61 protein-coding genes and 1 tRNA gene (1 of these 62 cut by a window edge) are annotated in these 54,799 nt (G+C 62.6%); 23 read left to right on the top strand and 39 right to left on the bottom strand.

Annotation, left to right across the window (positions count from 1 at the left end):
- Nucleotides 1-224 precede the first annotated feature (224 nt).
- The 4 genes from MUB52_RS19940 to MUB52_RS19955 all read right to left on the bottom strand — a co-directional run bounded on the left by MUB52_RS19940 (nt 225) and on the right by MUB52_RS19955 (nt 4,009).
- Nucleotides 225-301: transfer RNA gene (locus tag MUB52_RS19940), tRNA-Arg, on the bottom strand.
- A 98-nt stretch (nt 302-399) separates the two neighbouring features.
- The gene (locus MUB52_RS19945) at nt 400-1,827 is read right to left on the bottom strand and encodes a sensor histidine kinase (protein WP_263845973.1); all 1,428 of its coding nucleotides are present in this window, start codon (nt 1,825-1,827) and stop codon (nt 400-402) included.
- Nucleotides 1,828-1,840: 13 nt separating this feature from the next.
- Nucleotides 1,841-3,259, bottom strand: a complete 1,419-nt coding sequence (locus tag MUB52_RS19950; protein WP_263845909.1) for a dihydrolipoyl dehydrogenase family protein — start codon at nt 3,257-3,259, stop codon at nt 1,841-1,843.
- Nucleotides 3,260-3,262: 3 nt separating this feature from the next.
- Nucleotides 3,263-4,009, bottom strand: a complete 747-nt coding sequence (locus MUB52_RS19955) for a TVP38/TMEM64 family protein (protein ID WP_263845974.1) — start codon at nt 4,007-4,009, stop codon at nt 3,263-3,265.
- 320 nt (nt 4,010-4,329) lie between these two features.
- Between MUB52_RS19955 and rpmH the strand changes: the two genes are divergently transcribed.
- The 3 genes from rpmH to yidD are packed head-to-tail and all read left to right on the top strand — an operon-like array spanning nt 4,330 to nt 5,144.
- Nucleotides 4,330-4,464 (top strand): 50S ribosomal protein L34, encoded by a 135-nt coding sequence (gene rpmH, locus MUB52_RS19960; RefSeq protein ID WP_263845910.1) that lies wholly within the window; start codon nt 4,330-4,332, stop codon nt 4,462-4,464.
- A gap of 27 nt (nt 4,465-4,491) precedes the next feature.
- Complete coding sequence (gene rnpA, locus MUB52_RS19965; RefSeq protein WP_263845911.1) at nt 4,492-4,905, top strand: ribonuclease P protein component; 414 nt, start codon at nt 4,492-4,494, stop codon at nt 4,903-4,905.
- Nucleotides 4,902-5,144 (top strand): membrane protein insertion efficiency factor YidD, encoded by a 243-nt coding sequence (gene yidD, locus MUB52_RS19970; RefSeq protein WP_263845912.1) that lies wholly within the window; start codon nt 4,902-4,904, stop codon nt 5,142-5,144. The genes rnpA and yidD overlap by 4 nt, the downstream gene beginning before the upstream one ends.
- A gap of 6 nt (nt 5,145-5,150) precedes the next feature.
- On the opposite strand, the gene MUB52_RS19975 is transcribed toward yidD, so the two are convergent.
- Complete coding sequence (locus MUB52_RS19975; protein WP_263845913.1) at nt 5,151-5,681, bottom strand: DUF3833 domain-containing protein; 531 nt, start codon at nt 5,679-5,681, stop codon at nt 5,151-5,153.
- A gap of 96 nt (nt 5,682-5,777) precedes the next feature.
- Here MUB52_RS19975 and ttcA point away from each other — a divergent pair, with 96 nt between their 5' ends.
- The 9 genes from ttcA (at nt 5,778) to MUB52_RS20020 (ending at nt 14,517) form a co-directional block, all read left to right on the top strand.
- Nucleotides 5,778-6,602, top strand: coding sequence for a tRNA 2-thiocytidine(32) synthetase TtcA (ttcA, locus tag MUB52_RS19980; protein ID WP_263845914.1), 825 nt, complete (start codon nt 5,778-5,780; stop codon nt 6,600-6,602).
- Nucleotides 6,603-6,717: 115 nt separating this feature from the next.
- Complete coding sequence (locus MUB52_RS19985; protein ID WP_263845915.1) at nt 6,718-8,262, top strand: putative bifunctional diguanylate cyclase/phosphodiesterase; 1,545 nt, start codon at nt 6,718-6,720, stop codon at nt 8,260-8,262.
- 155 nt (nt 8,263-8,417) lie between these two features.
- Nucleotides 8,418-10,241, top strand: a complete 1,824-nt coding sequence (yidC, locus tag MUB52_RS19990; RefSeq protein WP_263845916.1) for a membrane protein insertase YidC — start codon at nt 8,418-8,420, stop codon at nt 10,239-10,241.
- Nucleotides 10,238-10,969: an MOSC domain-containing protein gene (locus MUB52_RS19995; RefSeq protein WP_263845917.1), complete on the top strand. Its 732-nt coding sequence runs from the start codon at nt 10,238-10,240 to the stop codon at nt 10,967-10,969. Before yidC ends, MUB52_RS19995 begins: the two co-directional genes overlap by 4 nt.
- Nucleotides 10,966-11,616, top strand: coding sequence for a ribosome biogenesis GTP-binding protein YihA/YsxC (gene yihA, locus MUB52_RS20000; RefSeq protein WP_263845918.1), 651 nt, complete (start codon nt 10,966-10,968; stop codon nt 11,614-11,616). The genes MUB52_RS19995 and yihA overlap by 4 nt, the downstream gene beginning before the upstream one ends.
- A 59-nt stretch (nt 11,617-11,675) precedes the next feature.
- Nucleotides 11,676-12,539: an acetylglutamate kinase gene (argB, locus tag MUB52_RS20005; protein WP_263845919.1), complete on the top strand. Its 864-nt coding sequence runs from the start codon at nt 11,676-11,678 to the stop codon at nt 12,537-12,539.
- Nucleotides 12,540-12,596: 57 nt separating this feature from the next.
- Complete coding sequence (locus MUB52_RS20010; protein WP_263845920.1) at nt 12,597-13,391, top strand: sterol desaturase family protein; 795 nt, start codon at nt 12,597-12,599, stop codon at nt 13,389-13,391.
- A complete protein-coding gene (locus tag MUB52_RS20015; RefSeq protein ID WP_263845921.1) occupies nt 13,388-14,023 on the top strand; it encodes a ferredoxin in 636 nt (211 codons plus the stop codon). Before MUB52_RS20010 ends, MUB52_RS20015 begins: the two co-directional genes overlap by 4 nt.
- A complete protein-coding gene (locus MUB52_RS20020) occupies nt 14,020-14,517 on the top strand; it encodes a SixA phosphatase family protein (protein WP_263845922.1) in 498 nt (165 codons plus the stop codon). The genes MUB52_RS20015 and MUB52_RS20020 overlap by 4 nt, the downstream gene beginning before the upstream one ends.
- Nucleotides 14,518-14,598: 81 nt before the next feature.
- On the opposite strand, the gene MUB52_RS20025 is transcribed toward MUB52_RS20020, so the two are convergent.
- The 14 genes from MUB52_RS20025 to rpsM all read right to left on the bottom strand — a co-directional run bounded on the left by MUB52_RS20025 (nt 14,599) and on the right by rpsM (nt 27,390).
- Nucleotides 14,599-15,369, bottom strand: coding sequence for an amino acid ABC transporter ATP-binding protein (locus MUB52_RS20025; protein WP_263845923.1), 771 nt, complete (start codon nt 15,367-15,369; stop codon nt 14,599-14,601).
- Between the two features lie 54 nt (nt 15,370-15,423).
- The gene (locus tag MUB52_RS20030) at nt 15,424-16,722 is read right to left on the bottom strand and encodes an amino acid ABC transporter permease (protein WP_263845924.1); all 1,299 of its coding nucleotides are present in this window, start codon (nt 16,720-16,722) and stop codon (nt 15,424-15,426) included.
- 3 nt (nt 16,723-16,725) lie between these two features.
- On the bottom strand, nt 16,726-17,940 hold the full coding sequence (locus MUB52_RS20035; RefSeq protein WP_263845925.1) for an amino acid ABC transporter permease: 1,215 nt from the start codon (nt 17,938-17,940) through the stop codon (nt 16,726-16,728).
- A 131-nt stretch (nt 17,941-18,071) separates the two neighbouring features.
- The gene (locus MUB52_RS20040; RefSeq protein WP_263845926.1) at nt 18,072-19,088 is read right to left on the bottom strand and encodes an amino acid ABC transporter substrate-binding protein; all 1,017 of its coding nucleotides are present in this window, start codon (nt 19,086-19,088) and stop codon (nt 18,072-18,074) included.
- A gap of 190 nt (nt 19,089-19,278) precedes the next feature.
- The gene (locus MUB52_RS20045) at nt 19,279-19,995 is read right to left on the bottom strand and encodes an ATP12 family chaperone protein (protein WP_263845927.1); all 717 of its coding nucleotides are present in this window, start codon (nt 19,993-19,995) and stop codon (nt 19,279-19,281) included.
- The gene (locus MUB52_RS20050) at nt 19,992-20,654 is read right to left on the bottom strand and encodes an HAD-IA family hydrolase (protein WP_263845928.1); all 663 of its coding nucleotides are present in this window, start codon (nt 20,652-20,654) and stop codon (nt 19,992-19,994) included. Before MUB52_RS20050 ends, MUB52_RS20045 begins: the two co-directional genes overlap by 4 nt.
- On the bottom strand, nt 20,654-21,691 hold the full coding sequence (locus tag MUB52_RS20055; protein WP_263845929.1) for an RluA family pseudouridine synthase: 1,038 nt from the start codon (nt 21,689-21,691) through the stop codon (nt 20,654-20,656). Before MUB52_RS20055 ends, MUB52_RS20050 begins: the two co-directional genes overlap by 1 nt.
- The gene (gene crcB / locus MUB52_RS20060; RefSeq protein ID WP_263845930.1) at nt 21,688-22,068 is read right to left on the bottom strand and encodes a fluoride efflux transporter CrcB; all 381 of its coding nucleotides are present in this window, start codon (nt 22,066-22,068) and stop codon (nt 21,688-21,690) included. Before crcB ends, MUB52_RS20055 begins: the two co-directional genes overlap by 4 nt.
- Before the next feature lie 31 nt (nt 22,069-22,099).
- Nucleotides 22,100-23,407, bottom strand: a complete 1,308-nt coding sequence (locus tag MUB52_RS20065; RefSeq protein WP_263845931.1) for a replication-associated recombination protein A — start codon at nt 23,405-23,407, stop codon at nt 22,100-22,102.
- A gap of 3 nt (nt 23,408-23,410) precedes the next feature.
- A complete protein-coding gene (locus MUB52_RS20070; protein WP_263845932.1) occupies nt 23,411-24,796 on the bottom strand; it encodes a trypsin-like peptidase domain-containing protein in 1,386 nt (461 codons plus the stop codon).
- Nucleotides 24,797-24,916: 120 nt separating this feature from the next.
- Nucleotides 24,917-25,336, bottom strand: coding sequence for a 50S ribosomal protein L17 (gene rplQ, locus MUB52_RS20075; RefSeq protein WP_263845933.1), 420 nt, complete (start codon nt 25,334-25,336; stop codon nt 24,917-24,919).
- A 154-nt stretch (nt 25,337-25,490) separates the two neighbouring features.
- Nucleotides 25,491-26,507: a DNA-directed RNA polymerase subunit alpha gene (locus MUB52_RS20080; protein WP_263845934.1), complete on the bottom strand. Its 1,017-nt coding sequence runs from the start codon at nt 26,505-26,507 to the stop codon at nt 25,491-25,493.
- Nucleotides 26,508-26,617: 110 nt separating this feature from the next.
- Nucleotides 26,618-27,007 (bottom strand): 30S ribosomal protein S11, encoded by a 390-nt coding sequence (gene rpsK / locus MUB52_RS20085; RefSeq protein ID WP_159974560.1) that lies wholly within the window; start codon nt 27,005-27,007, stop codon nt 26,618-26,620.
- 14 nt (nt 27,008-27,021) lie between these two features.
- Nucleotides 27,022-27,390, bottom strand: a complete 369-nt coding sequence (gene rpsM, locus MUB52_RS20090; RefSeq protein ID WP_263845935.1) for a 30S ribosomal protein S13 — start codon at nt 27,388-27,390, stop codon at nt 27,022-27,024.
- 310 nt (nt 27,391-27,700) lie between these two features.
- On the opposite strand from rpsM, the gene MUB52_RS20095 reads away from it, so the two are divergent.
- From MUB52_RS20095 to MUB52_RS20110, 4 genes are all read left to right on the top strand, one after another.
- Nucleotides 27,701-28,723 (top strand): hypothetical protein, encoded by a 1,023-nt coding sequence (locus MUB52_RS20095; RefSeq protein ID WP_263845936.1) that lies wholly within the window; start codon nt 27,701-27,703, stop codon nt 28,721-28,723.
- A gap of 174 nt (nt 28,724-28,897) precedes the next feature.
- Nucleotides 28,898-29,941 (top strand): hypothetical protein, encoded by a 1,044-nt coding sequence (locus MUB52_RS20100; RefSeq protein WP_263845937.1) that lies wholly within the window; start codon nt 28,898-28,900, stop codon nt 29,939-29,941.
- Between the two features lie 120 nt (nt 29,942-30,061).
- On the top strand, nt 30,062-31,249 hold the full coding sequence (locus MUB52_RS20105) for a hypothetical protein (protein ID WP_263845938.1): 1,188 nt from the start codon (nt 30,062-30,064) through the stop codon (nt 31,247-31,249).
- A 304-nt stretch (nt 31,250-31,553) separates the two neighbouring features.
- The gene (locus MUB52_RS20110; protein WP_263845939.1) at nt 31,554-32,495 is read left to right on the top strand and encodes a DUF1194 domain-containing protein; all 942 of its coding nucleotides are present in this window, start codon (nt 31,554-31,556) and stop codon (nt 32,493-32,495) included.
- Nucleotides 32,496-32,504: 9 nt separating this feature from the next.
- Here the strand turns inward: MUB52_RS20110 and MUB52_RS20115 are convergent, their stop codons facing one another.
- From MUB52_RS20115 to rpmC, 15 genes are all read right to left on the bottom strand, one after another.
- Entirely contained in the window at nt 32,505-33,149 is a 645-nt protein-coding gene (locus tag MUB52_RS20115) for an adenylate kinase (protein ID WP_263845940.1), read from the bottom strand.
- Entirely contained in the window at nt 33,146-34,513 is a 1,368-nt protein-coding gene (secY, locus tag MUB52_RS20120) for a preprotein translocase subunit SecY (protein ID WP_263845941.1), read from the bottom strand. The genes MUB52_RS20115 and secY overlap by 4 nt, the downstream gene beginning before the upstream one ends.
- A 119-nt stretch (nt 34,514-34,632) precedes the next feature.
- Nucleotides 34,633-35,115, bottom strand: coding sequence for a 50S ribosomal protein L15 (rplO, locus tag MUB52_RS20125; protein WP_263845942.1), 483 nt, complete (start codon nt 35,113-35,115; stop codon nt 34,633-34,635).
- A gap of 162 nt (nt 35,116-35,277) precedes the next feature.
- Complete coding sequence (locus MUB52_RS20130; RefSeq protein WP_263845943.1) at nt 35,278-36,297, bottom strand: acyltransferase family protein; 1,020 nt, start codon at nt 36,295-36,297, stop codon at nt 35,278-35,280.
- A 245-nt stretch (nt 36,298-36,542) separates the two neighbouring features.
- Nucleotides 36,543-36,731 (bottom strand): 50S ribosomal protein L30, encoded by a 189-nt coding sequence (gene rpmD, locus MUB52_RS20135; RefSeq protein ID WP_011567687.1) that lies wholly within the window; start codon nt 36,729-36,731, stop codon nt 36,543-36,545.
- Nucleotides 36,732-36,734: 3 nt separating this feature from the next.
- Nucleotides 36,735-37,310 carry a 30S ribosomal protein S5 gene (gene rpsE, locus MUB52_RS20140; protein WP_263845944.1) on the bottom strand — a complete coding sequence of 192 codons (576 nt, stop codon included), beginning with the start codon at nt 37,308-37,310 and terminating at the stop codon, nt 36,735-36,737.
- 191 nt (nt 37,311-37,501) lie between these two features.
- Nucleotides 37,502-37,861 (bottom strand): 50S ribosomal protein L18, encoded by a 360-nt coding sequence (gene rplR / locus MUB52_RS20145; RefSeq protein ID WP_263845945.1) that lies wholly within the window; start codon nt 37,859-37,861, stop codon nt 37,502-37,504.
- 11 nt (nt 37,862-37,872) lie between these two features.
- A complete protein-coding gene (gene rplF / locus MUB52_RS20150) occupies nt 37,873-38,406 on the bottom strand; it encodes a 50S ribosomal protein L6 (protein WP_263845946.1) in 534 nt (177 codons plus the stop codon).
- Between the two features lie 10 nt (nt 38,407-38,416).
- A complete protein-coding gene (gene rpsH / locus MUB52_RS20155; protein ID WP_159974572.1) occupies nt 38,417-38,809 on the bottom strand; it encodes a 30S ribosomal protein S8 in 393 nt (130 codons plus the stop codon).
- A 14-nt stretch (nt 38,810-38,823) separates the two neighbouring features.
- On the bottom strand, nt 38,824-39,129 hold the full coding sequence (rpsN, locus tag MUB52_RS20160) for a 30S ribosomal protein S14 (protein ID WP_263845947.1): 306 nt from the start codon (nt 39,127-39,129) through the stop codon (nt 38,824-38,826).
- Nucleotides 39,130-39,145: 16 nt separating this feature from the next.
- Complete coding sequence (gene rplE / locus MUB52_RS20165; RefSeq protein ID WP_263845948.1) at nt 39,146-39,709, bottom strand: 50S ribosomal protein L5; 564 nt, start codon at nt 39,707-39,709, stop codon at nt 39,146-39,148.
- Entirely contained in the window at nt 39,702-40,013 is a 312-nt protein-coding gene (rplX, locus tag MUB52_RS20170; RefSeq protein WP_263845949.1) for a 50S ribosomal protein L24, read from the bottom strand. The genes rplE and rplX overlap by 8 nt, the downstream gene beginning before the upstream one ends.
- Nucleotides 40,013-40,381: a 50S ribosomal protein L14 gene (rplN, locus tag MUB52_RS20175; protein ID WP_138845646.1), complete on the bottom strand. Its 369-nt coding sequence runs from the start codon at nt 40,379-40,381 to the stop codon at nt 40,013-40,015. Before rplN ends, rplX begins: the two co-directional genes overlap by 1 nt.
- Nucleotides 40,382-40,452: 71 nt before the next feature.
- Nucleotides 40,453-40,692: a 30S ribosomal protein S17 gene (gene rpsQ, locus MUB52_RS20180; RefSeq protein ID WP_263845950.1), complete on the bottom strand. Its 240-nt coding sequence runs from the start codon at nt 40,690-40,692 to the stop codon at nt 40,453-40,455.
- An 11-nt stretch (nt 40,693-40,703) separates the two neighbouring features.
- Nucleotides 40,704-40,910 (bottom strand): 50S ribosomal protein L29, encoded by a 207-nt coding sequence (gene rpmC / locus MUB52_RS20185; protein ID WP_263845951.1) that lies wholly within the window; start codon nt 40,908-40,910, stop codon nt 40,704-40,706.
- Between the two features lie 364 nt (nt 40,911-41,274).
- On the opposite strand from rpmC, the gene MUB52_RS20190 reads away from it, so the two are divergent.
- The 4 genes from MUB52_RS20190 (at nt 41,275) to MUB52_RS20205 (ending at nt 44,933) form a co-directional block, all read left to right on the top strand.
- Nucleotides 41,275-42,117, top strand: a complete 843-nt coding sequence (locus tag MUB52_RS20190) for a VPLPA-CTERM sorting domain-containing protein (RefSeq protein ID WP_263845952.1) — start codon at nt 41,275-41,277, stop codon at nt 42,115-42,117.
- A gap of 505 nt (nt 42,118-42,622) precedes the next feature.
- Nucleotides 42,623-43,024 (top strand): hypothetical protein, encoded by a 402-nt coding sequence (locus MUB52_RS20195; RefSeq protein WP_318527449.1) that lies wholly within the window; start codon nt 42,623-42,625, stop codon nt 43,022-43,024.
- Nucleotides 43,025-43,300: 276 nt separating this feature from the next.
- Nucleotides 43,301-43,921 (top strand): TIGR02466 family protein, encoded by a 621-nt coding sequence (locus MUB52_RS20200; RefSeq protein WP_263845953.1) that lies wholly within the window; start codon nt 43,301-43,303, stop codon nt 43,919-43,921.
- Between the two features lie 4 nt (nt 43,922-43,925).
- The gene (locus tag MUB52_RS20205) at nt 43,926-44,933 is read left to right on the top strand and encodes a helix-turn-helix domain-containing protein (protein ID WP_263845976.1); all 1,008 of its coding nucleotides are present in this window, start codon (nt 43,926-43,928) and stop codon (nt 44,931-44,933) included.
- A 351-nt stretch (nt 44,934-45,284) separates the two neighbouring features.
- Here the strand turns inward: MUB52_RS20205 and MUB52_RS20210 are convergent, their stop codons facing one another.
- Together MUB52_RS20210 and MUB52_RS20215 are read right to left on the bottom strand one after the other, a co-directional pair.
- Nucleotides 45,285-45,695 (bottom strand): nuclear transport factor 2 family protein, encoded by a 411-nt coding sequence (locus MUB52_RS20210; RefSeq protein ID WP_263845954.1) that lies wholly within the window; start codon nt 45,693-45,695, stop codon nt 45,285-45,287.
- A 743-nt stretch (nt 45,696-46,438) separates the two neighbouring features.
- Complete coding sequence (locus tag MUB52_RS20215) at nt 46,439-47,833, bottom strand: flavin monoamine oxidase family protein (protein ID WP_263845955.1); 1,395 nt, start codon at nt 47,831-47,833, stop codon at nt 46,439-46,441.
- Nucleotides 47,834-47,914: 81 nt separating this feature from the next.
- Here MUB52_RS20215 and MUB52_RS20220 point away from each other — a divergent pair, with 81 nt between their 5' ends.
- Together MUB52_RS20220 and MUB52_RS20225 are read left to right on the top strand one after the other, a co-directional pair.
- Nucleotides 47,915-48,502 carry a TetR/AcrR family transcriptional regulator gene (locus MUB52_RS20220; RefSeq protein WP_263845956.1) on the top strand — a complete coding sequence of 196 codons (588 nt, stop codon included), beginning with the start codon at nt 47,915-47,917 and terminating at the stop codon, nt 48,500-48,502.
- Between the two features lie 299 nt (nt 48,503-48,801).
- Nucleotides 48,802-50,379: an ABC-F family ATP-binding cassette domain-containing protein gene (locus MUB52_RS20225; protein WP_263845957.1), complete on the top strand. Its 1,578-nt coding sequence runs from the start codon at nt 48,802-48,804 to the stop codon at nt 50,377-50,379.
- A 293-nt stretch (nt 50,380-50,672) separates the two neighbouring features.
- Here MUB52_RS20225 and MUB52_RS20230 read toward each other — a convergent pair whose 3' ends face one another.
- Nucleotides 50,673-51,287 (bottom strand): DJ-1/PfpI family protein, encoded by a 615-nt coding sequence (locus MUB52_RS20230; protein WP_263845958.1) that lies wholly within the window; start codon nt 51,285-51,287, stop codon nt 50,673-50,675.
- A gap of 82 nt (nt 51,288-51,369) precedes the next feature.
- On the opposite strand from MUB52_RS20230, the gene MUB52_RS20235 reads away from it, so the two are divergent.
- On the top strand, nt 51,370-52,389 hold the full coding sequence (locus MUB52_RS20235; RefSeq protein WP_263845959.1) for a GlxA family transcriptional regulator: 1,020 nt from the start codon (nt 51,370-51,372) through the stop codon (nt 52,387-52,389).
- Nucleotides 52,390-53,212: 823 nt separating this feature from the next.
- On the opposite strand, the gene MUB52_RS20240 is transcribed toward MUB52_RS20235, so the two are convergent.
- Nucleotides 53,213-53,812 (bottom strand): histidine phosphatase family protein, encoded by a 600-nt coding sequence (locus MUB52_RS20240; protein WP_263845960.1) that lies wholly within the window; start codon nt 53,810-53,812, stop codon nt 53,213-53,215.
- On the bottom strand, nt 53,812-54,799 hold the 3' portion of the coding sequence (locus MUB52_RS20245; RefSeq protein ID WP_263845961.1) for an ABC transporter ATP-binding protein. 71 nt of this gene lie beyond the right edge of the window; only the last 988 of its 1,059 coding nucleotides appear in the window; the start codon falls outside the window, past its right edge — the gene reads right to left on this strand; the stop codon is at nt 53,812-53,814. The genes MUB52_RS20240 and MUB52_RS20245 overlap by 1 nt, the downstream gene beginning before the upstream one ends.

Here is a 54,799-nt window from a genome sequence, read left to right on the forward strand (position 1 = left end):
ATCGCTCATATCACCATTCGATTTTCGACCGATGAATCATGCCACTCAAAGGAAATCAATGGGTCCTGACCCTAAGAGCGCGACATATCTCAGTTGTCTGAAACACTAGATGCGGGAGATGCGAACCGGACGTCTGCGACCGAGCCACAAGCATCCGGTTCGCGGTGATTGGGTCAGTTCTTGACGTAAAAGCCAATTTCGTCTGACGTTCGACAAGTTGCATGTGGCGGACCGAGGAGGATTCGAACCCCCGACCCCTTGATTCGTAGTCAAGTACTCTATCCAGCTGAGCTATCGGTCCACTGGCTGGCGGTTTAGTGCTGTGCGCGACCTTATGCAAGCCCAATCGGTCGAAAAACCCGTCGCCTCAAGCTGACCCGTTTCCAGGTCGTCCTGGCGTCATGCAACCACGTCGCGGGTGGCCTCTTCGATGACGCCGGGCGTCAGTGTCCCATCGCCTTTCGGCAGGCAGATCACAAAACGCGTGCCGTCCGGACCGGTTCCCGCCAGTTCCAGAGTTCCGCCGTGCCCGCGGATCAACTCCGCAGAAATCGCCAACCCGAGGCCAGACCCACCCTTGCGCGCGCCGCCCTGAAACGGTCGGAAGAGATGTTCCTGCGCTTTCGGTGGCAATCCCGGGCCGGTATCCGAAACCTCGATCCACCAGGCGGCATCATCTTCGCGGGCATCCACGCTGATCTCTCCGGGACGCCCCGCCGCGAGAAGGGCTTGGCGGGCATTGCGAAGCAGATTGGCGAGGACCCGGTAGAGCTGTTCGGGATCAGCGCGTACCGTCATCCCGAAAGGAACAGCACAGGTAAAGCCGATCTCGGCACCCTCGGCAGCGAGACGTTCACCATCGATCACCTCTTCCACGACGTCAGCAAGAGGCAGCACCGTGAGCGTCGGGCTGGGTTCCTCCGCCCTCCCGAACGCCAGCGTGCTTTCACAGAGATGCACCGCGCGGGTGATACTGCCGACCAGCTTTGGGGCCATGCGCTTGACCGTCGGATCCTCGCTCATCTCGATCCGATCAGTGAAGAGCTGCGCCGATGTCAGGATATTGCGCAGATCATGGCTGATCTTGCTCACCGCGCTGCCGAGTTGGGCGAGCCGGTCCTTCTGGCGCAGCGCTTGGGTCAGATCCGTTTCCAGCTTCTGAAGCGCCTCTTCGGCCTCACGCAGCTCGGTAACACTGGCGGAGGGCGTGATGATCCGCCGGGCGTCTTCCGGGGCGGCCGCATAGTTTTGCATGTGCCCGACAACCCTTTTGATCGGCTTCAGCAGCAAGGCCCGCATGGCCACAAAGAGGAGCGACGCGGTAACGATCGAGATCACCGCCGACAGGATCAGGATGCGGATGCCATAGTCGATCATGGCCATGCGCAGCGGGCCGGTTTCCATGGTGATCTCGATCAGCAGACCGGCATCGCGCACCGGCGCACCGATGACGCGGATCACTTCGTTTTCCGGCGATGTAAAGCGGGTCAGCGCGTCGCGGATCAGCAGCACCGGAGAGTTGTCGCGCATGTCGAAGGTCTGCGAAATCGGCTGAGGCAGATCAGATGCCAGCATCAGCTGGCGCACCTGGTCACGGCGCAGAACCACGTTGAAGACACCAGCATTTTCAAGAAGTTCGGCCTCGAGCTCCTGGTCGATCATATCGTCGGCCAATAGCACCAGCGAGGCGATCTGCGCCCGCTCCAGCCGGTTCATCAGATAGTCCTCGCGGAAGCGCGCAATGGAGGGCACAAAGATCAGCACCTCGGCGATCATCACGAAGATGATCGTCAAGACAATCAGCCGACCTGAGAGCGAGTTGAACATGGGCGTCAGCGTTTCACGGGATGACGCGTTGAACAAGCCCCACGACCCGTTTCACCATGGGACTGTCGAAGAGCCGCGGGCTGAAGTACGCCCCAGCCGCGCGCTTGTTGATCTCGCCAATGGTCGGATAGGGCGCCACCATCGCGGCGATCTGGCTCATCTTCATCTTGTTGGCCAGAGCCAGGGCCCAGAGGTTGATCAGCTCACCCGCCTGATAGCCCACGATCGAGGCCCCCACAGGCCGTCCCTTCACGACCATCACCTTTATAAAGCCTTTGGTTTTCCGCTCTGCAATGGCGCGGTCGTTATGCTCGTAGTGGAACCGGACGACCTCGAGGGCGGAGCCATGCTCCTTCTGGGCCTGCGCCTCGGTCAGACCGACCTGGGCCAGCTCCGGATCGCTATAGGTGGCCCAGGGGATATGCGCGGTTTTGGCTTTCGAGGGTAGCGCAAAGAGCATCGAGCGGATGATGACACCCGCGTGATACCCGGCCACATGGGTGAACTGCAGCCCCCCCGCCACATCGCCGATGGCATAGACACGGCGATTGGTGGTGCGCAGGCTGTCATCCACCTTGATGCCCGTGCGCGTGGTCTCGATACCAGCCGCCTCCAGCTTCAGTGCTTCGGTATTGGTTTTGCGACCGACGGCGATCAACAGATGCGTGCCTCTGATCGACCGACCATCCTCGGTCACGACTTCTATGGCGCCAGCCTCGCCGCTGATTTCTGCAGCCTTTGCATCTTCCTCGATCACCACGCCCTCGTCGCGCAGGCTCGACAGCACCACCTCGGCCAGCTCCGGGTCATCCTTGCCGAGCGCCTTGGCGCCTTCGATCACCGTCACCTTGCAGCCGAGGCGGATATGCGCCTGGGCCATTTCCATGCCGATGGGACCACCGCCGATGATCAGGACATGTTCGGGCGGCTCACGCAGGTCAAACAGCGTCTCGTTGGTCTCATAAGGAACCGTCTCTAGTCCCGGAATGGGTGGAACAAGCGGCGAGGATCCGGTCGCAATCACGATGCGCCGCGCCGCAATCACCGTGTCGCCCGCCTGCACCTCCTTGGGCGAGATGAAATGTCCGAATTCGCGAATGACCTTGACGCCCAGCCCCTCGAACCGCTCCTGACTGTCAACGGGTTCGATCTGAGCGATGACATCTGCAACGTGGTCCTTGGCGGCGGCGTAGTCGGCCACACCCGGCGCATCCGCGACCCCGTATTGCGCCGCGTGGCGCTGTGCGTAGGCCGCCTTGCCGCTGGCGATGAGGGCCTTGGAAGGCACGCAACCATAGTTGAGGCAATCACCGCCCATCTTGTGGCCTTCGAGCAGAACCACATCGGCGCCCATCTGCACTGCACCCGCAGCCACCGAGAGCCCGCCGGAGCCCGCGCCGATCACCAGCACATCCGTCTTAATCCGCGGCATGGCTCAAAGCCCCTTCTTGCCGGTCACAGCCTTCGCGATCACGGGCAGCACCGACAGCAGGCTCAGCCCGAGGATCGGCAGCAGGATGTGCGGCTCGAAGATGATCCCCAGGTTCGGGCTTTCCCCGCGCTCGAAGACGGCCCCCAGCCCGGCGCCGACGGAAGAATAGACCAAAGAGCCAGGAATGATTCCCAGAAAGGTCGAGATGACATAGCGGGAGACGGGAACGGCGAGAAAGGCCGGCACCAAGTTTGCCACGAAGAACGGCACAACGGGAACCAGGCGCAGGAAGAACAGCATCGACCACTGGTTCTCGTCGATGCCTTCGGCGATCTTGCGCACCGTCCCCTGCGAGGCATCCATGCGCGCCTTCAGCTTCTCTCCCAGCCCATGACGTGCGGCGAGAAAGATCACGGTGGCCCCGATGGTTGCCGCGGTGACACTCAGAGCAGAGCCGCCAAAGGTACCGAACAGGAAGCCCCCCGTCAGCGTCGCCATCAACGCACCCGGCAGCGAAAAGGCGACGATCACGATATAGGCCGCGAGAAAGGCCAGAACGGTCAGCGCCACATTCGCGTCTCGAAAGGCGATCAGCGCCTCGCGGTTGTCCCGCAGCGCCTCGAAGCTGATGTAATCCTTGAGGGTCAGCGCGCCGAGCACCGCCACACAGAGGATCGCGATCAACGGCAGGTTCCGCATCAGAGCGGACTTGGATGCCGGATCGGCCCCGGATTTGGAGTTGTCCGTCATATCTGACACTACACTGTCCTTTCACGACGCGCGTTTCAATTACCAGCTAGATGACGGTTCGGCGCCTAGGGCGATAGGCGCCTCACGGGCGCTTGATCCAGCGTGACGGTTTGGTGGGTCAAACCGCCCCGAATGGCAGTAATTGAAACATGTTGACGCAGCCTTACGCCGAATTGCGCGAAAATATTGCAATATCCCGTGCGATTGCCGCTCGCAGGGTTTGACTTGGGGCCCGGTCCGCTTTAGAGCACGGGCTTCGAATGACCTCCGGGGGCCACCGCGATTCCGCGCCGCCGGGCAGCAGACATGGAGACGGAGCGATGAAACGCACCTACCAACCTTCCAACCTCGTGCGCAAGCGGCGCCACGGGTTCCGTGCGCGCATGGCCACCAAAGCGGGCCGCAAGATCATCAACGCGCGCCGCGCCCGGGGCCGGAAGTCGCTGAGCGCGTAAACCGCGCCCTTGGCACCGGTGAAAGACATGACGCCGCCGCAGGCCGCCACACCCCGCACAACCGCCGGGGACAGCGCGTCTCCGGCGGCGTCGTCACGTTTACAGGTTCTGAAGGCGCGGGCGGACTTTCAGCGCGCCGCGCGCGCGATGCGCCTGGCGATGCCGGGCTTCATCCTTCAGATGCGACGGCGCGGCCCCGACGAGGCGGAGGGGATCCGCATCGGCTATACCTGCTCCAAGAAGGTCGGCAACGCGGTGGCGCGCAACCGCGCCAAGCGGCGTTTGCGCGAAGCGGCCCGCGCCGTGCTGCCGCGACACGGCCGGGACGGCATGGACTACGTGCTGATCGGACGGCGCGAGCAGACCGCCACCCTGCCCTTCGCGCAGCTGCAGGCCGATCTGGAAACCGCCCTGCAGCGGCTGCACGACCGCCTACGATGAGCCCGCTCGCGCGCGTTTTGTCGCTGCCCGTGCGCGCGTACCGCCTGCTCTTCAGCCCTTGGGTCGGGCACAACTGCCGCTATCAGCCGACGTGCAGCGCATACGCTCTTGAGGCGTTGGAGAAACACGGCGGGCTCAAGGGAGGCTGGCTCAGTCTGAGACGGATCGGCCGGTGTCACCCGTTTGGGCAAAGTGGCTATGACCCGGTGCCTGACCCACCGGATCGACCGACCTCATGACGCCACTCAGCGCTGTTTCTCGAAGGTGATGATCACCTCGCCAATGTCCACACCAAAGCGTTTCATGTAAGCCCGGTTCAGCACGCGATCCTCGCTCAAGAGCCACATCCAGTCATCGAAAGTGACGCGCAGGGTGCCGTCGGGGACCGGCAGGTCGATCTCGTACTTCCAGTTGAAAGTGTCACCCCGCTCCTCGCCGGTGGCCACGCCGATAACACCGGGCGCCGTGCCGCGCCAGGCCTCGGGCCCGGTCTTCTGCAAGGTCCAGATGCGCTGTTCGGTGCTGCCGTCCTCATAAACGAAATCCTCGACCAGCCGCAGCGTCTCGCCATCCCACGTGCCTTCGATCTCCACATCGAAGCGGCGTCGCACCGTTCCGAACACATCCTGAAACTGACCGAAGGCCACCACGCGCCCCTCGAAGAAGTCTTCAAGGTTCAACTCCTGGCCCGAGAGCGCCTCATCGTCCAGCGACGGCTTCCCGACGCAGGCTGACAGGGCCAAGGCGCAGAGCAGGATACTCAGACCGCGGATCATGATGATCTCCCTTTCTGCTAGGGGTACGTCCTGCAGCCGCTTTTGGTTCACACCCATTGCCGCTATAGAGACGCAAACCCACACCGGACGGACAGCATGCTCGACACCCCCGACGACATCCACCCGCTCTTTGCCGGCGCGCCTGCCACGACCGAGTTCAAGAAGCTGCGCAAACGCATCGTGCGTGCCACCCGCGAGGCGATCGAGCACTACGGCATGATCGAGCCCGGCGCGCGCTGGCTGATCTGCCTGTCGGGTGGCAAGGACAGCTACACGCTGCTCGCTGTCCTTTACGAGCTCAAGTGGCGCGGGCTGCTGCCTGTCGATCTGCTGGCCTGCAACCTCGACCAGGGCCAGCCCGGCTTTCCTGCAACGGTCCTGCCCGCGTTTCTCGAGCGGATGGGGGTGCCGCATCGCATCGAATACCAGGACACCTATTCCATCGTGATGGACAAGATCCCGCAGGGCCGCACCTTCTGCGCGCTTTGCTCAAGGCTGCGCCGCGGCCATCTCTACCGCCTCGCGCGCGAGGAAGGGTGTTCGGCGGTCGTGCTGGGGCATCACCGTGATGATATCCTCGAGACCTTCTTCATGAACCTCTTTCATGGTGGCCGCCTTGCGACCATGCCGCCGAAACTGGTCAACGAGGAAGGAGATCTCTTTGTCTACCGCCCCCTGGCCCATGTCGCTGAGGCGGATTGCGACAAGTTCGCCAAGGCCATGCGCTACCCGATCATCCCCTGCGATCTCTGCGGCAGCCAGGACGGGCTGCAACGTCAGCAGGTCAAGACAATCCTCGACGGCTGGGAGAAAAACAGCCCCGGGCGCCGGCAGATCATGTTCCGCGCGCTGATGAACGCCCGGCCCTCCCACCTGCTCGATCCAAAACTCTTTGACTTCGCAAACCTGTCTCTGAAGTAAGAACAGTTTTAGGAAATCTCTGCGGAATAACCACATCTGCGTTAACGAGCAGGTGAGGGCTGCTCGGCTACGGTCCGCCCGATGCAAAAGCGCATCGGTCTGAGAAGGAAGCATGATGGCAGGGCTCTCTTGGGAAAACGTGGCGCGTGCGCGGTCGGCGGCCGCTGAATTCCTGACGCGTCCAGCCGCCCTGGCCTGCCTGCCCGCCGCTTCGCTGGCGGTGTATTGGGTGGGGGGAGACAGTGCTCTGATCGCGGCGGCCGCGATCGTACCGATGATCTATCTGATGGCCTTCGGACCCGCGGGCGCAAAGATGGATCGCCCGACTACCATGCAGAATGGCCTCACTGACAAAAGCGTCTTTGAAGAGCTTGCCGCCGAACGCTTCAAGGAGGGGCGCGAAACGTCGCTGACCTCCGCGCTCTTCAAGATCGAAATTGATGAGGCGGCGGATTTCGCCGACCGGTTCGGCCAGGTCGCGACCGATACGATCATGGCACGCGCGGGTGAACGCATCTTTGCGGCACTTCGCGAAGGCGACATCGTTGCGCGGACCGGCGACTACCGGTTTTCGGCCTGCCTCAAGCCGGTACGCCAGCTTGACCTCGAACTGTGCATTCAGCTGGCGGGCCGTTTGCAGGCCAAGCTGGAAGAGCCGATTTCCATCGATGGCACAACGGTTTATCTAACCAGCTCCGTCGGGTTTTGTCAGCTTGGGCAGGTCGTCAATACATCGCCACGCGCGTGGATCGAAGCAACGGCGACGGCCCTGCGCGAGGCGCAGGCGCACGGGCCAAACGCAATCCGCGCCTATTCCAGCGAGATGAAGCGCCGAAGCGAGACGCGCGCCGAAGTCCGCCAGGAAGTGGCAAGCGCGCTTGAGAGCGGACACATCCGGCCGTGGTTTCAGCCTCAGATTTCGACCGACACCGGCCGTGTGACCGGCTTCGAAGCGCTCGCCCGCTGGGATCATCCCGAACGTGGCATGATTTCCCCCGCCGACTTTCTGCCGGCCATCGAGCAGGCCGACATGCTGGAGCGGCTGGCGGAGGTGATGATGTATCACGCCTTTGCAGCACTCAAGGCCTGGGACGATGCTGGCGTCATCGTCCCCCAGATCGGCGTGAATTTCGCGGGCCCCGAGTTGAAGAACCCCCGCCTCGTGGACAAGGTGAAATGGGAGTTGGACCGCTTTGATCTGACGCCCGAGCGTCTGGCTGTCGAGGTGCTTGAAACCGTTGTCGCCCGCGCACCTGACGACATCATCACGCGCAACATCAACGGGCTGGGGCAATTGGGATGCCGCATCGATCTGGACGACTTCGGCACCGGGCACGCCTCCATCGCGTCGATCCGGCGTTTCTCTGTCAGCCGGATCAAGATCGACCGATCCTTTGTCATGAAAGCAGACCGCGATCCCGATCAGCAACGCATGATCAGCGCGATCCTGACCATGGCGGAGCGCCTCGGCGTGCAAACCCTGGCCGAAGGCGTCGAGACCGCGGGGGAGCACGCGCTGCTTGCGCAATTGGGCTGCGATCACGTTCAGGGCTTTGGGATCGCCAAGCCGATGCCGTTCGAGGAAACCATCGACTGGATGGCGCAACACAACGCCAAGCTTCAGGACGTTCCGCGCATCTTCGGAAACCGCACTGGCTGACGCTTATCCGCGCACAGCCATCGACCCCGAACAGAGATCCAGCCACCTCTCGATTTCCCGCAATTTCCGCTGAAAAACCGCGATTCCGCTTGACCTTTGGCCCGTCACTCTGTTGAACCCACGCTGATATCAACGACATCAGGTGGCTGTCCCAGATGGACGATCAGAACAAGAACCTCATTCTTGCAACGGCACTCAGTTTTCTCGTGATTCTGGTGTGGTTTGTTCTGTTTCCGCCCCCCGAACCGGACACAGCGCTGGATACGCAGCCTCCCGCGCAGACCTCGCAAACCGAGGCCGACGCGACCGCCTCGGTGCCCGACGCCACGACACAAAGCCAGGCCGCGCCCGAGGCTGAAACCCGCGAGGACGAGCTTGCAGACGCCCCCCGTATACCGATCGCAACCGACCGCGTCAGCGGCTCGATCTCGCTGCTGGGTGGCCGCATCGACGACCTCTCGCTGAACGATTACCGCGTCACCCAGGATCCCGATGCGGATATCGTGAAGATGCTCTCGCCGGTCGGCACGGCCGACGCCTATTACGCGCTCTATGGCTGGGCGCCAGGTGGCGGTCTCGACCCCACGGCCGTCCCCGGCCCGAACACCCTTTGGAGCGTCGCGAGCGGCGAGGCGCTCAGCCCGACGAGCCCCGTCACGCTCACCTGGGACAACGGCGCGGGCCAGACCTTCACCCGCACGATAGAGATCGACGAAGACTATCTCTTCACCATCACGCAATCGGTCGCCAACACAGGCGATGCGCCGATTACGGTGGCCCCCTATGGCGTGCTCGCGCGCCACAGCGAACCGTCCGATCTGCGGAACTTCTTCATCCTGCACGAAGGTGTGGTCGCCATGGCCGACGGCGAACTCACCGAAACGGACTGGTCCGATATGCCCGATTTCGCCTTTTCCGAACGCGAGCGCGCGCGGGCAGAAGTCACTCAGGTGGCGCAGAACGGCTGGATCGGCTTCACCGATCACTACTGGATGTCGACGCTGATCCCCGCACCCGGCACTGCGTTCAAATCCGTCGCCAAATACGACGAACGCCGCGATATCTATCAGGCAGAGACGGTCATGCCGACGCAGACGGTCGCGCCTGGCACCTCGGTCACCGTTACCAGCCAGCTCTTCGCCGGCGCAAAAGAGTGGGACGCGATCCGGACCTATCAGTCCGCAGGCGTTGAAGGCTTCATCGACAGCATCGACTGGGGCTGGTTCTTCTTTCTGACCAAACCCATCTTCTGGTTGCTGCACGAGCTGAACCTGCTGATCGGCAATATGGGATGGGCCATCATCGGATTGACCCTCATCATCAAGGCAATCCTCTTCCCACTGGCCTACAAATCCTATGTCTCCATGGCGAAGATGAAGGAGCTTCAGCCGCAGATGGAGAAGCTCAAGGAGGAGGCCGGCGACGACCGGCAGAAGATGCAGCAGGGCATGATGGAGCTCTACAAGCGGGAAAAGGTGAACCCCGCCGCGGGCTGTCTGCCCATTCTGCTGCAGATCCCGATCTTCTTCTCGCTCTACAAGGTGATCTTCGTCACCATCGAACTGCGGCATGCCCCCTTCTTCGGACCCTTCCAGGACCTGAGCGCGCCCGATCCCACCTCGATCATGAACTTCTTCGGCCTTCTGCCCATCGAAGCGCCGGAGCCAACGTCGATCCTTGCGCTCATCTTCATCGGTATCCTGCCGCTTCTGCTCGGCATCTCGATGTGGCTGCAGCAGAAACTAAACCCGGCGCCCACGGACCCGACACAGCAGATGATCTTTGCCTGGATGCCGTGGGTGTTCATGTTCATGCTCGGCGGCTTCGCCAGCGGGCTGGTCATCTACTGGATCGCGAACAACACGATCACCTTTGCGCAACAGTATCTGATCATGCGCAGCCAGGGTTACACGCCCGACGTCTTCGGCAACATCAGGAGCGGCTTCAAACGCAAAACCGGTGAGGACGCCAAGAAGTGACCGCTACTCTGCGGCATATCTGGCGACACCCGCTGAAGGGGTTGGGGAGCGAAGCGGTCGAGACTGTCGACCTCGACCCGACGCAGGCGGTGGTCGGCGACAGGCTCTGGGCGTTGCTGAACGCAGAGGCCGACGACACCGATGAGTGGCAACCCCGGCGCAACTTCCTGCAAGTGGCCTCCGGACCGCGGCTGGCCGCCCTCACCGCCGAAAGCACCCGGAGCGGCATTCGCCTCACCCATCCCGATCGGGACCCGATCGAGATCGATCCGGCCAGTGACGGCCAGGCGCTCGGCGCGTGGATCGGCGATTTGTGGCCCGACAACCGGCCGGGGCCTGCGCGGCTGGTCAAGGCGCCCGTTCAGGGCATGACCGACGTTGAGTACCCATCCGTCTCTCTGGGAAACCTTGCCTCCCTGCGGGCACTCAGCCAGAAGGCCGGGTTCGAGATCGACATGCGCCGCTTCCGCATTAACCTCTGGCTCGACGGTCTGGCACCCTGGGAGGAAATCGACCTGCTGCAACGCGACATCACGCTCGGCTCCGCCACGCTCAGCCCGGTAGAGCCCATCGAACGCTGCCGCGCGCCCGATGCCAACCCTGCAAGCGGCAGCCGCGATATCGGCATGCTGCGCCTGCTGGAAGACGGCTGGGACACGCGCAACTTCGGCGTCTACTTCAAGGTCACCGTTGCCGGCAGCGCCCGCGTCGGCGACAGGCTGGGATGACGCTGCCCTTTCCGATCGCCCCGGACCCCGACCCGCAGACGCTGGAACAGGGGCGTCTGCTCTTCGCAGGTGAGACCGAGTTCGTGAAAGGCGTGGTCGCCATGTCGGGCCTGCCCGCACCCAACCGGCTCGAAGTCTGTTTTGCGGGCCGCTCCAACGTCGGAAAATCCTCGCTGATCAATGCGCTCACCGGGCGCAAGGGGCTCGCCCGCGCCTCGAACACTCCGGGCCGGACGCAGGAGATCAACTTCTTCACCGCCGGCGACGCCCATTACCTGGTGGACCTGCCCGGCTACGGCTTTGCCAATGCGCCGCTGCCTGTGGTCGAGAAGTGGCAGCGCCTGCTCAAACAATACCTTTCGGGCCGCCAGACCCTGCGGCGCGCCTTCGTGCTGATCGACGCGCGCCACGGGGTAAAGACGGTGGATGAAGAGATCCTCAAACTGCTGGACAGTGCTGCCGTGACCTTTCAGGCGGTACTCACCAAGGCCGACAAGGTGAAAGAGAAAGAGCGCGCGACGATCCTCGATCAGGTGCGCGGCGCTCTGGCCAAACACCCCGCCGCTTACCCTGAGATCGTCGTGACCTCCAGCGAGAAGGGCTGGGGCATCCCGACGCTGCGCGCGATCATTGCAACGCTCGAATAGAGGTTGCCCTTGCAGAGCGCCGCAGCGGGCCGCATAACCTCCAGACGAATGGTGCCCAGATGAAGACCCGAGACATGAACCGCGACTGGATTGCGACGGCAAGCACGCTGAACAAGGCCCTGCCCTACCTGCAGCGCTACGCAGGCGCGACAGTGGTCATCAAGCTCGGCGGCCACGCGATGGGCAGCGACGCCGCGATGGAGGATTTTGCCCGCGACGTGGTGCTGATGCGGCAGGTCGGGGTGAACCCGGTGATCGTGCATGGCGGCGGGCCGATGATCAACGCGATGCTCGACAAGCTGCAGATCGCTTCCGAGTTCAAGAACGGCAAGCGTGTGACCGATGCCGCCACCATGGAGGTGGTCGAGATGGTGCTCGCGGGGCTCGTGAACAAGCGCATTGTGCAGGCGATCAATGGCCAGGGCGGACGCGCGGTGGGCCTGTCCGGTAAAGACGCTCATATGATCACCTGCACACCGACCAACCCCGAGCTGGGCTTTGTGGGCACGCCTGACACCGTCAATCCACGCGTGCTGCGCGACTTGGCCGAGAAGGAATACATCCCGGTGATCGCGCCCTTGGGAGCGGGGGCGGCGGGTGAGACCTTCAACATCAACGGCGATACGGCGGCCGGGGCCGTGGCCGCCGCCCTCAAGGCGGACCGGCTGCTGCTGTTGACCGATGTGGCGGGCGTCAAGAATGCCGCCGGCGAGGTGGTGACCGAGCTCAGCGCGACGCAGATCCGCAGCCTGACCGAAGAGGGCGTGATCGCTGGCGGTATGATCCCGAAGACAGAGACTGCGCTCGCGGCCCTCGAGGGTGGGGTCCGCGCTGCGGTCATTCTCGACGGGCGCGCGCCCAACGCCTGCCTGCTGGAGCTCTTCACCGAACATGGCGCGGGCTCAATTATCCGCGCGGACTGACGCAGATGTGTCATGCTGTCGCTTGGTCTGCGGCGCACGCTGGCATAGATGTGGGCCATGGAAAACGAAACCGTCATCCGTCTGAGTATCTTCCTCGGCCTCTTTGCCCTGCTCGCCACGCTTGAGGCGCTGGCCCCGCGGCGCGTCCGAAGCCAAAGCCGGAGCCGTCGCTGGCTCACCAACTGGGGCATCACCATCGCGAATACGCTGACGCTGCGGCTGATGGCATTCGCCCTGCCGCTGCTCGCCGTCGGTGCCGCGTTGGATGCGCAGGCGCAGGGCTGGGGGCTCTTCAATGCCGTGGACTGGCCGATCTGGCTCGAGATCGTGATCGCGGTGCTTGTGCTGGACTTCGCGATCTGGCTGCAACATCTGATCACCCACAAGGTGCCGCTGCTGTGGCGTCTGCACCGGGTCCATCACGCGGATGTGGATATGGATGTGACGACGGCGATCCGGTTCCACCCGGTCGAGATCGCGCTCTCGATGGTGTTGAAGATCGGTCTTGTATACCTGATGGGCCCGGCCGGCATCGCAGTGATCATCTTCGAGATTCTGCTCAACGGGACAGCCATGTTCAACCACGCCAACATCCGCCTGCCGCTGTGGCTCGATGCCATGGTGCGGCGGGTCCTGGTCACGCCCGACATGCACCGGGTGCACCACTCGGTGCACCGCGATGAGCACGACAGCAACTATGGCTTTGCGCTCTCGATCTGGGACCGGATCTTCGGGACCTATATCGCGCAGCCCGCCGCCGGGCATGACGACATGCAGGTCGGGCTGGAGTGGCAGGACGACCGGCCGAGCCGTTTTGGCTGGTCGATCACGCTGCCCTTCGCCCGGAAATGACGCTGACCAGTCTCGCGCGCCTCAAAGCGCCGCCCGGCCTCGTCGTGATGGGTGCCACCGATCTCGATGACCGCACCTCGGTCGTGCTGCTGGGCGCAGGCCGCGATCTCTGGCCGGTCTTCACCGCGACAGCCGAATATGCCGACGGAGAGCGCGACCCGCTGGACCGGTGGTCCAAGCGGGTCATCGGCGCCCTTGCGGCCAAGCTCAATGCGCGGGCGGCCTACCCTTCGGATGGGCCACCCTATCTGCCGTTCATCTCGTGGGCACTGCAGACGGGGCGGTTTTTCCAGAGTCCGACCGGGATGATGATCCACGACGAAGCGGGGCTGATGATTTCGATCCGCGGCGCGCTGCTCTTCGATGTTCCGATCCGGCTGGAGCAGGTGTCGCAGGCAAGCCCTTGTGACCGTTGCACCGACAAGCCCTGCGTGAGCGCCTGCCCGGTCGCAGCCCTCTCCGCCACGCACGCCTACGACGTGCCGAAGTGCAAGGCTTTTCTCGACACGGTCGACGGTGCAGACTGCATGTCGCAAGGCTGCCGTGTTCGGCGGGCCTGCCCGGTCTCACAAGAGTTCGGGCGCCTGCCCATACAATCCGCATTTCACATGAGGGCCTTTCATCCGCAATGACCCGTACCCTGATCCTGATGCGCCACGCCAAGTCCGATTGGAGCCACGCCGGTCTGCGCGACCACGAGCGCCCCCTGAACGGACGCGGACGGGTCTCGGCACAAGCGCTTGGAGCGTGGTTGCGCGACCGTGAACACCTGCCCGATGAGGTGCTCTGTTCCTCTGCGACCCGCACCGGTGAAACTCTGCAACGGCTGGAATTGCCCAAGGACATCCCGGTGCGCTACATGAACGAGCTTTACCATGCAGAAGCGAGCTGCATGCGCGATGTGCTGATGCAGGCAGTCGGTGCCTGCGTTCTGATGATTGGCCACAATCCAGGCATCTGTGACGTGGCGCACCGCCTCGTGCGCACCGCGCCGGACCATCCCAGGTTTGAGGATTACCCAACGGGTGCGACGCTGGTTGTCCGCTTCGCTGCACCAAGTTGGGCTGAGATCGGCTGGCACGAAGGCCAGCCGATCGACTTCGTGACCCCGCGGGAGTTGACATAGCGGTGGCCCGAAGGCCCACCGTACCTGCCTGTCCCGAGGGCGGTGCCGGCAGGTTGGGCGGGCTTTCAGGCCGCCCCTCGGTCAGTGGCCGAGGATCTGGCTCAGGAAGAGCTGGGTCCGCGGGCTTTGTGGGTTGTTGAAGAAGGCTTCCGGTTCGTTCTGCTCCACGATCTGGCCTGCGTCCATGAAGATCACACGGTTCGCCACCTGACGGGCAAAGCCCATCTCGTGGGTCACGCAGAGCATGGTCATCCCCTCTTCGGCAAGCTCGATCATCGTGTCGAGCACCTCCTTGATCATCTCCGGGTCGAGCGCCGAGGTCGGCTCGTCAAAGAGCATGATCCGCGGCCGCATGCACAGGCTGCGCGCAATCGCCACCCGCTGCTGCTGACCGCCCGAGAGCTGGCCGGGATACTTGTTCGCCTGATCCGGGATCTTGACCTTCTCCAGGAAGTGCATCGCCGTCTCTTCGGCTTCCTTCTTCGGTGTCTTACGCACCCAGATCGGCGCCAGCGTGCAGTTCTCGAGGATCGTCAAATGCGGGAAGAGGTTGAAGTGCTGAAAGCACATGCCCACTTCCGAGCGGATCTTGTCGATGTTTTTCAGGTCCGACGACAGCAGCGTGCCGTCCACCTCGATGCTGCCCTGTTGGTGCTCTTCCAGCGCGTTGATGCAGCGGATCAGTGTGGATTTGCCCGAGCCTGATGGCCCGCAGATCACGATCCGCTCGCCGCGATTGACGGTAAGGTCAATGTCGCGCAGCACGTGGAACGTGCCGTACCACTTGTTCATCTTGGTGATGGTGATGGCGATCTCGTCCGAGACCTTCATTTGCGTTGCAGCTTCAGCCATATCTGACGGCCTTTCTTTTCTGTTTCCCTACCGCTTTCGCTACTTGAGGGAGGATTAACGGTGGTCGGTCGCAAGGCGACGTTCGAGCCATTGTGAGTATTGCGAGATGCCGTAGCAGACGATGAAGAAGAGGACCGAGGCGAAGCCCAGCAATTCCCAGTAGACACCGTTCCATTCCGTCGAGGCCAGGATCGGACCCCGGATCATGCCGACGATGTCGAACATGCCGATCACCGACACCAGCGTGGTGTCTTTGAAGAGCCCCACGGCAATGTTCACGATGCCCGGAATCGAGATCTTCAGCGCTTGCGGCAGGATGATCAGCCGCATCGCCTGCGCATAGTCGAGGCCCAGCGAGTCCGCCGCCTCATACTGCCCCTTGGGCAAGGCGGCGAGGCCCCCCCGGATCACCTCGGCGATATAGGCCGAGGAGAACATGGTGATCATGATGACCACACGCAGGAACAGATCGAGCGTGGATTCTGGCGGAAAGAAGTAAGACAGCATCACGCTTGCCACAAAGAGCAGAGTGATCAGCGGCACGCCCCGAATGAACTCGATGAAGATCACACAGATCCACTTGATCAAAGGCATGTTCGACTGCCGACCCAGCGCCAGAGCAATGCCCAGCGGGACAGACAGAGACACGCAGGTCACGCCGAGCATCATGTTGAGCATGAAGCCCCCGAGATCGCGGCTCGGCACAGCGCCGAGCAGTGCGTTCTGAGACGCGCTGGCCGGGATCAGCCAGCCGCCCACGGTCCAGACAATGAAGGCCGCAATGATGGCTCCGAAGAAGCCCATGGCAAAGCTGCCCGCAACGAGGCGCTGATAGACCGCGGCACCCGCCGCGAAACCGGCGAGGGCCACAAGTGGCGTCAGGATGGTGCCGCCCCAGATCAGCCAGTAGGCGGCAAAGGGGAAGAGCGCTGTTACGATCAAGAGCTTGCGCGGCAGATCGAAGAAGAGAACCGGGGCCGCGGCAACGAAGAAGAGCAACAGCGCCAGCATCGGACGCCAGTAGTACTCCGGCGGGTACTTGAAGCCGAAGAGCAACTGGTTCCACCGTTCGGTCAGCACCGAGAAACAGGCACCGACCGCACCGTCGAGCACCTCGCGGCACTGCGCGAGGCTCTCGGTGTTCCAGATGCCGTTTGCGATCCAGGGCATGGTCCCGGCCAGCACCACCCAGATCACGTAGAGCGCTGCGATGGTCAGCAGACCGTTTGCGGGCGTCGCAAAGAGGTTCTCGCGCATCCACTTGACTGGCCCGGTCGCCGCATAGGGCGGCGGGGCTGCCGGGATTTCACTGGTTCGTACGAAGGCGACGGAATGGGCATGTGTATCGGACATGTCTCAGCGCTCCTTCAGCTTCACGGCGTTGTTGTAGACGTTCATCACTGCCGAGATCAGCAGCGAGATCGTCAGGTAGAACAGCATCAGCAAGAGCACGCATTCAATCGCGCGGCCCGTCTGGTTCAATGTGATGCCGCCCAGCGTCGCGGTGATATCGGCGTAGCCCACGGCGATCGCGAGCGACGAGTTCTTGGTGATGTTGAGGTATTGCGAAATCAGTGGCGGGATGATCACGCGCAGCGCCTGTGGCAGCACGACGAGGTTCATCACGCGACCCGGGCGCAGACCGAGGGCCGAGGCCGCCTCGGTCTGCCCCTTGCTGACCGCCTGGATCCCCGCCCGCACGTTCTCTGCAATGAAGGCGCCGGTGTAGATCGAGAGCGCGAACCACAACGCAATCAGTGGCGCGCCCACCTGAATGCCGCCGCGGAAGTTGAACCCGCCCAGCTCGGGGATATCCAGCCCGATGGGGCGCCCCATGATGTAGAACATCAGGATGGTCGGCAGAAAGAAGATCGCCAGGCTCGGCCACCCCATGGGCAGCAGCTTGCCGGTGTCATAAAGCAGTTTGGTGGCGTAGCGGCGATATCCGATCACCCCGATGATCGAGGCGATGAAGGTGGCTACCACAACCATCGAGCCCGGGCCCCAGACGGGTGCCGGAATATACACGCCGCGGTTGGTGAAGGCGAAGAGCCCCAACAGCATGGAGGCCTCGGGCTCATCGCCCCGGAAGGCACGGGGCGCGGGCATCACAGCCGTCATGATCGTGAAGATGATGATGATCCAGATCAGCACGGGGATGTTCCGGAAAATCTCGACGTAAAAGGACATCAGCTTGCGCACCAGCCAGTTGTTCGACAGGCGCAAAACACCGGCGATCACGCCGAAAACCGTCGCGGTGACACAGGCCAGAAAAGCCACCAGCAGCGTATTCAGAATACCGACAATCGCGGCCCGCGCATGGCTGGACCGGCTGTCATACTCGATCAGCCGCTGGTTGATGTCATACCCGGCGGGATCGCCCAGGAAATCATACGCGATGTTGAGCCCGGCGGCGCGCAGGTTCTGCAGCAGGTTGTTGCCCAGATACCAGATGGCCAGTGCGAGCACTATCGCAGCAATCGCCTGAAACGTCAGGGACCTGTACCGCGTGTCGTTGATCAACATAGACAGGCGGAAGGACTCCTGCGGTGGGTCCGTCAGTGTCGTCATTTGAAATTCCCCGTGGTTCCGACCTTGGTTTTGACGGGCACGTTTTGCGCCTCGGCGGTCGGGTCTCTTTTTTGTGGGTCGTCATAAGGAAAGGGCGCAGGTTGGTCCCTGCGCCCTTGCCCATTTCAGCTTTAGCGGAAGGGCGGAGAGTAGATCAGGCCACCGTCGGTCCACTGAGCGTTGAGCCCGCGGGCCAGCCCGATGGGGGTCTCTTCGCCGATGTTCTTCGCGAAGATTTCGCCGTAGTTACCTTCAGCGGAAATAGCGCGCTTGGCCCAGTCGGCATCAAGGCCGAGCATCTCGCCCAGCGTGCCTTCGGTGCCCAGCAGGCGCGCCACTTCCGGGTTTCCGGTGTTTGCCGACATCTCGTTCACGTTGGCCGAGGTCACACCCAGCTCTTCAGCTGTGATCAGCGCGTTCAGCGTCCAGCGCACCACGTCACCCCAATCGTCATCGCCGTGACGGACCAGCGGACCCAGCGGCTCCTTGGAGATGATTTCGGGCAGTAGGACGTGATCGCCCGGCGCCTCGAATGTGGCGCGCGTAGCCGCCAAGCCCGACGCATCGGTCGTGTAGACATCACAGGCCCCTGCAAGGTACTGCTGCTGCGCTTCGGCGTTGGTCTCAATCGGAACCGGCTCATAGCTGATATTGTTGGTGCGGAAGAAGTCCGCGAGGTTCAGCTCGGTCGTTGTGCCGGTCTGGATGCAGACGGTCGCGCCATCCAAATCCTTGGCCGAAGTCACACCCAGAGCTTTGGGCACCATGAATCCCTGGCCGTCATAGTAATTGACGCCCACGAACGTGAATTTCAGGTCAACATCACGGCTGAAGGTCCATGTGGTGTTGCGGGCCAGCATGTCGATTTCGCCCGACGCAAGCGCTGTGAAACGTGTTTTTCCGGTTGTCGGTACAAACTCGACAGCCGACGGATCGCCCAGAACTGCTGCCGCAACCGCGCGGCAGACGGCCACGTCGAAGCCTTTCCACTCGCCGTTCGCATCCGGTGCGGCAAAGCCTGCCAGACCGGTCGCCACGCCGCAGTTCAGCGTACCGCGCGCCTTGACATCGTCCAACGTACCCGCGGCCGCAGCGCTCGCTGACAGGCCAGCGACGGTCAGCGCGCCGAGAATTATAGATTTTTTCATTTTTACCTCTTCCTGATTTTCCACCCCTTACCGGGCGGGTCAACCGGCACTCGTTGGCCGGAGGCGATATGCAGGGTTAGCCCCTCCAAGTGGGCCATATAGTGGTCGCAATCGCGCGCGTAGGTCAAGGGTATGCAACGGAAAATGAAGCTGCGCCCACGGCTTCCAAGCGCATTGCTCAATGTGAGCGCTAAAATGCGGAGTTTGAAAGATCAAAAACCACCTTTGCGTGTTGAAAGGCTTGGAATTTGACGGCGGCCGCGGCCTCGGCCTCGTCATCCTTACCCCATTGTTCCGCCTGCCAGATTTCGTCGAGACGGGAAATGTCCCAGAGGGCGTCGATTTTTTGCAGATCTTGCGCTGCCGCAAAGCCGAGAATCAGCGATCCCGATAGGCTCACCAAGTCATGAAAGGCCGTCAATTCGAAGACCGAGAGCGCATGCACCCGGGCGCTCAACCGCTCCAGCGCCTCGGACGTCTGCGGCGCGTGCATCACACCCGTACGCGGCGAGAGCCGCGCCTCCAAGGCGGTCTCGGCCCAATCGAGGATCGGATCCCACTGGGCGGCCTGGCGGGTCACCAGCTCGGCCGGTTGTGCCGCGCGATAGCACAGCAGATCGCTGTCACCATAGGCGGCGATCATGTCAGCCACTTCGCGACGCTGCACCGCGACCTTGTCGAGTGCTGCGTTGGCCGTGCGCGTGAACGGCATGCTCAGCGGATCGACCACCGCCTCCTGCGCCGCCCATTCCGCGGCCACCGCCTCGGCCAGGCCACGCGTCGGGACCACGAGCGCACGCTTTGCCGGTGTCTTCACCGGGCGCCCGTCCAGCGCGATACCAAAGCCCTCCGAAACCTCGGATACCTCCGCGGAGGTCCAGAAGCGTCTGGCCTTCCATTCGCTCATACCCCTACCCTCCAATGCCGCGCCAAGGCGGTTTCGAGCGCGGCAAAGTCATCCGCCACCGTATGTGCCGCGTGCAGCGCCTTGACCGGGTGATAGCCCCAACTCACACCAAACCCCGGCACACCCGCAGCTGCGGCCATCTCCATGTCGAAGCTCGTGTCGCCGATCATCACTGTCTGCGCCTTGGACGCACCGACTTCGGCCATGGCCTGATAGAGCATCGAGGGGTTTGGCTTTGACGGGTGAAAGTCGGCCACCTGTTGAGTGACGAACACACCGTCGAGCCCATGCGCTTCGAGCAGCTTGTCGAGACCCCGCCGCGATTTGCCCGTCGCAACTCCGAGCAGCACATCGGGCTCTGCGCCGAGCCGCTCCAGCATCTCCTGTGCTCCGGGATAGAGAGGCGAGGATTGGGCCGCCCCCGTCTGCGCCCGAAGTGCCACATAGGCGTCCTTGTAGGCCGCGACCATCCGCCCGTGGTCCGCCGCTGGCGCAAGCCGCTGCATGGCCACGTCGAGCGACAACCCCACGATACCCAGGACATCCGCGCGCGCCGGAGCACGCTCGCCCACGGCCGCGAAGGCCTCCGCCATCGCCGCCAGGATATCGGCCTGGCTGTCCACCAGCGTGCCGTCCACATCGAAAATGACCAACCGCATCACAGCGCCTCGAAGGGATCTTCGGCTGCCAGGTCTTCTGTCCAGCCGAAGGTCTCCCAGCTCTGGGCCATATGCGCAGGGAGCGGTGCCGTCACGGTGATGATCTTGCCGCTCTCCGGCTGTTCGAAGCGCATCATACGTGCGTGCAGGTGCAGCTTCTTCGAGATGATACCACCCAACTGCGCGCCCCAGCCGTCGCCCATATTCTCCTGACCGGAGCCGCCATATTTGCCGTCGCCCGCAATCGGATGCCCGATCTCGGCCATATGCGCCCGCAACTGATGGGTGCGCCCCGTGATGGGCTCCATCGCCACCCAGGCTGCCCGCGCGCCCACCCGGTAGAGCGTGGCATAGAGCGTATGCGCGCGTTTCGCACCCGGTGTCTCATCAATCTCGCGGGGGTGGATCGCGATCATCTTCTCGCCCTCGCCGCCCTGCCCGCGCCCCGGCGCCTTGACCAGCCCGAAGCGGATTTCGCCCAGGTAAGGCGTGGGTACGCCGGCGACCAGCGCCCAGTAGATCTTGCGCGTTTCCTTGTGTCGCATCGAGGCGGTCAGCGCTTTCGCAGCAGCCCGGGTGCGCGCCAGCAGCAAAACGCCCGAGGTGTCCTTGTCGAGCCGGTGCACCAGCCGCGGTTTCTCCTCCAGCCCGAACCGCAGCGCCTCGGCGAGCCCGTCCACGTGGCGGGTCTGTTTCGAGCCCCCTTGCGTCGGCAGCCCGGGTGGCTTGTTCAGCACGACCACCTGGTCGTCGCGGTAGATCACGCAGGACTGGATCATCTTGGCATCGGCGTCCGACACTGCCGTCCGCTCCGGTGCGGGGGCTGCACTGTCTGGCAAGGGCGGCACACGGACCTGCTGCCCGGCCTCCAGCCGGGTCGCGGCCTTGACGCGCCCGCCATCGACCCGGATTTCGCCCTTGCGGCACATCTTCTCGATCCTGCCCTGCGGCACATGCGGGAATAGCCTCCGAAACCAGCGGTCCAATCGCTGGTCCGCGTCATCCGCGGCGACGGTCACGGTCTGCACACGGCTCATGCCATAGCCCCGCGTGCGAGCCAGAGCCCCAGCATGAGCCCCCCGATCGACAGCCCGACGGACAGCGCCACGTAGAGCCCCGCCGCGCCCAGATCACCGCGCTCGACCAGTGTCATCGTCTCCAGTGAGAAGGCAGAGAAGGTCGTGAACCCCCCCAAGAGGCCCGTCATCACGAAGGGGCCGAGATGGGTCAGCCCTTTCTGCGCGGCCACCACCACAAACACCCCCATCAGGAAGGACCCCAGAACATTCGCCGCCATGATCGCGAGCGGGAACTCCGAGGGCCCTGTCAGGCGCAGGAACGCCACGCCCCAGAGAAAGCGCAAGGACGCACCAAGGGCCCCGCCAAGGGCCACCATGATCAAAGAGGTCAACATCCGCGGTCTGTCCCGCAGGCTTGGGCAATTGTCAAGTTTCGCGCTTGGCGCGCAGCTTTGCAAAATAGGCCACGCGCTTTTGCAGATCGCGCTCGAAGCCGCGTTCGACAGGCGCGTAGAACGCCTGCCGGTCCATGCCCTCGGGGAAGTAGTTCTGCCCAGAAAATCCGTCCTCCGCGTCGTGGTCATAGGCGTAGCCCGCACCAAAACCCTGATCCTTCATCAGGCTGGTCGGTGCATTAAGGATATGCTTGGGCGGCGGCTCCGATCCGGTCTGCTTGGCCGCTTTGCGCGCGCCCTTGTAAGCGACATAAGCCGCATTGGATTTCGGGGCGAGTGCGAGATAAACCAGCGCCTGCGCCAGTGCAAGCTCTCCCTCCGGGCTGCCCAACCGCTCGTAAGTTTGCCAGCTCTGCAGACAAATCGCCTGCGCTTGTGGATCGGCGAGCCCAATGTCCTCGACCGCCATCCGGGTGATCCGCCGTGCGAGAAACCGCGGATCCTCCCCGCCCTCCAGCATCCGCGCAAACCAGTAGAGAGCGGCATCCGGATCCGAGCCGCGCACCGATTTGTGCAGTGCGGAAATCAGGTTGTAATGCGCATCGCCCGACTTGTCGTATTGCGCCGCGCGGCGCATGAGCCGCGTCCCCAAAGCCTCCGTGTCCAGCTTGCCCTCGACCGACCAGGCCGCCACCTGCTCGATCAGGTTCAAAAGCGCCCGCCCATCGCCATCCGCCATTTCCAGCAAGGCTTCGCGTGCGGCGCCATCAAGCGGCAAGGCCGTTCCCAGCTCTCGCTCAGCCCGCTGCGCCAACAGTTCGAGATCCTTGAGATCCAACCGCTCCAGCACCATGACCTGCGCGCGGCTCATCACCGCGGCATTCAGCTCGAAGGAGGGGTTCTCGGTTGTGGCCCCGACCAGAAGGATCGTGCCATCCTCCATATGCGGCAGAAACCCGTCCTGCTGCGCCTTGTTGAAGCGATGGATCTCGTCCACGAAAAGCAAAGTCCCCTGACCGTTTTGCCGCCGGATCTTCGCCGCCTCGAAGACCTTGCGCAGTTCCGGCACGCCGGTGAAGATCGCACTGATCTGCACGAACTGCAGGTCGGTCTCATGGGCCAGCAGCCGGGCGATGGTTGTCTTCCCCACACCGGGCGGCCCCCAGAAGACCAGCGAGCCCAGCGCGCCCGCTTCCAGCATCACCCGCAAAGGTGCCTCGGGCCCCAGGATCTGGTCTTGCCCGATCACCTCATCGAGCGTCTGTGGCCGCAGCCGGTCCGCAAGCGGGCGGTGCCCCCCACCGTCCTGCTCCGTTTCGCTGGCAAAGAGATCAGCCATCGCTCACACTCCGAACCGCAGCACGACCCGTTGCGCGCCGCGGATCACCGTCACCGCATAGCTGCGGGACCGGCTGCGAAACGCCTCGACCACATCGCGAGGCCGCTGAACCGCCCGGTCGTTGACGCCCACGATCACATCGCCGACGCGCAGGCCCACCCGCGATCCGAACCGTCCCGTGTCCGTCACGATCACGCCAGCGCTCTCGAGCGGAAGGTTGAATTCCGCAATGACGGCCGGATTCACCCGCGCCAGCTCCAGACCGGGCAGGATGTCGCCGCGCTCCAGTGTCAGAGGCTCCCGGTCCGGCACATCCGGGGCGGGCATCAGCCGGACCTCGGTCTGCTGCGCCGCACCCGCGCGCAGATAGCTGATCTGCGCCTGCCGACCCAACCCGATCACGCTCATCCGGTACACCATCTCAGGTGGAGTGTTCACCGGCTGACCATTCACCGCGACGATCACATCGCCCACCGCCACGCCCGCTTGCGCAAAGGGGCTGTCAGGATGCATGGCGGAGATCACGATGCCGCCGGGCCGGGCCAGGCCGAAGGCTTCGGCCATCTCCGCATCCACGGGTTGGCCACCCATCCCCGCCCAGGGGCGCTCGAACCGCGCCCGGCCTTCGCGGGCTTGCGCAACGAAGGCCGCAACGAGATCGGCAGGGATGGCGAAGCCGATCCCGTTCGAGCCGCCCGAGCGTGTCAGGATCGAGGTGTTGATGCCGATCAGCGCACCGGTCACATCGATGAGGGCGCCACCGGAATTGCCCGGGTTGATCGGCGCGTCGGTCTGGATGAAGTAGCCACGACCCGAGCCCGTCGCCGCCCCGGAGCGCGCGAGGCCAGACACGATCCCGCTGCTCACCGTCTGGCCGACACCGAAGGGGTTGCCGATCGCCAGCACCAACTCGCCCACCTCTACCGTATCGGAGGCCCGGAGCGGCAGGAACGGCAGATCCTCCGCGCCCTCGATCTGCAAGATCGCCAGATCGCTCTCGGCATCTCCCAAAAGCACGCGCGCGGTGTACTCGCGCCGGTCCGCCAACACGACGCGGATATCCGTTGCCATACCCACCACGTGGTAGTTCGACACGACGATCCCGTCCGCCGACAGGATCACGCCCGAGCCCAGCGAATTCTGCACGCGCGGCTCGGGCGTCCCGAAGCCGTCAAAGAAGCGGTCGAAGAACGGATCGCCCTGGAACGGGCTGCGTCGGGTCTCCCGCAGCACCTGAGCGTAGATATTGACGACCGCCGGTGTCGCCTGCCGGACCAGCGGCACGAAGCTCAGATGCATCTGCTGGGCCGACTGCGGCACCTGCTGCGCGGCCAAGGGAACCGCAAGGAGACTTGACCAGATCAGCAGCAGTAGTCCGACAGTTCTCATCGGGGCCTCCAACAGCGCGCGGGCGCCAGCTTCTTCTGGCTCTAAATATCCCCGCCGGAGGCATAAAAAAACCCTTGTCCCGCATCGGGACAAGGGCCTTGGCGTGCAGAGAGGCATGCCTTAGTCTTCGGCGGCCTCCTCGGCAGCCAGGCGCGCCTTGTCGGCCGCCCCCTTGGCGTCGCGGTCGCGGTCCACGAACTCGATGATCGCCATCGGCGCCATGTCGCCATAGCGGAAGCCCGCTTTCAGCACGCGCACATAGCCGCCCTGGCGGTCCTTGTAGCGTGGACCCAGCACGTCAAAAAGCTTGGTGACATACTGGTCCTGCTTCAGCTTGGCGGCGGCCTGACGACGCGCGTGCAGATCGCCGCGTTTCGCCAGCGTGATCATCTTTTCGATGATCGGGCGCAGTTCTTTGGCCTTGGGAAGCGTTGTCTTGATTTGCTCATGTTCAATGAGCGAGCCCGCCATGTTCGCCCAGAGCGCCTTGCGGTGCTCATGTGTGCGATTCAGGCGGCGATACCCACGTGCGTGACGCATTTTTCATCTCCTAGGTTGCCCTCTACAGGCTGTTTTGCTTTGTCTGACCGGGTGATGCGTGTCACCCGGCTCTCCTTGGGGCCTTTTGGCCCGGATCGTCCCCGCCACCCGCGGGCATTACAGTCCCGCCGGCGGCGGGCTGTCCCGAAGACCCCTAGAAGGCGTCTTCGAATTTCTTGGCCAGATCCTCGATGTTGTCTGGCGGCCAGTCTTCCACGTCCATGCCCAGATGCAGGCCCATGCCCGAGAGCACTTCCTTGATCTCATTGAGCGACTTGCGGCCAAAGTTCGGCGTGCGCAGCATCTCGGCCTCGGTCTTCTGGATGAGGTCCCCGATGTAGACAATATTGTCGTTTTTCAAGCAGTTAGCCGAACGAACAGACAGTTCCAGCTCGTCCACTTTCTTGAGCAGAAGCGGGTTGAACTCCAGACCGTCGTCTTCATCTGCACGAGAGGCCGACTCCGGCTCGTCGAAGTTCACGAAGATCCCGAGCTGATCCTGCAGGATGCGCGCGGCGAAGGCCACCGCATCATCCGGCGTGATCGAGCCGTCGGTGTCGACCTTCATGGTCAGCTTGTCATAGTCCAGCACCTGGCCCTCGCGGGTCGGCTGCACGTCGTAGCTAACCTTCTTCACCGGCGAATAGATCGCGTCGATCGGAATGAGGCCAATCGGCGCATCCTCGGGCTTGTTCTTCTCGGCCGAGACATAGCCTTTGCCCTGGTTCACGGTCAGTTCCATGTAGAGATCCGCCCCATCATCGAGGTGGCAGATCACGTGATCGCGGTTCAGCACCTCAATGCCTGCGCTCTCGGAAATGTCCCCGGCCGTGACAACGCCCGGACCCTTTGCGGAAATCGAAAGGCGCTTGGGTCCCTCCACTTCCATGCGGATCGACACGCCCTTCAGGTTGAGGATGATGTCGGTCACATCCTCGCGCACGCCCGCCACGCTGGAAAACTCGTGCAGCACGTTATCGATTTGCACGGATGTAATCGCCGCACCCTGCAGCGACGACATCAGCACCCGGCGCAGGGCGTTGCCCATGGTCAGGCCAAAGCCGCGCTCCAGCGGCTCAGCCGTCACAGTGGCCTGACGCGCGGGGTCGTTGCCCGGCTTCACGTCCAGCTGCTGCGGCTTGATCAACTCGGCCCAATTCTTGTGGATCATGCGTCCCTCCATTCTTGTCAGCGCCCCATGTCCAAGGCTGCGACTCTCGAGGTTTCAAAAAGCGGATGGGGGCCGCGAGCATGCCCGCGACCCCGGTTGTTCAAAATCTCTTAGACGCGGCGGCGCTTCGGTGGGCGGCACCCGTTGTGCGCCATCGGTGTCACGTCGCGGATGGAGGTGATATTGAAGCCGGCGGCCGCCAGCGCACGCAGCGCGCTTTCCCGGCCAGAGCCCGGGCCCTGCACTTCCACTTCCAGCGTCTTCACACCGTGTTCCTGCGCCTTGCGGCCCGCGTCTTCGGCAGCCATCTGCGCGGCATAAGGTGTGGATTTCCGCGAGCCCTTGAAGCCCATTGTGCCGGCGGACGACCAGGAGATCGCATTGCCCTGGACATCCGAGATCAGGATCTTGGTGTTGTTGAAGGAGCTGTTCACATGCGCCACACCAGCGGCGATATTCTTGCTGGCCTTTTTCTTAACGCGTACGCGGTCACGTGCCATTGATCAGACCCTCCCTACTTCTTCTTGCCGGCAATGGCCTTTGCGGGGCCTTTGCGGGTGCGTGCGTTGGTGTGGGTGCGCTGACCGCGAACCGGCAGGTTGCGACGGTGGCGCAGCCCGCGGTAGCAGCCGAGGTCCATCAGGCGCTTGATGTTCATCTGCACGTCACGGCGCAGGTCGCCTTCGACGGAGTAGTTCGCGTCGATATGCTCGCGGATCGACAGAACCTCTGCATCGGAGAGCTCGTTGACCCGGCGGGCCTGGTCGATGCCAACCGCTTCGCAGATGGCCTTGGCCGAGGAGTTTCCGATACCGGTGATGTAGGTAAGGGCGATGGGAACCCGCTTTGCAGTCGGGATGTTTACGCCGGCAATACGTGCCACGTGTCCAATTCCTTTTCGTTGCGGGTCCGTAGTTCCAGACCCTTTTTTCACAACGTAAGCCCGAAGCTTTTCAGGGCGTCGGGCGTTAGCTGATCAGGTGATCTTGCATCTCGGGAGCGACCCTCAGTGCAAATTGATTCTCAGTCGAGATAGCGCGTGGTATGGGGTTTTCGCCCAAGCGTCAAGCCGATCCTGCGATGCATTTTCAGGCGGCTGGACTCCGCTGGACTCACACAGCTCATCCGATTGTGGACCACCCCATGTCGCCACGCTAGGTTGTAGTCTACAGCTTTGCCTATTAAGAGCCCCAATGTCGAAATTCGCTACCGACCGCAAGGCCATCGAACGCAAGTCACAGCCCGTGCGCCGATCCTCCGGCAGACACGAAAAATCCGATCCCGCTCTCGACGCCCTGCAGGCCAAAGCAGATGGCAGCCTCCTGGTCGCACAGCTTCGACACGTGCAATCCCGCGCGACCGGGGTCGTCCAACGCGAAGTCGATACCTCCTCCAGCCCGTCGCTGGGGCGCGGCGATCCAAACTATGAATACCCCCTGCCGGCCCGCGATGGCGTGCCCAAATGGGCGGCGGAGGAGTACGAAGACGCGCCCGATCGTCTGCCAATCACCGGGTCCGCGAACGACTACTATGCCACCGGCACCCTCCCCTGGGACAAGAGCGGCGATGTGACGGAGGAGACCAAGGCCGAGTTCAACGATCCCCACCTGACCCTGATGTGCAGCACCGACAACGGCAAGATCGGCAGCATCTACTTCGAAGGCGGCCGGGTGCGCACCACCCACAAGAGCGGACCAACCACATCGAAACATCCCGCGGACCGCACCTTCCAGTACAACATTGACCGCGACGCGGCCTGGGACCGCTTCGTCAAGAGCGGCGGCAAAAGACGCATTCTGAAAGCAGAGCGCAAGAAGCCCAAGGCGGACCGCGTCAGCGAGAACCGCCTCTTCAATCGCTGGATCGCCCAGCAGCTCAAAGGCAAGAAGGTCAAAGCCACGCCTGCATGGGCCAAACTTCTGGAGAGCCCGGACGACGCCTTCGAGACCCCCGCGGAAGCGGATGCGAGCAAGTTGAAGCTGTTCGAGGTGATGTTGAAACCGAACACCAAAATCCAGAGCAAGCACCCCTCGCGCGGGGCGGCGACGCAGATCGTCATCAAGCGATCCGACCTGGAAAAACTGAAAGGAGTCGGACAGCTGATGTCCGGTGAAAAGGATCCGAGAACCGCGAACGAACTCTTTTACGAGTACGTGCGCAAACACATACCCGATTTGCTGAAGTTCATCAGACATCCATCCGAGATCAAATATTAGGCCACCTTGAGACGTATAAGACAGCAGAGCGTTACCGTTCTGATCTCCTGCGTTGGAAAAACCGGCGCAAGGATCTCTTCCGGCGCATCATTGCGCGCGTTGGTGCACTTGCCGCGCGACTATGAATTCAATCGTGGTTAGTATTGCCAGAGTCTGAAAGGAGCACCCGTCACCGTGAAAACCCCGCGCGCCAGACACCATCGCACGCAAGGAGCAAGCTCCCCCACGCCCGGCGGGATGCGCAAGTCACCGCCCCGCGGCCCGCTCACCACGCTGCAGGCCAAGGCAACGGACAGCGCCGCCGTCCGGCAACTCCGCGAGATGCAGGCCCGCGCCGGTCTGCCCCTCCAGCGCGTGGATGATCCCAGCACAGCGGCCATCGATGACACCGGAACCCTCTCCTGGGACAAGAGCAAAGGGGTGCCGGGCTGGGCCAAGTACCAGTATAATCAGGACCACGCGCAGGTCGATCAGAGTTCCAGCCCCTTTCTGCCGAACTACGGGCCCGAACATGATGACCCCGGCTGGAAACACAGCCAGGGCGTGCCCGATTGGGCAAAGCAGGAATACAAGACGCAATCCAAAGTCAAACTGATCGCCAGCGTCAAGGATGGGCTCATCGGCAGCATCTACTTCCTCGATGGCCGCATTCGTACGACCCACGGGGATGGGCCAACACTCGAACTCGACAACCCGCGCGAGCGCACAAGCCGTTTCAATCTCGATCGCGGCAAGGCCTTTGACCTCTTCTGGAAGACGAACCGCGGGATTTACGAGTTCTTCTACGCGCAGACCGACAACTCGCTCACGCCACAACAGCGCGAGGAGCAGGCCGCGATACTGGTGGGCAAGCAATTCGACCAATGGCTGGCAGTCTATCTCAACCTGACCCCCGTGGACCAGCTGCCCGATTGGGTCACACCCGTGACCCGTGCCGACGAGGCCTTCGACACCGACGCCGCCGACCCGTCCGACGACATCACGCTCTTCGAGGTCTTCACCAAGGTCAGCAACGGCAAGGTCCAAAGCTGGCACCCCTCGCGCGGGATTGCCGCCAAGTTCGAGACCAACAAACAGGTGGTCTCGGTGCTTAAGGCCGCGCTGCGCCACATTGACGGCGTCACAGACGTGAACCAGCGCAACACCCTGTTCTACGACTTTATCAAAAGCCGCCTGCCCGTCTTTGCGAACCAGATCCGGCGGCCCGATCAAATCTAGCCCCACTGCAATCAGCACTTTGGGCGCGCAACCGCCGACGCAGGAAAGCGACTGGAGGGTGAATTCAGCCTCCGATATGTCTCGCGCACCAGCCCTCGATCTCAACAGGAACCGCCTGGTTTGAAAGCTCCGATCACGCAACGCGCCATGGCCTCTGGCGCCGACAGGCGGTACAGCCGCGCCCGCGCCAAGCGCACACGCGCGGATGATGCTCTGGCCGCGCTGCAACAGCGCGCCGACCACAGCCAGCCGGTGCGGCAGCTCCAAGCCCTGCAACGCCAGCAGGCGCCCGTCCTGCAAGCCGCAAACGGCGACACCGATACCGAGACGGAACTGCCAGCGAACGTCCCGGTCATGGTCAGCGTCGAAAACGGCAAGATCGGCAGCATCTACTTTGATGACGGGCGCATCCGCGGCACCCACCTGGACGGTCCGGCAGATGAACGCGGTAACCATGCCTTGATCGAGCGGTACAACATCGACATGCGCAGGGCGCACCGCTCCTATTCCGCAGCGGTGAAGGCCGGCACCCACAAAAAACTGAAATTCGACGAATGGATCTCGGTCCAGCTCTGGAACCGCGATCCGACTTGGGTGATCAAGGAACTCCCCGCGCCCGCCGACATGGAAGAGGGTCCAGCCGACAGGAACGCCACCCTGTTCGAGAACTTCGGCAACTCCGATGGAAACTACGCAGGCTACCATCCGTCCCGTGGCGCAGGGGAGAAGAAGATGCTGCTGCGAAGCGACGTCGATAGCCTCGAGAAGGCGGCCGAAGCCGCGGCCGCCGTTGACGAGACCGCCAAGAAGAACCGCGCCTTCTACGTCGAACTGATGACGAATGCGCCGGAGCTTGCCCCCCAAATGCGCATGCCCGAAGAGATCGACGCCGAGACGGCAGAAGAGGCGTTGACCTACGCCCAAAAGGAATACGAAAAAATCGAGTACTGGACAGAGCAGGACTGGTCGACAGGCCCCTATGACGATCTCTTTGTCCTCAGCCACAAACTCCGGGAGTATCGCCAGCGGATCGTGGACGCTGGCGACGACGCGCGCGGGGCCCTCGCATACACCCGCGACCACGACTACCGCTCCAAACTGACGATCAAAGTCGGCTATGAAGTCCGCGCAAAACACGCTACCGCCCGCGCGCTCGCGGCCTCCAACGCCCTCGACGCCCTCCAACCCGTGGCGAGCAAGACCGTGGCCGACTTCTTCCGCACCTACGCCGACGCCATAAAGGTGGCGGAAGACTACGCCGCGATCATGCAGAACACCGAGGGCGCGGCGGACGCCGAGGGCGAGTGACGAGCGTTCCCGCTTGCCGTCGGGCCGCGGGTCGCGCTTATGGTCGGGCCTGCGGCCCGGGAGACCGGCTACCCCGCCACGCGCCTGACGCTCTCAAAGTGCTAAAAATTTAATCAAATGCCCCGTTTCAGCCGCACTCCTCACAAAAATGCTGCGCTGCAGCACGATTGTGCAGGGAGTTGTTAACCATTTTTAGGTAGAACATTTAGCTAACGCGACCGTGGGAGGAGGCCGCTCTGAAAGGAGAAGGCAGATGAACACGACAACCGACCTTATGTTTGTACGCCGCCCGATGCGGTGGCTCATGTCCCTGATGCTGATTGGGCTGATCACGTTGCTCCCCGCCGATAGCGGCGCCCAGGATCGCCTGACGCCGCGCTATGCCTCCGGGCAAGTAAATATCCACAATCCGAACCGGGTCGATGTGGCCCTGGTGCTCGCGGTGGATGTCTCGTCCTCGGTGAAATCGCACGAGCGCCGCTTTCAGCGCGAAGCCTACGCTGCGGCTTTGCAAGATCCGCGCGTCGCCGGCCTTGCCCTGGGTGGTGGCGCGGGACGCGTTGCCATCGCCTACATGGAATGGAGCGGCCGCCATTACCAACGGCTGCATTTGCCCATCCGGGTCATGTCGACGCCCGAGGAGTTGGCGCGCTTCGCCGCGGACATCCTCGCCATCGAGGATCGGTCGGCCGACCCCATGTACGTGCAACCCACCGCCATCGGTAACGCGCTGCTGGCCGCGGAACGGGCGATGGCCGCACTCGAGGTGCCCGCCCGCGACTACGTCATCGACATCTCGGGGGACGGGGTGCTCAACGACGGGACCGGAATTCTCGCCGTCCGGCAGCAGCTTCTTGCCATGGGGCTCACCGTAAACGGGCTGCCGATCGAGGTCACCTACGGCGAACCCAACATCGATCAGCTCTCGTTCGACCGCGTTTCGCGATACTATGAAGACTGCGTGATTGGCGGGCCCGGCGCCTTCCATCTCGTCGCGCGGGGATTCAGCGACGTCCGGGAAACGCTGATCATGAAGCTGATGCTGGAAATGGCGCAGATGAGGCCCGAAGAAAAGTCACGCATTGCGCTGGCCTGGAATCGCAGCGATGCCCCGCTCGAGGCTCAAATCCTGCCCGCAACCATGCTGCAACTTGCGCCGAACGGCGCTGCAAAGCCGCAACGCCAGCCAACCGACTGCGGCGAGACCCGCGTGAGTTCATCGAACCCGTTCCAGATCATCCCCTGACAAGAGCCGTCAGGCGTCGAGCACGGCGCTGATCTCGCCCTGCACCGCGTCAATCGCACCGAGCCCATCGACGCGGCTCAACATGTCCTTGGCATAGTAGTAGCCAATGAGCGGCGAGGTCTGCTTGTAGTATTCCATCAGGCGGGTCTTGAGGCTGTCCTCATTGTCGTCCGCCCGGCGCTTGAATTCTGTGCCGCCGCAGTTGCTGCATTTGCCGTCCGCGGGGATCGGCTTGGTGTTGTCGTTATAGACCTCGCCGCACATGGCACAGGTCGACCGGGCCACGATCCGCGCCACAAGGGCTGCGTCATCCACACGCATCTCGATCACCGCATCGAGGTGTTCGTTCTGGCTCTCCAGGAGGTCCCCCAGCGCATCCGCCTGCGCCAGTGTGCGCGGGAAACCGTCGAAAATGAAGCCATTCGCCTTCACGGTTTCCAGCTTCTCTCGGATCAGCCCGATCACGATCTCGTCCGTGACCAGCGCCCCGCGCGCCATCACGTCCGCGACGATCTTGCCCATCTCGGTGCCAGAGTCTTTAGCCTCGCGCAACATGTCGCCGGTACTCAACTGCACCATCCCACGTGTCTCAACGAGGTGACGCGCCTGCGTCCCCTTCCCGGCCCCCGGAGGCCCCAGCAGTATGATATTCATCGGCGGACGGGACTCCGTTTCTTGCGGGACTTGCTGCCTGATCGGCCGCGCAGCTGCGACTTCTCAAGCAGGCCTTCGTATTGGTGCGCCAGAAGGTGGCTCTGGACCTGTTGAATCGTATCCATGGTAACCGAGACGACAATCAGCACGGAGGTGCCACCGAAGTAGAAGGGGATTGCGAACTGCCCGCGCAGGATCTCCGGCAGCAGGCAGACGGCCGCGAGATAGCCCGAGCCCAGAACCAGCACGCGGTTGACCACATACTCGAGGTATTCGGAAGTCTTCTTGCCGGGCCGGATGCCCGGGATGAAACCGTTCTGGTTCTTCAGATTGTCCGCCACATCATCGGGTTTGAAGCTCACGTTGAACGTATAGAAATACGCAAAGAAGATGATCATGACGGTGAAGAACGCCAGGTAAAGCGGCTGTCCGGGCCCGAAGTTGGCCAGCAGCCACGACATCACCGGGTTGGTGGAATTGCCCGAGAATGTGCTGATCGTCACCGGCAGCAGCAGCAGCGAGGAGGCGAAGATCGCCGGGATCACGCCTGATGGGTTGACCTTGACCGGCAGGTGGCTCGACCCGCCATCATAGACTTTCATCCCCACCTGACGGCGCGGATACTGGATGTGGATCTTTCGCAGCGCCCGCTCCATGAAGACCACGAACATGATGGTCACAATCACCATCACGATCACCCCGATGATCACCGCCGGGCTCAAGGCACCAGACCGGCCGGAGGCGAAGAACTGCGCGAGGGCCGCGGGCAGTTCCGCAATGATCCCCACAAAGATGATCAGTGAGATCCCGTTCCCGATGCCGCGGGCGGTGATCTGTTCACCCAGCCACATCAGGAACATCGTGCCGCCCACCAGTGTGATGACGCAGGAGGCTCGGAAGAAGAAGCCCGGATCGGTCACGATATCGCCGGCCTCGAGGCTCACGGCCAGCCCATACGCCTGTAAAGTGGCGAGGAACACGGTGCCATAGCGCGTGTACTGGTTGATCTTCTTGCGCCCCTGCTCCCCCTCTTTCTTGAGCTGTTCCAGCGAGGGGACCATCGAGGTCAGAAGCTGCACGATAATCGAGGCGGAGATGTAAGGCATGATGCCAAGGGCAAAGATACCCATCCGCCCCAGTGCGCCGCCGGTGAACATCGAGACCATGCCGCCAATGCCCTGCCCCGCCTGTTCCATGAACTGGCGCAGCGCCACACCGTCGATGCCCGGCACCGGGATGAAGGTCCCAAGGCGATAGACGATCAGCAGGCCAAGGGTGAAGAGGATGCGGTTTCGGAGATCGGTCGCCTTGCCCAGTGCAGCCCAGCTGGTGTTGGCGGCCATATTCTCGACGGCAGATACCATGGATTGGCTCTCTTTATCTACGGACACGCCGCCCGGGCCGGTAAGGCGGGCGGCGTTCGGGAAAACTCATGGGTCTATGTAAGCGGCACGGGGGCCGCCCACAAGCCTGAACTGGGCTCTCAGCCCTCTGACGTTTCTGCGACCGGGGCCGCCACGGTCAGCGATCCGCCCGCGTTTTCCACCGCTTCGATGGCCGATTTCGAGGCCCCGGTGACGGTCAGATCGAGCTTCGCGGTCACCTCGCCCTTCGCGAGGACGCGGATGCCGTCGCGCTTGCGCCGCACCAGGCCGCTCTCGACCAGTACGTCTTCGGTGATCGCGGATTTTGCGTCGATCTTCTTGGCGTCGACGAATTTCTGGATCAGCCCGAGGTTCACCACTGCGTACTGCTTGCGGTTCGGCTTGTTGAAGCCGCGCTTCGGCAGGCGTTGGTAGAGCGGCATCTGCCCGCCTTCGTATCCGTTGATCGCCACACCCGAGCGGGATTTCTGGCCCTTGATCCCGCGGCCGCCCATCTTGCCCATGCCAGAGCCCGGGCCACGGCCCACGCGCTTGCGCTTCTTTGACGCTCCTGGATTGTCGGAAAGTTCGTTCAGTTTCATTGTCGCTTCTCCTTTGGCCGGATGTACCCCCCAGCGACGGGAGCGGGCAAACACGGCGTTTCGATTCTGATGTCACACATGCGTGTGACCGGGCGCGTATAGACGAGCGCACGCGCCTGATCAACCCTTGATGCCATCACAGATGATGCCTCGCGCAGCGCGCTAGCGCCCAAGGATCATGCGGCTGATCACAGGTATCCTTGATGCCGCCAGATGAAGCGCGATGGGCAAGGCGATCCCGGTCGCCAGCCCCAGCGCAAACTGCAACCAGTCGTTGTAGAATCCCAACTTGTCCGACAGCATGCGCATGCCGGATGTTCCAAACGGATGGTACAGATAAATGGTGAAAGCATATGGGCAAATTTTTTCAAGGAACGACGCGCGTGTCAAACGCAATACCGCGAAAAGGCAGAACCCGATCCCGAACATCAAGCTTTGCAGGTCGCGCGGCATCTGGGAAAGTGCGCCGGTCTCATAGTAGATCAGGGCATTCCAGCCGCCTCCGGCGGCCATAAGGGCCAGTGCCGCGCCCATGGCCGCGGTGCTATGGGAATTCAACAGCGGAATGTTGCGGTAAACGATGACACCCGCCAGAAAATAGGGAAAGATATAGTGCGCGCCTTGCAGTGACAAAAATGGACGCCCGGCAAGCAATCCCATCAGATACGCGAGACACGCGCCAATAAAGATGACCCAAGTGAACCGCTTGTCCAGAACAGCATCGACGAGGCCAAACAAGATGAAAATGACAAAAATGGCCTGCAGAAACCAGAAATGCGCGTACGAGAAAAATATTACCCGCCAGATTTCGTCGACCGGCATGGCAAATCGGTTCTGCAGGATAAAGGCGCAAACCGCGAAAATCAGAGACGCAATGATGCCCGGCACGTAGATGCGCCGGAACTTGCCCAGGCAGAACTTTGCGTAGTTCCGGAAGTCGGGTGGTCGTATCGCGTAGATGTAGCCTGCAAGAAAAGCAAACACCGGCATACGCACGTCGATGAAAAAGTCCGACACGACGCGCAATGGATGCGGATAACCGGCCTGCAGTCCGTTACCGGCGTCGACACCAATCACATGATAGCTGACGAGAAGGATAACAGCGATTGCACGCATCGTCTCGATCGGCACAACGGCCGGGTCAGAACGTGCATCAAGCGGTATGTAGTGCGTGAACGCCATATCAACCTGCGACCTGCCTTGTCCCGTCAAACCAGAGGCGTTTTGCCAAGCGATGCCCGGACTTACAAAGCAAATTTACCCAATAGGGCTCCATTGCCGAAAATCCCTGCAGGCAAAGCCCTCATTGCCGCTTATGGCCGCATTTCGAGGCAACAAAATGGCGACGGTGGCACAAAGCCAGTCTCAAATAGAAAACGCTCCGCATGATATGCGGAGCGCTTGAGAAACGTCAAAATGCTTGGGTCTCAACCCTTTTCTTCCACGATCTCCACCATATGCGGGATCGAATTGATCATGCCGCGCACGGAAGGCGTGTCTTCCAGCTCGCGGGTTTTGTGCATCTTGTTCAGCCCCAGGCCGATCAGCGTTGCGCGCTGCTTGGCGGGACGGCGGATCGGGGAGCCGATCTGCTTGATCACGATTGTCTTGGCCATGACTTACGCCTCCTCGGCCACTTGCGCGGATGTATCCACGGCGTCTTCACGCTTGGGCAGAATGTCGGCCACCTTCTTGCCGCGGCGCTGCGCGACCGAGCGGGGGCTCTGCTCTTTCTTCAGACCGTCCATGGTGGCGCGGATCATGTTGTAGGGGTTCTGCGAGCCGATGGACTTGGAGACCACGTCCTTCACGCCCAGCATCTCGAAGACGGCCCGCATCGGACCACCGGCGATGATCCCTGTGCCTTCCGGCGCGGTGCGCATGACCACCTTACCGGCGCCATGACGACCTTCCATGTCGTGGTGCAGGGTGCGGCCTTCGCGCAGCTGTACGCGGATCATCTGGCGTTTGGCCTGTTCGGTCGCCTTGCGGATCGCCTCGGGCACCTCTTTGGCCTTGCCTTTGCCGAAGCCGACACGGCCCTTCTGGTCGCCCACAACCACGAGGGCTGCAAAGCCAAAGCGCTTGCCGCCCTTCACGGTCTTGGACACGCGATTGATCGCGACGAGGCGGTCCGCGAATTCCGGGGCCTCATCGCGATCTCTGCGTCCCCGCTGATTTGGTTCTCTGGCCATCTGTGGCCTCCTATGCTGTGGGCCTCAGCCCTCTTTGTCCAATCCAGGTGAGCCACGGCTCCCGGATCATCGAGATGCCCGCCGACGGGCACCTTCGCTGGTGCGACCAAGGGTGGCCTGAAAGCCCACCCAACCTGCCTGTCCCGCGCGGGGTGCTGGCAGGTGCGGTGGGCCTTGGGCCACCGCGTCGGTCAGATCTTAAGACCCCCCTCGCGGGCGGCATCGGCCACGGCCTTGACCTTCCCGTGAAAGAGGAAGCCGCCGCGGTCGAAGTAGGCTTCGCTCACGCCAGCCTTCTTGGCGCGCTCGGCAATCGCCGCGCCCACCTTGGCGGCCGCTTCGACGTTGTTCTTGCCGACCACTCCAAGCGCTTTCTCGAGCGTCGAAGCGGAGGCCAGTGTCTTGCCCGCCACATCGTCGATCAGCTGCACGCTGATGTTTTTGTTCGACCGGTGCACGGAGAGCCGCACGCGCCCTGCGTTCACCTTGCGAAGTTTGTTCCGAACGCGCAGGCGGCGCTTCAAGAACAGGTCTCTTTTGCTGTTTGCCATGTCTCGCGTCCTTACTTCTTCTTGCCTTCCTTGCGGAAGATGAACTCGCCCTTGTAGCGGATGCCTTTGCCCTTGTAGGGCTCCGGCTTGCGCCACTGACGGATGTTCGCGGCAACCTGACCAACAAGCTGGTCGTCGATGCCTTCGACCACAATCTCGGTCTGTTTCGGAGCGGTGACCGTCACGCCCTCGGGTGCCGTGTAATCCACGTCGTGGCTGAGGCCCAAGTTCAGCTTCAGGGTGTTGCCCTGCATCTGCGCCCGGTAACCCACGCCCTGGATTTCCAGCTCTTTCTTGAAGCCTTCGGTGACACCGGTCACGCAATTCTGAACCTGCGTCCGCGACATGCCCCACTGCTGCCGCGCGCGCTTGGACTTGCCGCGCGGCGTGACGGTGATGACGTTGTCCTCGACGGTCAGCGTCACGTCATCCGTTGCGGAGAAGGAGCGCGTGCCTTTCGGGCCCTTCACTTCAATAGTCTGACCCGACACCGTCGCCGTGACGCCGGAGGGCAGCTCAACCGGTTTTTTCCCAATACGAGACATCTTGCCCTCCTTAGAAGACGGTGCAGAGCACTTCACCGCCAACATTGGCGCTGCGTGCAGCCTGATCCGACATCACACCCTTGGGGGTGGAGACAATCGACACGCCGAGGCCCTGACGGACCACCGGAATGTCATTGACGCCCATGTAGACGCGGCGGCCGGGCTTGGAGACCCGCTTGAGCTCGCGAATGACAGGTTCGCCCTCATAATACTTCAGGCTGATCTCAATGGCTGGGTGGCCGTCGGCACCCGTCACCTTCTCATAGCCGCGGATGTAGCCTTCGTCGGCCAGCACATCCAGCACCCAGGCCCGCAGCTTCGACGCCGGGGTCATGACGGTGGATTTGCCGCGCATCTGGCTGTTCCGGATCCGGGTCAGCATATCTGCGATAGGATCGTTCATCTGCCTACCCCTCCTTACCAGCTCGACTTGACCATACCGGGGATCTGGCCCTGAGAGCCCAGTTCCCGCAGCGCGATCCGCGAAATTTTCAGTTTGCGATAGTACGCGTGCGGACGACCTGTCAGCTGGCAGCGGTTGTGCAGACGCACGGCGCTGGAGTTCCGCGGCAGCTTCGCCAGTTTCAGAGAGGCACGAAACCGCTCTTCCATCGGCTTGTCCTGGTCGTTCACGATGGCCTTGAGTTCAGCGCGCTTGGCCGCATATTTCGCCACCAGACGTTCGCGCTTCTTCTCGCGTTCGATCATTGATTTCTTAGCCATATCAAATCCCTCCCGATCAGCTGTTGAAAGGCATGTTGAAGTGCTTCAACAGGCTCTTTGCTTCAGCGTCGGTCTTCGCCGTTGTGGCGATCACAATGTCCATTCCCCAGTTCTCATCGATCTTGTCGAAGTTGATCTCCGGGAACACCAGATGCTCCTTGAGGCCCATGGCATAGTTGCCACGGCCGTCGAAGCTCTTGCCAGGCACGCCGCGGAAGTCGCGGATGCGCGGCATCGCAATGGTGATCAGACGGTCGAGGAATTCATACATGCGGTCACCGCGCAGAGTGACTTTCGCACCCAGCGGCATGTCCTCCCGCACCCGGAAACCCGCGATGGATTTCTTCGCACGTGTGGTCAATGCTTTCTGGCCCGCGATCAGCGTCAGATCCTCAACAGCGGATTTCGCTTTCTTGGAGTCGCGCACCGCTTCGGCACCACAGCCGATGTTTAGCACGATCTTCTCAAGACGCGGGATCTGCATGTCGTTCTTGTAACCGAACTCTTCCTTCATCGCCGCGCGGATGGTGTCCTTGTACGCGGCCTTCAGGCGGGGGGTGTAATTTGCAGCATCAAGCATCGATCACGTCTCCCGTTGTCTTGGCAAAGCGCACTTTCTTGTCGCCGTCCATCTTGAAGCCCACGCGGGTGGGTTTGCCCTTGGCATCGACATAGGCGAGGTTGCTGAGATCAATCGGCATCGCCTTGGGGATACGGCCACCTTGTGTGGTCTGGCTCTGACGGGTTGCGCGGATGGCGATGTTGATGCCATCGACCACAGCCTTGCCGGTCTTGGGCGAGACGGACGAAATCGTCCCGGTCTTGCCCTTGTCCTTGCCGGCCAGAACGATGACCTTGTCACCTTTTTTGAGTTTCGCAGCCATCACAGCACCTCCGGCGCAAGCGAGATGATCTTCATGAAGTTCTTCGCGCGCAGCTCGCGGACCACCGGGCCGAAGATCCGGGTGCCGATCGGCTCACCCGCGTTGTTCAAGATCACGGCGGCGTTGCGGTCAAAGCGGATGGCGGTGCCGTCCTCGCGGCGGACTTCCTTGGCCGTGCGCACGACGACCGCTTTACGCACGTCGCCCTTCTTTACACGACCGCGCGGGATGGCTTCCTTCACCGAGACGACGATGATGTCGCCCACGGACGCATATTTGCGCTTGGAACCCCCCAGGACCTTGATGCACTGCACACGGCGCGCGCCGCTGTTGTCAGCAACATCCAGGTTGGTCTGCATCTGGATCATTTGGTGTCTCCCGACCTTTGGGGGGCCGATGCGTGGCCGTGTCCCCAGGGTTTCGAATTAGAGGTCAGCGCTCAGGCGTCAGCCGCTTCGAGCACTTCCCAGCGTTTGGTTTTCGACTTCGGCGCGCATTCGATGATGCGGACCGTGTCGCCGACCTTGAAGGTATTCTTCTCATCGTGCGCCCGGTACTTCTTGGACTTACGAATGGTCTTCTTCAGAACCGGATGCGTAAAGCGACGCTCGACGCTGACGGTTACGGTTTGCGCATTCGCGTCGGAGGTCACGACGCCTTGCAGGATACGCTTTGGCATGAGGGTCCTCCTTACTCGGATGCGGCGGCCTGGGCCGCTTTTTCATTAAGTATAGTCTTCACCCGCGCCGCATTGCGCCGCGCGGTGCGCAGCTGTGCAGGGTTTTCCAGCTGGCCCGTGGCCTGCTGGAACCGCAGGTTGAACTGTTCTTTTTTCAGATTGGCCAGCTCCTCACGCAGCTGATCCGGCGTCTTGTCACGCAATTCCTTGGCGTCCATCGCCTTTTTCCTTTCAACATCACGGGTTGGCCGCGGCGTCCGCGTCACCGATGATTCCCGTGGAGGTCATGATGAGAGCGCCGTATAGGAGGCTTGAGCCGCCATGGCAACCCCCTACGGAAAAGAGCCGGAAACGGCGACGATTGGACACCCGCTCACCCCGGTCACGGCGGGATCGGCAAAAATCGGCCGGCCCCCGAAATTACAACGCTGGTGACAACGCTTTCTACAACGCTGAGTAGCAGACGCCTGTTGTAACACCGCGAACGGCGGTGCGCGCTCAACGGCAACGGCGAGCCACGTTCGCGCCGCCGCTTCGTTCGTTATGAATTCAAAATTCACACCTGAAAGAGGTAAAAATAGAATGCATTCAATACTGAAGACGACATCCCCCCTGATCGTCGCCATGGCTTTAGCCGGCGCACCGGCCCTGGCCGCGCCCATCGTATTTTCAGATGCCGGCCCGGCGGCGGCGGACATTCAGGATACCGTGGACGGGTTTCGCGACGAGTTCTCGCAGCTGAACTCTTTCACCCCGACCAACGAGGATCCGGACGGCCGGCGCGAGATCAACTGGGACGGGGTACCCGACACGCTCGCCGACCCCAATGACTTCCCGGGCGATTTCTTCAATGGCGATGTGCCGGGCCGGGCCCGCGGTATCGAATTTGTCGAGACCGGCGACACCGAAGGCTTCGAAGTCTCATCCTCGTCCGCTTCGGGGGTCCCCATCCTCTTCGACGAACCTGACGAGTACAGCTTCTTCAGCCCGGAGCGCATTTTCCGGCCGCAGGATGGCGGAACATTCGATATCCTGTTCTTCGATCCGTTCGATCAGACAACGCCGGCCTTGAGCCGCGGGTTCGGCGCCGTGTTTACGGGGCTTGAGTTCACCGATCAGGTCGTCCTGTCCTATTTCGGGGCCGATGGACAGCTGCTTGCGGAGGAAAGCGCACCGCCGAGTGGGCTGACCAACCTCTCGTTCCTTGGCGTCGTCTTCGACGATCCGGTTGTCGCCAAGGTCTCGGTCGGAACGGGCCTGATCGGCTTCGACGATGAACCGGTCTTCGACGACTTCCTGTTCGGTGAGCCGATCCCGATCGACGTCGCTCCCGTTCCACTCCCTGCCGGGATGCTGTTCGCTTTGACATCGCTTGCGGGTCTCGGCGGACTGCGCCGGATGAGCCGGAACCGCCGTCAGTCCTGACCCCGGCCATGCGGGCGCCCGCGCATCTGGCGCCCGCAACCTGCCTGTCCCTGCGCGCCGCTCCAGCCACGCCAAGGTCCGGACCTGCGTGCAAGCCATCTCCAAGGTCCTGCAATTGCGTCGACGAAACCAAGTGTCTTCTTATGGGAACGACCGTCCAACCGCTTGGCGGCGTTGACCCGACGGCCCGCAAGATCCAACCGGGCGACCGCGATCTCAACTTTGAAGCGTTACTTGGCAGGCGCCCGTGTCTCGCGGCCGGCCCCTCCGCCTCGGCACCGCGGTTCTTAGCGCCACGGACCCGTGGGTGTCTTGAACAGCAGATGAAAGTCTGATGACACCGCCGTTAAGAATATCCAAAATTACACTTAAAAACAATATCTTGATTGAAAACTTCTGAGCGCGACCCCACCCTTTCCTCATAACCGCCCAACGGCCAGAGCGTCAAGCCCGCGGGTACTTGCAGGCACCGGTCGCGGTGCCGCCCCTCGGAAAGGAGATGGAGATGAAAACCTTCCCAGACACCCTGTCGCCCCGCGGCGATGCCCCGTCACATGTGGCTGGAGCCCAGCCCACGGTCAGGTCAAATGGCCGGCACCGGATGCTCGCCCTGGCTGGCTTCAGCCTCGCGCTCGCCGGGGCGCCTCCGCCCGCGGAGGCTGCGAACTGCGGGCCCCGCGACCTTGTCGTTGAAAGCCTCAAATCGAAATACGCCGAGCGGTTCACAGCGGGTGGGCTGCAAAAGACCCGCGCAGCACAGTCGCTGGTGGAGATCTGGTCGTCACCCGACACCGGCACATTTACGGTTTTGCTGACCAGCCCGGGTGGCACCAGCTGTGTGGTCGCCTCGGGAACGGACTTCTTCAGCGACCCAGAGGGTGCCAATGCCGAAGGAACAGCCAGTTGATCCGGTCGGTGCTGCGGGCGGCGATCTCCGCTGCCCCGCAGCGGTGACGGTCATCGAGCTGTCAAGACCTGAAAACTCGATGACCAGGACATGAGTGCAGGGTCGCTATATGTCCGGTGTAACGCTAGACCACTCGCCAAATCGCCTGACGTTCAGCCGCGACTCATAGCGGACAGCGCGCACCGCCGGTAAGCCCTCAACCCTCCGCGCCGCGCCGCCTTGCGTGTACTGCGTTCACCTCTCGCCTCCGCCTACGGGCTGCGGTAAGAGAAGCGCATGAGCAAGACCACCACCCTCTTCGTCACGCCCCTCTACCGCGCCACACTCGCCGAGAGAAAACCGGCGATCGATGCTGCCGAGCTCGAGGCGTCGTGCTGGTCCATCGCCGAGGATGACGAGGCGGGTCAGGACTGGTGTGACGAAAACGGCTATCCCGGCTATACCAGCTATGCCTCGCTGACGGACCTGCCGTACCGCTTCCCGATCTTCAAGGATCTGGTCAACTGCCTCGACAAGCACGTGCAGGCCTTCGCCGACGCGCTTGCCTTTGATCTCGGCGACAGGCCCCTGAAACTGGAAGACATCTGGATCAACATCCTGCCCCCCGGCGGCATCCATACGTCTCACATCCATCCGCATTCGGTGATCAGCGGCACCACCTACGTCGCGGTTCCACCGGGGGCGAGCGCGCTGAAACTCGAAGACCCGCGCCTGCCGATGATGATGGCCGCTCCACCACGCCTCAAGAGCGCACCACCCGAGCTGCAGACCTTCACTTACGTTACACCGGAACCCGGCGACGTCCTGCTCTGGGAAAGCTGGCTGCGCCACGAAGTTCCGCTCAACATGGCCGAGGAAGAGCGGATCTCTGTCTCGTTCAACTACAACTGGAACTGAATGGATCAGGTGCGCAACCAAGGCGCACCTCTCGCCCTTTCACTTCCAGCGGCTGTTCTGCGCCTACTTGGGCGAGCCCGTAAAACAATACATCACGGCCAGGCGGCTGGAGGCGGCCGCCCGTGACTTGGCGAAGGCCGAGCATGTCAATCTGCTGCAGACGGCCCTCGACTGTGGTTTTCAGTCCCACAGCGCGGTCTCCAAGGCGTTCCGAGCGCGGTTTGGCATGAGCCCTTCAACGTTTCGCAAAGATCCCGCCGCGGCCCGAAAAGCGCCCGACCCGAGCCGTCAGCTTCTCATTGCCGCGCCACCCCGAGGGATGATCGACCCGGTTGACGTGGTCGATCTGCCCATCTTTCATTTTCAGTTTCGAGCATCCTTCGGCACAGAAGACGGGCGGTTCTTCGCGCGACAAGATCAGGACATCACGCACCAGTTGGAGCGGCTGCTCGCCCAACCGCGCGCGCCCGACCTCTTGGTCATGAGTTGCTTTCCCGACACACCCCAGCAGCTGAACGATGCCGATGCGCCTGTCTTGTTCGGCAGAGCAAGCGCACGCCGTTCGCCGGAATTCCTTGCGAACGTCATGCGGGGGTACCGTCACAACCCGAAACGCTACCCAGCCGCGCTTGCGGAACGGCAGGCGCTGTCTGCGATCATCGATGACTTTTTGGGTGATGCCGCCCTGTGGCTGTTGCCCGTAACCGCTGTCGGTGCCTTCAAGCACATGGCCCCCACAAGCGATCGCAACGGGGTGCGAGACCATGCCACCCCACTCGAGATCAGCAGGCGACCGGCAAACTACTTCGATGCTCTGACATCCTTCGTCACGCCCATTTCGCTGACAGGTCACCCTGTCGTCGCCCTGCCACTCGGTCTGGACAAAAACGGAATGCCGATCGGTGCCCAGTTGATAGGTGGCCAGGGACAGGAGAGGCGTCTGATCCGGTCAGCCAAACGGCTGTGCGACGTGCTGCGGCCACGGGTATGCCCTATGCTTGTGCAGACATAGGAATGAGTGGCAAAAGGATGGGATGACAAATTGCGGCCGGGCCACCCGGCACGCCCGTCTTGCGCCTCATGCGCCGGTCAGGCTTTCACGCGTGACCTCGCGGTGGTGCCGCGGCATTTGCTGATGCCGCAGCGCGCACGCGATCCGGCTGTGCCGGGCGCCGCCGACAGGCTCTGGATCCACAAAGCCGAGTTGCCCCTTGGTCTGCGCTTCACCGAGCCCTGTCGCCAATGCGGGCGTGTTCGACCTCGGCCGCTTTCCAACGCTTAGAGCTTATTCTGCATGATGCAAGGCAGGCGAATGTCCAAGCGAAGTCTCCGCCAAGAACCGGAGGGTGAAACGCGTTGCAGGTCAGTCGCGCGACACCTCGGTCGTCGCCCGTTCTGCTTTGGCCGTCTGAACAGCCGGAATATCCCAGACTTCAGAGACTTTTCCATTGGTGATCCGCCACACCACGACAACGTCGAACGAGATCTCCGCATCGCCTTGTGCAAGCCGATTGCGGCTTTGAACGACCACCAGTTCGTCGCCGACCGCCCAGGCTGCTCGCGGCTGAATAGTGAAGCTGCCGTCGCCGTATGCGCGGACTTTGTGGAAGAAGTCCGCTATGCCGTCGATGCCGCGATAGGATCCCGCCAACTCCGGCGCCTCGGGGTTGAAGACGTGCCAGACCACGTCCGGATGGAACAACTCCGCATTCGCAGTGATGTCGGTGGTGTCTATACTGGCAATGATGTCGATGTTCGCGTGATCGGCCTGCATTGGTGGTCTCTCCATTGGAGTCGTGTGGGGGCCCCGGAAAGAGACCGGTCGTGCGCGGACCGGGCTCTATTGCCAGTGCTTGTCTTTCGCCAGCGCGCCCCGAGCGGTGTGGCCTCGGGCGGCTAGGGGCCAGCGCCGATCCAGCTGTGCATCACTTAGACTGCCAGTGCGGCATCGGACGCAGCGAGCTTGACGACATTGCCCCGCCACGAAGAAGCACTGGCCGTTCTTCGGTCATTCAAACGACCTTCCGCGTTGGCGTGCCGTCAGACATAATGTGTGCGACGCTAGTCGTTCGTAATGGCAACAGAGATCGCGACGGCAATGGCGATCAGGACAGCAAACATCGATCTTTCTTTCCGTTTCATGGGTCAGACCTTTCGGTTTCGGAGCTTGAACTGCAGCAACTGCTTCGGGCGCTGCTCCAGTATCTGGTCGGTCGATAGGGGCCGGGTCGATTGTGCTGTTCTCACGGGCTGCCGGCTCTGACGCGACCATAACCCCCGACGAATGGCCGGCTGGAACCATGCCCTTCTCAAGACGCCGAAAAAGCGCATCTCTTCGCAACTCAAACCGCAGAACTGATGAGGCGCCCGCTACGAACGGGTTCGGGCGATCAGGCGCGGCGACGCATCCAAGGTCCGCCAGCAGATCCTGCAGGTCATCACCCTGAAGATCCCGGCCATCGGCCCAGGGAAACGGGCGGCTGTGCACAGCCCGTGCATGCACGGCGAAGTCAATTGTCATTCTACCGCCTCGCGCAGGTCAGCGGCGATCTCTTGTGCCACCCGGCGCCCGCTGCGAATGGCACCTTCGACATAGCCCGCGAAGGTGTCGTCCAGCTCTGCACCCGCAAAGCGCACGGGGCCGCGATAGGCCGCCAGACGCGCCACGGCATCAGAGCAGCGACCCTGGCGGACCGTGGCATTGTAGCCGCCACCGCTCCAGCGGTCGTCGACCCAAATCGCCTCATCGATCCGCGTTGACTGGGTAGCCTCGGGGCCGAGTACACGGGCCAGATCTTCGAGGAGCAGCCGGTCCCGCTCGGCGCGGTCGAGCGCAGCACGTGCGCGCGCCACCGGGCCACCGAGACAGGCAGTCAACCGCGCGTCGCCAGCTATGTCATAGCTGGTATCAACCAATTCGAGGCCAACGGGCTCTGCGAAACTAGCGGCACCGCTCAGCCCCTTGAGGCGCCAGAAAGCCCGGTCGTAGACCAGCGTCGTCTTGATCAGATCGCCCGCTTCAAAGGCCTGCAAAAGGTGGCGCACATCGGTGTTTGCGTCGGTTTGCATCTCGACTTTCCGCGCCACGGGGGGTGGCACGGCGACGATGACGCGACTCGCCAAAAAGGAGCGCCCCCTTGCGACGACCCGAACGCCGGCCTGCTCGGGCGTGATCCGCATCACCGGGGTGCCGAGGATCGGTCGGCGCGACAGCTTCACGACAAGCTGATCGATGATGCGCCCCATCCCGGCCGGGAAGTGAAACTCCAGATCGCTGCGCTCGGACCCGTAGGCCCGCAGACTTGCGCGCAACGCGGCGGCATCAAGGTCCTCAGGTGCGGCGCCATATTGCTCGCTAATCATTGTCCGGGCGATGGCATCGTCTTCGTCGCACAGCAGCAGCCGGTCCATCGCCGCGCTCAGGCTGCGCGCCGGCGCCGATCGGCGGGATGTGGCCCAACGAACCCCCCGCCGGGCTTCGCCCAGATCCTCCCAGGGTGTGCTCCACCAGCGATAGAGGGACCACACGGATCGGGCGATATCCGTAGGAGATGACCAGTTCAGGGCCTGTTCTTGAAGGAGGGCCTCGAGCTCGACGGCAGAGATCAACGCCCCCCGCGGCAAGACCTCATCTTTCGTCACACATAAGGCTTCGCCGGTCACCGGCACGGGCGTGCAATGCAAATCAGCCTCGGCCGCGAGGGTGAGAACGGATGTCATGTCTCCATTGACCATCTGGGCGCCCCGCTCGAACGGAATACCATCTGGGCGCGCAACGCTGTGCGCCCGGCCGCCAAGCCTCGATTGTGCTTCCACGAGCTGACAGTCGACCCCTTGGGCCGCCAACTCGGCGGCGGCTGCGAGGCCGGCAGCCCCACCCCCCACGACCAGAACCTTGACATCAGGCACCATACCAAGCCCTCATAGATTGCTGAGCACTCGCTCAACTGAGCAGGTGCTCAATTTTACGCACCGTGTCAAGAGGAGCTACCGATGAAACGCATGTCAGGCGAGGCCCGACGCACACAAATCGTCGACGCCGCGCACGCTGTCATTCTCGAGAAAGGGCTGGCCGAGGCCGCCACGCGCGATGTCACGCGCCGGCTCGGCGTCGGATCGGGCCTGCTCCACCACTACTTCAAGACGTGGAAGTCCTTGCGTGCTGAGGTTGTGCGCGTGTTCATCACCAAGGAAATCGAACAGCTGGAGCAGACACTGGCCGCCGCAGCGCCCGACCGGCTTGCGGCCGCGGTCGTGGATTGGATGGTGCAGGACCCGGCCTTCCGCCATTGGCGGCTGTGGCTCGACGCCATTGAAGAAGCTCGCCGTGACCCCGATCTGGCCGAAGTTGTCGAAGCCGGGTATCTGCGCTGGCAAATAACACTTTCGACCCTTGTTGAACGAATCGTCGCGGCGGGCCACGGCACCTGTCCGCAGCCGCAAGATGCTGCGTGGCGGATCTCGGTGCTCATCGACGGGCTCGTTGGCTTGCTCGCCTTTGACCGGACGCCGCTGACCACTGAGGAGGTACGGCGGCTGCTTCAGACGCAACTGGCCATGGAGTTGAGCGGGGCATCTTGAAAATAGGCCTGCCCCGTGCCCTTCACCGGGATTTCAGGAGCCGCTGACGTCATGCAGTCAAGCATCGCCAGTCTGGTGGCCCTGGCGACCACTCCCGAGATCTGTGCAGATCTTCGGTGCCGCGCGCTGCCCGCCCTTTGGAGTCCAGCAAAGCGCGCAGGTATCGCCGGACCGCGCATATTGAATTCTCACCAAATCAGAACTAGGTAACACTCTAGACACCAACACGGAAACAAGACGATGGACAACGTACTCGCGATCTGACCGCCCCTCAGTTTGCCTCACCGCGAGTATTGCCTATGCCTTTCGTCGTTCTGGCCAACTTGAGTTGGCACACCCCCGATGGTACGTCTCTCTTCACCGATCTCGACCTTGTTTTTGCAGCGCGGCGCACAGGCCTCGTTGGGCGAAACGGCGTCGGCAAAACAGCATTGCTGCGCCTGATCGCCGGTGAGGTCGCACCCGCGTCCGGGACGATCACCCGTGCAGGGTCGATCGGGTTCCTCCGTCAAAACCCGGAGCGATGTCCAGATGGCACGCTGGCCGACCTCTTCAACGTCAATGATCAACGCGCAATTCTGGCGCGCGCAGAAGCGGGTGTGGCCACGCCACTGGAGCTTGCGGACGCCGACTGGACGCTAGAGGCAAGGCTTAGGGCCGCACTTGCGAGCATGGGGCTCAACGGCTTGCCCCTCGAGACGCCTTTGCGGCTGTTGTCGGGCGGACAGCGCACTCGCGCGGGTCTCGCCGCGCTGTTGTTCAAGGCACCTGATGTACTTCTTCTGGACGAACCGACGAACCACCTCGATCACGCGGGCCGGTCGCAGGTCATCGACGCACTGCGGGCTTGGCAGGGATGCGTGATCGTGGCAAGCCATGATCGCGCGTTGCTGGCCGAGATGGATGCGATTGTCGAACTGACATCACTCGGGGCAAGCACATATGGCGGAAACTACGATGGATATCGCGAGATGAAGCGGGCCGAGTTGGCCTTGGCCGAAGGCGCGCTGGCCCGCGCCGAGCGGGCACTGGTGGCGACCGATGCCCGCGCACGCCTTGCGGCCGAGCGCAAGGCGCGGACGGACCGGCACGGCCGTCGGTTGCGCACATCCGGCAGTCAGTCGAAGCTCGTGCTGGACGCCGCGAAGGAGCGGAGCGAAGGATCCGGTGGGGCCGCCGCGCGGCGACAAGCGCGCAGGACGGATGAGGCGAAAGCCGCGCTCGACGTGGCACGAGAGGCGCTTGAAGTCCTTCAGCCGCTCGCGATGAACATTCCCAAGTCCGGATTGGCAAGCGGCCGCGATGTCTTGCAAGTGGAGAATTTGACCTTCGGGTACGAGAACGGTCAGCCCGTCCTTCAGGACGTCTCCTTGGCCATACGCGGCCCCGAGCGCATTGCGATTGTGGGGCCCAACGGTTCTGGGAAGTCGACACTTCTGGCCTGTGTTGCAGGTCAACTGGAAACCCGTGCCGGACAGGTCGCATTACACGTACCGGCAGCGCTGCTTGATCAAGACATGAGCCTCTTGAACCCGAATGAGACCGTGCAAGAGGCCTTTGCCCGCCTCGATCCGGATGCGAGCGAGAACCAGAGGCGGGCCGTTCTTGCATGTTTCCTGTTTCGAGGGGATGACGCCCTGCAAGAAATTGGGACGCTCAGCGGCGGCCAGCGCTTGCGTGTCGGGCTGGCCTGTACCTTGGGGCACAGCCTACCGAAGCAACTGCTGGTCCTGGACGAGCCCAACAACCACCTCGACATTGAGGCGCTGAAAACACTCGAAGCAGCGCTCAACGCCTATGACGGTGCGATCCTCGTTGTCAGCCATGACACAACATTTCTGGACCGCATCGGCGTCACGCGCAGCTACTCGCTTTGAGGTCTCGGCGCCAGACGCTCACAATCCTCGCGCGCCGCACCCCCATGAATGGGATGCTTGACCGATGCGCGGGCCTCAGCAACCCGGCAGCCATCCGTGATCGAATGAGCCATGGACCTCGGCATATCGCTACGGGGCGCAGGGCGGGCCGGACGACCCATGCCGCGACCAGCAGATTGCCTGTCAGTCGGGTCCGGAGGCTCGGTCGGGAAAACAGGTGCATCCTCAAATCGTTGCTTGAAACCGCACATGAGATGGTGCGTTGGCCGTTGCGACAGTCCGCAGGGCGCCTGTCACTCTTGACCAAGTCCGCACTTATCGGCGAACGGATCCCAACTCGGATCACGGTGCCACTCATATTCCGATCCGTCTGCCATCCAGTCTGCAGCCTCCTGATCGAGCACATGCGCAATGGCGGCAAGGGCCATATCCATGCCGGCCGACACACCCGAGGATGTGAAGAACTTGCCGTCGTGCACCCACCGAGCCTTCTCGACCCAGTCCACCCGCGGCACGAGAGGCACCGTATCTCTGAAATCGATCTTGTTCGTCGTTGCGCGACGACCATCAAGCGCACCGGTCAGCCCCAAAAGGATACTGCCCGTGCAGACGGTCATCACATACTCGGCCTGGCGGACCGTCTCGCGAATCCAGGCCATGGCCTCGGGGCGCTTTGCAACGTCAAGCGCGCTGTCGCCGCCGGGGATCAGCAGAAGATCATAAGCGCCACCGGTGTGGATGGTTGTGTCGGGAAGGATGCGTTGACCGTGACGCGTGACAACAGGCTCGTCGGTCTCCGCGACCAGCGTCAGCGAGATCCTCTCCGCGAAGCCGCCCAGGAACTCGATCGGCCCAAAGAGATCCAGCGTTTGCACCCCCGGAAAGACAAAAACTGCCAGCGATTTCATCTAGATTACCTCCTTCAATCGCGCCAAATCGACGACCGTTCCGCCCTAGACTACGCCGATTTGGCTTGGCACAAATGCCAACATGGAGTCCTTTTCTGCCAAACCTTCCGACCAGACGCGTGATGACAGTCAGACACCTCACCAGATTGTCTTTGTCGTCTATCCCGAGATTGCATTGCTCGATCTCGCGGGTCCGTTGCAGGTGTTTGCCTGGGCCCGGTGCAAGAACACCGGCGCGCTTGCCTATCAGCCAAGCATCGTGTCGCGCGGTGGCGGTCAGATCCCGACCGACACACTGCTTACGGTCGAGACCGAGGACATAGACCTCTGGGCTGACAAGCATATCGACACAGTGATGGTGATCGGTGGCGACGGTGTCTATGAGGCCGCCACGGACGCGACATTCGTCGCCAAAATTGCAGCGCTGGCCGCGCGCGCCGACCGTGTCGCCTCGGTCTGTTCCGGGGCATTCCTGCTTGCGTCGGCTGGCGTGCTGAAAGGCCGGCGGGCCGCGACGCATTGGGAGGATGCAGACCGGCTTCGGGCCGCCTTTCCCGAGACTTGCGTGGATATCGAGCCCATCTACATCAAGCATGGCCATATCTGGACGTCGGCGGGTGTCACGGCAGGCACAGACATGGCACTTGCCATCGTTGCCGAAGACCTTGGGCCGGAGGTCGCGCTCGATCGGGCGAAGGCGCTGGTTACCTACATGGTGCGCCCCGGTGGGCAGTCGCAGTTCAGCCCGGCCCTTGAACGCCAACGACTGGATCGCTCCAACAGGTTCGACAGGCTGCACGGGTGGATCGGCGACAACCTGACGCGCGATCTGCGAGTGGAAGATCTGGCCGAGCGAGAAAACATGAGCCTACGCAGCTTTTACCGGCTCTACCGTGACAAGATGGGCGTCACCCCAGCGCGGGCCGTTGAAAAGATGAGAACGGAAGCCGCGCGGGACATGCTGGAGTCGACCAGATTGAGCATGAAGAAAATCGCCGTTCGATGCGGTTTCAAAGACGAAGCGCGGATGCGCCGTGCCTTCAGCCGGACATTGGGTGTATCGCCCAGTGCATATCGGCGCCGGTTCCAGATCGTGGCATGAGGCCGCGAGCGGGCGGTATCAGCCGTGGCTGCAACCGCGGTCGCTTTGAGAGCGGAACGGTGAGGTGGCAGCATCTTCTGCGTGAGAACGTCGGTTGTTCCATGACCCCCCTTGTGACGGCCCTTGCCCATTTTCTCGGCGCCCGGCTTACGAGACATCCCCCCCGGAGTCTCGATCAGCTGGAGCCGCATCTCAAGCTCCAGACGCCAGCGCAGCGACACATTCGGCCGCGAGGTCAATACGGTGCCCGTCATGTGCCCTACCCATCAACGGTCAGGTATCCGATGTCTGCCCAAATAGAGCGGACGCGCGCTGTGCTTCCGGAACGATGCTTCGGGCCCCTCACATGGTCCGGATCACGAAGGAAGCCGAACGGCCGACGGCCAGCGCCACTGACCTTAGGAGGACTCGCTTGTCAAAGAGGCCGAAGATAACGGCGACGTGCCGCTGGATCACCTCGACGCCCAGCTCGAGCCGATGACAGTCAGCCCGCAGCGACGGCTCTTGATAGTGATATCTGCCGTGGCCTTTGCGATCTACCGGATCGCAACGACCTGCATTGCTAGGGCACACTGCTACCGCAGGGCAATGGAGACCCGCGCTGTGGACTGACAGGGGCCATCTCCCTTGATCTTGCGGAGATCGGTCGGCGAACGAGCGCGGGGCTATGCAATCCGGGTCAAGGATGTCCCGCGACGTGGCGAGGCCCGTTGCGGCGACAAAGGGCGGTATCTGGTCTTGTTCGGTCAGACAAAGAATGCCTTGGGAGGCAGGCCTGCATCTTCGAACAGCACCCAAAGGGTCAGTGAGGACACGGATGCCATCAATCGGGCGCTCCAAAATCCAAATTGTCGGGGCGGTAGTTGAAAAGCTCAAGCCGCGCCGACGTGTCCTTGCCAAGCCGCAGGGCGCTCAGACTTGCCGGGGCGACGGGTATGATATGGGACGGGTGAAGCCCGATGTAGCGTTGCAGCAGCGCTCGGATCACGCCACCGTGGCAGACCACCAGAAGATCCCTGCATGGCGTGCGACACTCCTGCTCGATCACGGCCGTGACCCGGTCGGTGAAGCTGGCCCAGCTCTCGCCCCCCGGAGGCACGTGGGTGCCCGCTCGCCAACCCTGGTAGGCCTCATCATCGTTGGCCTGGATGTCTTCTATGGCGCGGCCCGTCCAGTCGCCCACGTCGATCTCGCGCAGATCTTGGGTGAGCCGCGGTGCAGAAACTCCCAGCCGGTCGCCGGTCTCGCGGACACGCTTGAGGTCTGAGGACACAACGCGACACGGCGTAATCGCTTCGATGACGGGACGGAGCATGTCCGCCTGAGCCCGGCCGAGCTCCGACAGACCGATATCGGCCTGTCCTTGAAGCCGCCGCGCCGCATTCCATTCCGACTGTCCATGGCGGACCAGAAGCAACCGCATCAACCGATCCTCTCGCCGTCGGGCCCGAACCAGCTGTCCGGTTCGGGTGGCAGGCGGAATTGGACGGTGTCGCCGATCCGGGCGGTGGGCGCGCGGTCGACGATCGCCGTCAATCGCAGCCCGTCACGAAGCCCCGTGACCATTGTTCGCCCCGCAATGGCCGTTGTCTCGACAAGCTCCATGGGCAGCGTCATGCCGCCTTCTCTATCACTGAGCGTCATGTTTTCGGCCCGGAACATGGCCAGGCAGTGATCGGCAGGCGCTGATAGGGTCATGTGCCGACCTCCGACCCTGTAGCCGGCGCCGTTCCTGACCACCGGCACCACGTTTTTGGGCGGTGTGCCGACAAAGGTTGCCACGAACGCTGTCGCGGGGTGGTCAACCAGATCGGCAGGTGGCCCGAACTGCTGCACGCGGCCCTCATTCATCACCGCGACATGGGTGGCCATGGTCATCGCCTCGATCTGGTCATGGGTGACATAGACCGTGGTTGCCCCGGTGGCGCGGTGCAGGCGCATCAGTTCCGTCCGCATCTCGACGCGCAACTTGGCATCGAGGTTCGAGAGCGGTTCGTCGAAAAGCAGAACCGAAGGCTTGGGCGCAATCGTACGCGCGATGGCAACCCGCTGCTGCTGTCCGCCCGATATCTCGTTCGGATAGCGGTCGGCGAGCGGCGCTATATCAAGGAGCTCCAGCACCTCGCGCACGCGCGCAGCACGGTCGGCTTTCGGCATCGACATGACCTTGAGCGGCCACTCGACATTCCCTCGGACCGACATGTGCGGCCAGAGCGCGTAGGATTGGAACACCAGCCCCGAGTTGCGCTTGGCAGGGTCGACCGACCAGTCCCGATCCCCGTCCGAGACGGTCTGCCCGTCAAAGACGATCTGGCCCGCAGAGGGCAGCTCAAGCCCCGCAAGCATGCGCAAAAGCGTGGTCTTGCCGCAGCCAGACGGCCCCAGCAGAACAAGGAACGCGCCGTCAGGG

Source organism: Roseobacter sinensis (genome assembly GCF_025755255.1).
GTDB lineage: Bacteria > Pseudomonadota > Alphaproteobacteria > Rhodobacterales > Rhodobacteraceae > Roseobacter > Roseobacter sinensis.

Excerpts from the sequence above, each read along its gene's own strand:
- MUB52_RS19945 (WP_263845973.1), bottom strand. The coding sequence starts at position 1,827 with ATGTTCAACTCGCTCTCAGGTCGGCTGATTGTCTTGACGATCATCTTC.
- MUB52_RS19950 (WP_263845909.1), bottom strand. The coding sequence starts at position 3,259 with ATGCCGCGGATTAAGACGGATGTGCTGGTGATCGGCGCGGGCTCCGGC.
- MUB52_RS19955 (WP_263845974.1), bottom strand. The coding sequence starts at position 4,009 with ATGACGGACAACTCCAAATCCGGGGCCGATCCGGCATCCAAGTCCGCT.
- rpmH (WP_263845910.1), top strand. The coding sequence starts at position 4,330 with ATGAAACGCACCTACCAACCTTCCAACCTCGTGCGCAAGCGGCGCCAC.
- rnpA (WP_263845911.1), top strand. The coding sequence starts at position 4,492 with ATGACGCCGCCGCAGGCCGCCACACCCCGCACAACCGCCGGGGACAGC.
- yidD (WP_263845912.1), top strand. The coding sequence starts at position 4,902 with ATGAGCCCGCTCGCGCGCGTTTTGTCGCTGCCCGTGCGCGCGTACCGC.
- MUB52_RS19975 (WP_263845913.1), bottom strand. The coding sequence starts at position 5,681 with ATGATCCGCGGTCTGAGTATCCTGCTCTGCGCCTTGGCCCTGTCAGCC.
- ttcA (WP_263845914.1), top strand. The coding sequence starts at position 5,778 with ATGCTCGACACCCCCGACGACATCCACCCGCTCTTTGCCGGCGCGCCT.
- MUB52_RS19985 (WP_263845915.1), top strand. The coding sequence starts at position 6,718 with ATGGCAGGGCTCTCTTGGGAAAACGTGGCGCGTGCGCGGTCGGCGGCC.
- yidC (WP_263845916.1), top strand. The coding sequence starts at position 8,418 with ATGGACGATCAGAACAAGAACCTCATTCTTGCAACGGCACTCAGTTTT.
- yihA (WP_263845918.1), top strand. The coding sequence starts at position 10,966 with ATGACGCTGCCCTTTCCGATCGCCCCGGACCCCGACCCGCAGACGCTG.
- argB (WP_263845919.1), top strand. The coding sequence starts at position 11,676 with ATGAAGACCCGAGACATGAACCGCGACTGGATTGCGACGGCAAGCACG.
- MUB52_RS20010 (WP_263845920.1), top strand. The coding sequence starts at position 12,597 with ATGGAAAACGAAACCGTCATCCGTCTGAGTATCTTCCTCGGCCTCTTT.
- MUB52_RS20015 (WP_263845921.1), top strand. The coding sequence starts at position 13,388 with ATGACGCTGACCAGTCTCGCGCGCCTCAAAGCGCCGCCCGGCCTCGTC.
- MUB52_RS20020 (WP_263845922.1), top strand. The coding sequence starts at position 14,020 with ATGACCCGTACCCTGATCCTGATGCGCCACGCCAAGTCCGATTGGAGC.
- MUB52_RS20025 (WP_263845923.1), bottom strand. The coding sequence starts at position 15,369 with ATGGCTGAAGCTGCAACGCAAATGAAGGTCTCGGACGAGATCGCCATC.
- MUB52_RS20030 (WP_263845924.1), bottom strand. The coding sequence starts at position 16,722 with ATGTCCGATACACATGCCCATTCCGTCGCCTTCGTACGAACCAGTGAA.
- MUB52_RS20035 (WP_263845925.1), bottom strand. The coding sequence starts at position 17,940 with ATGACGACACTGACGGACCCACCGCAGGAGTCCTTCCGCCTGTCTATG.
- MUB52_RS20040 (WP_263845926.1), bottom strand. The coding sequence starts at position 19,088 with ATGAAAAAATCTATAATTCTCGGCGCGCTGACCGTCGCTGGCCTGTCA.
- MUB52_RS20045 (WP_263845927.1), bottom strand. The coding sequence starts at position 19,995 with ATGAGCGAATGGAAGGCCAGACGCTTCTGGACCTCCGCGGAGGTATCC.
- MUB52_RS20050 (WP_263845928.1), bottom strand. The coding sequence starts at position 20,654 with ATGCGGTTGGTCATTTTCGATGTGGACGGCACGCTGGTGGACAGCCAG.
- MUB52_RS20055 (WP_263845929.1), bottom strand. The coding sequence starts at position 21,691 with ATGAGCCGTGTGCAGACCGTGACCGTCGCCGCGGATGACGCGGACCAG.
- crcB (WP_263845930.1), bottom strand. The coding sequence starts at position 22,068 with ATGTTGACCTCTTTGATCATGGTGGCCCTTGGCGGGGCCCTTGGTGCG.
- MUB52_RS20065 (WP_263845931.1), bottom strand. The coding sequence starts at position 23,407 with ATGGCTGATCTCTTTGCCAGCGAAACGGAGCAGGACGGTGGGGGGCAC.
- MUB52_RS20070 (WP_263845932.1), bottom strand. The coding sequence starts at position 24,796 with ATGAGAACTGTCGGACTACTGCTGCTGATCTGGTCAAGTCTCCTTGCG.
- rplQ (WP_263845933.1), bottom strand. The coding sequence starts at position 25,336 with ATGCGTCACGCACGTGGGTATCGCCGCCTGAATCGCACACATGAGCAC.
- MUB52_RS20080 (WP_263845934.1), bottom strand. The coding sequence starts at position 26,507 with ATGATCCACAAGAATTGGGCCGAGTTGATCAAGCCGCAGCAGCTGGAC.
- rpsK (WP_159974560.1), bottom strand. The coding sequence starts at position 27,007 with ATGGCACGTGACCGCGTACGCGTTAAGAAAAAGGCCAGCAAGAATATC.
- MUB52_RS20095 (WP_263845936.1), top strand. The coding sequence starts at position 27,701 with ATGTCGAAATTCGCTACCGACCGCAAGGCCATCGAACGCAAGTCACAG.
- MUB52_RS20110 (WP_263845939.1), top strand. The coding sequence starts at position 31,554 with ATGTCCCTGATGCTGATTGGGCTGATCACGTTGCTCCCCGCCGATAGC.
- MUB52_RS20115 (WP_263845940.1), bottom strand. The coding sequence starts at position 33,149 with ATGAATATCATACTGCTGGGGCCTCCGGGGGCCGGGAAGGGGACGCAG.
- secY (WP_263845941.1), bottom strand. The coding sequence starts at position 34,513 with ATGGTATCTGCCGTCGAGAATATGGCCGCCAACACCAGCTGGGCTGCA.
- rplO (WP_263845942.1), bottom strand. The coding sequence starts at position 35,115 with ATGAAACTGAACGAACTTTCCGACAATCCAGGAGCGTCAAAGAAGCGC.
- MUB52_RS20130 (WP_263845943.1), bottom strand. The coding sequence starts at position 36,297 with ATGGCGTTCACGCACTACATACCGCTTGATGCACGTTCTGACCCGGCC.
- rpmD (WP_011567687.1), bottom strand. The coding sequence starts at position 36,731 with ATGGCCAAGACAATCGTGATCAAGCAGATCGGCTCCCCGATCCGCCGT.
- rpsE (WP_263845944.1), bottom strand. The coding sequence starts at position 37,310 with ATGGCCAGAGAACCAAATCAGCGGGGACGCAGAGATCGCGATGAGGCC.
- rplR (WP_263845945.1), bottom strand. The coding sequence starts at position 37,861 with ATGGCAAACAGCAAAAGAGACCTGTTCTTGAAGCGCCGCCTGCGCGTT.
- rplF (WP_263845946.1), bottom strand. The coding sequence starts at position 38,406 with ATGTCTCGTATTGGGAAAAAACCGGTTGAGCTGCCCTCCGGCGTCACG.
- rpsH (WP_159974572.1), bottom strand. The coding sequence starts at position 38,809 with ATGAACGATCCTATCGCAGATATGCTGACCCGGATCCGGAACAGCCAG.
- rpsN (WP_263845947.1), bottom strand. The coding sequence starts at position 39,129 with ATGGCTAAGAAATCAATGATCGAACGCGAGAAGAAGCGCGAACGTCTG.
- rplE (WP_263845948.1), bottom strand. The coding sequence starts at position 39,709 with ATGCTTGATGCTGCAAATTACACCCCCCGCCTGAAGGCCGCGTACAAG.
- rplX (WP_263845949.1), bottom strand. The coding sequence starts at position 40,013 with ATGGCTGCGAAACTCAAAAAAGGTGACAAGGTCATCGTTCTGGCCGGC.
- rplN (WP_138845646.1), bottom strand. The coding sequence starts at position 40,381 with ATGATCCAGATGCAGACCAACCTGGATGTTGCTGACAACAGCGGCGCG.
- rpsQ (WP_263845950.1), bottom strand. The coding sequence starts at position 40,692 with ATGCCAAAGCGTATCCTGCAAGGCGTCGTGACCTCCGACGCGAATGCG.
- rpmC (WP_263845951.1), bottom strand. The coding sequence starts at position 40,910 with ATGGACGCCAAGGAATTGCGTGACAAGACGCCGGATCAGCTGCGTGAG.
- MUB52_RS20190 (WP_263845952.1), top strand. The coding sequence starts at position 41,275 with ATGCATTCAATACTGAAGACGACATCCCCCCTGATCGTCGCCATGGCT.
- MUB52_RS20195 (WP_318527449.1), top strand. The coding sequence starts at position 42,623 with ATGAAAACCTTCCCAGACACCCTGTCGCCCCGCGGCGATGCCCCGTCA.
- MUB52_RS20200 (WP_263845953.1), top strand. The coding sequence starts at position 43,301 with ATGAGCAAGACCACCACCCTCTTCGTCACGCCCCTCTACCGCGCCACA.
- MUB52_RS20210 (WP_263845954.1), bottom strand. The coding sequence starts at position 45,695 with ATGCAGGCCGATCACGCGAACATCGACATCATTGCCAGTATAGACACC.
- MUB52_RS20215 (WP_263845955.1), bottom strand. The coding sequence starts at position 47,833 with ATGGTGCCTGATGTCAAGGTTCTGGTCGTGGGGGGTGGGGCTGCCGGC.
- MUB52_RS20220 (WP_263845956.1), top strand. The coding sequence starts at position 47,915 with ATGAAACGCATGTCAGGCGAGGCCCGACGCACACAAATCGTCGACGCC.
- MUB52_RS20225 (WP_263845957.1), top strand. The coding sequence starts at position 48,802 with ATGCCTTTCGTCGTTCTGGCCAACTTGAGTTGGCACACCCCCGATGGT.
- MUB52_RS20230 (WP_263845958.1), bottom strand. The coding sequence starts at position 51,287 with ATGAAATCGCTGGCAGTTTTTGTCTTTCCGGGGGTGCAAACGCTGGAT.
- MUB52_RS20235 (WP_263845959.1), top strand. The coding sequence starts at position 51,370 with ATGGAGTCCTTTTCTGCCAAACCTTCCGACCAGACGCGTGATGACAGT.
- MUB52_RS20240 (WP_263845960.1), bottom strand. The coding sequence starts at position 53,812 with ATGCGGTTGCTTCTGGTCCGCCATGGACAGTCGGAATGGAATGCGGCG.